49 protein-coding genes (1 of these 49 running past the window's edge) are annotated in these 57671 nt (G+C 68.0%); 33 read left to right on the top strand and 16 right to left on the bottom strand.

Translation table 11 applies throughout. The features are described from left to right. Positions 1-1096 carry the final stretch of an ATP-binding protein gene (locus tag GKO32_RS17850; protein WP_154758014.1) on the top strand. Its footprint begins 1127 nt before the window's first position, so the window shows 1096 of its 2223 coding nt (coding positions 1128-2223); its start codon lies off the left edge, out of view; it ends in the stop codon at positions 1094-1096. A 139-nt stretch (positions 1097-1235) separates the two neighbouring features. Then, positions 1236-1613 (top strand): hypothetical protein, encoded by a 378-nt coding sequence (locus GKO32_RS17845; protein ID WP_154758013.1) that lies wholly within the window; start codon positions 1236-1238, stop codon positions 1611-1613. A 229-nt stretch (positions 1614-1842) separates the two neighbouring features. Here the strand turns inward: GKO32_RS17845 and GKO32_RS17840 are convergent, their stop codons facing one another. Together GKO32_RS17840 and GKO32_RS17835 are read right to left on the bottom strand one after the other, a co-directional pair. Then, positions 1843-4239: a right-handed parallel beta-helix repeat-containing protein gene (locus GKO32_RS17840; protein ID WP_312868031.1), complete on the bottom strand. Its 2397-nt coding sequence runs from the start codon at positions 4237-4239 to the stop codon at positions 1843-1845. Between the two features lie 31 nt (positions 4240-4270). After that, entirely contained in the window at positions 4271-6703 is a 2433-nt protein-coding gene (locus tag GKO32_RS17835; protein ID WP_154758012.1) for a helix-turn-helix transcriptional regulator, read from the bottom strand. Between the two features lie 227 nt (positions 6704-6930). Between GKO32_RS17835 and GKO32_RS39860 the strand changes: the two genes are divergently transcribed. From GKO32_RS39860 to GKO32_RS17810, 5 genes are all read left to right on the top strand, one after another. After that, on the top strand, positions 6931-9750 hold the full coding sequence (locus tag GKO32_RS39860; protein WP_154758011.1) for a hypothetical protein: 2820 nt from the start codon (positions 6931-6933) through the stop codon (positions 9748-9750). Positions 9751-9761: 11 nt separating this feature from the next. Beyond that, positions 9762-10997 (top strand): type VII secretion-associated serine protease mycosin, encoded by a 1236-nt coding sequence (mycP, locus tag GKO32_RS17825; RefSeq protein WP_312868030.1) that lies wholly within the window; start codon positions 9762-9764, stop codon positions 10995-10997. Between the two features lie 105 nt (positions 10998-11102). After that, entirely contained in the window at positions 11103-12320 is a 1218-nt protein-coding gene (locus GKO32_RS17820) for a cytochrome P450 (RefSeq protein WP_154758010.1), read from the top strand. A gap of 124 nt (positions 12321-12444) precedes the next feature. Then, a complete protein-coding gene (locus GKO32_RS39175; protein ID WP_246243991.1) occupies positions 12445-13059 on the top strand; it encodes a hypothetical protein in 615 nt (204 codons plus the stop codon). Between the two features lie 183 nt (positions 13060-13242). Continuing rightward, positions 13243-13863, top strand: coding sequence for a response regulator transcription factor (locus GKO32_RS17810; protein WP_154758009.1), 621 nt, complete (start codon positions 13243-13245; stop codon positions 13861-13863). A gap of 311 nt (positions 13864-14174) precedes the next feature. On the opposite strand, the gene GKO32_RS17805 is transcribed toward GKO32_RS17810, so the two are convergent. Further along, positions 14175-14783: a TetR/AcrR family transcriptional regulator gene (locus GKO32_RS17805; protein ID WP_154758008.1), complete on the bottom strand. Its 609-nt coding sequence runs from the start codon at positions 14781-14783 to the stop codon at positions 14175-14177. A gap of 118 nt (positions 14784-14901) precedes the next feature. On the opposite strand from GKO32_RS17805, the gene GKO32_RS17800 reads away from it, so the two are divergent. From GKO32_RS17800 to GKO32_RS17750, 12 genes are all read left to right on the top strand, one after another. Beyond that, positions 14902-15651, top strand: a complete 750-nt coding sequence (locus tag GKO32_RS17800; protein WP_154758007.1) for a DUF2071 domain-containing protein — start codon at positions 14902-14904, stop codon at positions 15649-15651. Between the two features lie 198 nt (positions 15652-15849). Next, complete coding sequence (locus tag GKO32_RS17795) at positions 15850-16677, top strand: DUF4142 domain-containing protein (RefSeq protein WP_154758006.1); 828 nt, start codon at positions 15850-15852, stop codon at positions 16675-16677. Then, on the top strand, positions 16674-17522 hold the full coding sequence (locus GKO32_RS17790) for a ferredoxin (protein ID WP_246243988.1): 849 nt from the start codon (positions 16674-16676) through the stop codon (positions 17520-17522). The genes GKO32_RS17795 and GKO32_RS17790 overlap by 4 nt, the downstream gene beginning before the upstream one ends. After that, positions 17519-18772, top strand: a complete 1254-nt coding sequence (locus GKO32_RS17785) for an NAD(P)/FAD-dependent oxidoreductase (RefSeq protein ID WP_154758005.1) — start codon at positions 17519-17521, stop codon at positions 18770-18772. Before GKO32_RS17790 ends, GKO32_RS17785 begins: the two co-directional genes overlap by 4 nt. A gap of 31 nt (positions 18773-18803) precedes the next feature. Then, positions 18804-19292 carry a hypothetical protein gene (locus GKO32_RS17780; RefSeq protein ID WP_154758004.1) on the top strand — a complete coding sequence of 163 codons (489 nt, stop codon included), beginning with the start codon at positions 18804-18806 and terminating at the stop codon, positions 19290-19292. A 172-nt stretch (positions 19293-19464) separates the two neighbouring features. Next, a complete protein-coding gene (locus tag GKO32_RS17775; protein ID WP_166459633.1) occupies positions 19465-19968 on the top strand; it encodes a DUF742 domain-containing protein in 504 nt (167 codons plus the stop codon). A 42-nt stretch (positions 19969-20010) separates the two neighbouring features. Further along, positions 20011-22617: a sensor histidine kinase gene (locus GKO32_RS17770; RefSeq protein ID WP_166459632.1), complete on the top strand. Its 2607-nt coding sequence runs from the start codon at positions 20011-20013 to the stop codon at positions 22615-22617. A gap of 31 nt (positions 22618-22648) precedes the next feature. Then, positions 22649-23104 (top strand): roadblock/LC7 domain-containing protein, encoded by a 456-nt coding sequence (locus GKO32_RS17765; protein WP_154758001.1) that lies wholly within the window; start codon positions 22649-22651, stop codon positions 23102-23104. Positions 23105-23158: 54 nt separating this feature from the next. After that, positions 23159-23767 carry a GTP-binding protein gene (locus GKO32_RS17760; protein ID WP_154758000.1) on the top strand — a complete coding sequence of 203 codons (609 nt, stop codon included), beginning with the start codon at positions 23159-23161 and terminating at the stop codon, positions 23765-23767. Positions 23768-23969: 202 nt separating this feature from the next. Further along, the gene (locus tag GKO32_RS38430) at positions 23970-26855 is read left to right on the top strand and encodes an ACP S-malonyltransferase (protein WP_208024450.1); all 2886 of its coding nucleotides are present in this window, start codon (positions 23970-23972) and stop codon (positions 26853-26855) included. Continuing rightward, a complete protein-coding gene (locus tag GKO32_RS38425; protein WP_208024449.1) occupies positions 26839-28515 on the top strand; it encodes a hypothetical protein in 1677 nt (558 codons plus the stop codon). Before GKO32_RS38430 ends, GKO32_RS38425 begins: the two co-directional genes overlap by 17 nt. 24 nt (positions 28516-28539) lie before the next feature. After that, entirely contained in the window at positions 28540-30003 is a 1464-nt protein-coding gene (locus GKO32_RS17750) for a hypothetical protein (protein WP_154757999.1), read from the top strand. Positions 30004-30051: 48 nt separating this feature from the next. Here GKO32_RS17750 and GKO32_RS17745 read toward each other — a convergent pair whose 3' ends face one another. Both GKO32_RS17745 and GKO32_RS17740 read right to left on the bottom strand, forming a co-directional pair. Further along, a complete protein-coding gene (locus tag GKO32_RS17745) occupies positions 30052-30954 on the bottom strand; it encodes an NAD-dependent epimerase/dehydratase family protein (RefSeq protein WP_154757998.1) in 903 nt (300 codons plus the stop codon). After that, positions 30951-31835, bottom strand: a complete 885-nt coding sequence (locus tag GKO32_RS17740) for an alpha/beta fold hydrolase (protein WP_166459631.1) — start codon at positions 31833-31835, stop codon at positions 30951-30953. Before GKO32_RS17740 ends, GKO32_RS17745 begins: the two co-directional genes overlap by 4 nt. 75 nt (positions 31836-31910) lie before the next feature. Here GKO32_RS17740 and GKO32_RS17735 point away from each other — a divergent pair, with 75 nt between their 5' ends. Then, the gene (locus tag GKO32_RS17735) at positions 31911-32366 is read left to right on the top strand and encodes a MarR family winged helix-turn-helix transcriptional regulator (RefSeq protein ID WP_154757996.1); all 456 of its coding nucleotides are present in this window, start codon (positions 31911-31913) and stop codon (positions 32364-32366) included. A gap of 252 nt (positions 32367-32618) precedes the next feature. Here GKO32_RS17735 and GKO32_RS17730 read toward each other — a convergent pair whose 3' ends face one another. Genes GKO32_RS17730 through GKO32_RS17720 form a run of 3 tightly spaced genes read right to left on the bottom strand, consistent with a single transcriptional unit; the run spans position 32619 to position 33945 of the window. Next, positions 32619-33461, bottom strand: a complete 843-nt coding sequence (locus GKO32_RS17730; protein ID WP_154757995.1) for a class I SAM-dependent methyltransferase — start codon at positions 33459-33461, stop codon at positions 32619-32621. Beyond that, positions 33458-33778, bottom strand: coding sequence for a VOC family protein (locus tag GKO32_RS17725; RefSeq protein WP_154757994.1), 321 nt, complete (start codon positions 33776-33778; stop codon positions 33458-33460). Before GKO32_RS17725 ends, GKO32_RS17730 begins: the two co-directional genes overlap by 4 nt. Next, positions 33775-33945: a ribbon-helix-helix domain-containing protein gene (locus GKO32_RS17720; protein ID WP_312868029.1), complete on the bottom strand. Its 171-nt coding sequence runs from the start codon at positions 33943-33945 to the stop codon at positions 33775-33777. Before GKO32_RS17720 ends, GKO32_RS17725 begins: the two co-directional genes overlap by 4 nt. Before the next feature lie 399 nt (positions 33946-34344). Here GKO32_RS17720 and GKO32_RS17715 point away from each other — a divergent pair, with 399 nt between their 5' ends. After that, positions 34345-34899: a Uma2 family endonuclease gene (locus GKO32_RS17715; RefSeq protein WP_154757993.1), complete on the top strand. Its 555-nt coding sequence runs from the start codon at positions 34345-34347 to the stop codon at positions 34897-34899. Positions 34900-34903: 4 nt separating this feature from the next. Here GKO32_RS17715 and GKO32_RS17710 read toward each other — a convergent pair whose 3' ends face one another. Then, positions 34904-35605 carry an SDR family NAD(P)-dependent oxidoreductase gene (locus GKO32_RS17710; protein ID WP_154757992.1) on the bottom strand — a complete coding sequence of 234 codons (702 nt, stop codon included), beginning with the start codon at positions 35603-35605 and terminating at the stop codon, positions 34904-34906. A 109-nt stretch (positions 35606-35714) separates the two neighbouring features. Between GKO32_RS17710 and GKO32_RS17705 the strand changes: the two genes are divergently transcribed. Further along, entirely contained in the window at positions 35715-36275 is a 561-nt protein-coding gene (locus GKO32_RS17705) for a TetR/AcrR family transcriptional regulator (protein ID WP_312868028.1), read from the top strand. Positions 36276-36299: 24 nt separating this feature from the next. Here the strand turns inward: GKO32_RS17705 and GKO32_RS17700 are convergent, their stop codons facing one another. Further along, the gene (locus tag GKO32_RS17700) at positions 36300-36758 is read right to left on the bottom strand and encodes an SRPBCC family protein (protein ID WP_154757991.1); all 459 of its coding nucleotides are present in this window, start codon (positions 36756-36758) and stop codon (positions 36300-36302) included. Between the two features lie 104 nt (positions 36759-36862). Here GKO32_RS17700 and fgd point away from each other — a divergent pair, with 104 nt between their 5' ends. Then, positions 36863-37864 carry a glucose-6-phosphate dehydrogenase (coenzyme-F420) gene (gene fgd / locus GKO32_RS17695; RefSeq protein WP_154757990.1) on the top strand — a complete coding sequence of 334 codons (1002 nt, stop codon included), beginning with the start codon at positions 36863-36865 and terminating at the stop codon, positions 37862-37864. Positions 37865-37979: 115 nt separating this feature from the next. Continuing rightward, a complete protein-coding gene (locus tag GKO32_RS17690) occupies positions 37980-40298 on the top strand; it encodes a hypothetical protein (RefSeq protein WP_154757989.1) in 2319 nt (772 codons plus the stop codon). Here the strand turns inward: GKO32_RS17690 and GKO32_RS17685 are convergent. The 3 genes from GKO32_RS17685 to GKO32_RS17675 form a co-directional block, all read right to left on the bottom strand. Next, positions 40280-43978 carry a hydantoinase B/oxoprolinase family protein gene (locus tag GKO32_RS17685; protein ID WP_154757988.1) on the bottom strand — a complete coding sequence of 1233 codons (3699 nt, stop codon included), beginning with the start codon at positions 43976-43978 and terminating at the stop codon, positions 40280-40282. The two genes, GKO32_RS17690 and GKO32_RS17685, sit on opposite strands and share 19 nt — an antisense overlap. Positions 43979-44028: 50 nt before the next feature. Beyond that, positions 44029-45207: a cytochrome P450 gene (locus GKO32_RS17680; protein WP_154757987.1), complete on the bottom strand. Its 1179-nt coding sequence runs from the start codon at positions 45205-45207 to the stop codon at positions 44029-44031. A 108-nt stretch (positions 45208-45315) separates the two neighbouring features. Continuing rightward, on the bottom strand, positions 45316-45927 hold the full coding sequence (locus GKO32_RS17675; RefSeq protein WP_154757986.1) for a PASTA domain-containing protein: 612 nt from the start codon (positions 45925-45927) through the stop codon (positions 45316-45318). Between the two features lie 528 nt (positions 45928-46455). On the opposite strand from GKO32_RS17675, the gene GKO32_RS17670 reads away from it, so the two are divergent. The 4 genes from GKO32_RS17670 to GKO32_RS17655 are packed head-to-tail and all read left to right on the top strand — an operon-like array spanning position 46456 to position 50157. Next, complete coding sequence (locus tag GKO32_RS17670) at positions 46456-48756, top strand: sensor histidine kinase (protein ID WP_246243986.1); 2301 nt, start codon at positions 46456-46458, stop codon at positions 48754-48756. Positions 48757-48780: 24 nt separating this feature from the next. Beyond that, entirely contained in the window at positions 48781-49206 is a 426-nt protein-coding gene (locus tag GKO32_RS17665; RefSeq protein ID WP_154757985.1) for a roadblock/LC7 domain-containing protein, read from the top strand. Continuing rightward, positions 49206-49568, top strand: a complete 363-nt coding sequence (locus GKO32_RS17660; RefSeq protein WP_154757984.1) for a DUF742 domain-containing protein — start codon at positions 49206-49208, stop codon at positions 49566-49568. The genes GKO32_RS17665 and GKO32_RS17660 overlap by 1 nt, the downstream gene beginning before the upstream one ends. Continuing rightward, positions 49549-50157, top strand: a complete 609-nt coding sequence (locus tag GKO32_RS17655) for a GTP-binding protein (RefSeq protein WP_154757983.1) — start codon at positions 49549-49551, stop codon at positions 50155-50157. The genes GKO32_RS17660 and GKO32_RS17655 overlap by 20 nt, the downstream gene beginning before the upstream one ends. Before the next feature lie 125 nt (positions 50158-50282). Here GKO32_RS17655 and GKO32_RS17650 read toward each other — a convergent pair whose 3' ends face one another. Both GKO32_RS17650 and GKO32_RS17645 read right to left on the bottom strand, forming a co-directional pair. Then, positions 50283-51659, bottom strand: coding sequence for a tryptophanase (locus tag GKO32_RS17650; protein ID WP_154757982.1), 1377 nt, complete (start codon positions 51657-51659; stop codon positions 50283-50285). An 18-nt stretch (positions 51660-51677) separates the two neighbouring features. Continuing rightward, entirely contained in the window at positions 51678-52805 is a 1128-nt protein-coding gene (locus tag GKO32_RS17645; RefSeq protein WP_312868026.1) for a tryptophan dimethylallyltransferase family protein, read from the bottom strand. Positions 52806-53306: 501 nt separating this feature from the next. Between GKO32_RS17645 and GKO32_RS17640 the strand changes: the two genes are divergently transcribed. Both GKO32_RS17640 and GKO32_RS17635 read left to right on the top strand, forming a co-directional pair. Further along, positions 53307-53534: a hypothetical protein gene (locus GKO32_RS17640; RefSeq protein WP_154757981.1), complete on the top strand. Its 228-nt coding sequence runs from the start codon at positions 53307-53309 to the stop codon at positions 53532-53534. Positions 53535-53589: 55 nt separating this feature from the next. Further along, positions 53590-54432 carry a sigma-70 family RNA polymerase sigma factor gene (locus GKO32_RS17635; RefSeq protein WP_154757980.1) on the top strand — a complete coding sequence of 281 codons (843 nt, stop codon included), beginning with the start codon at positions 53590-53592 and terminating at the stop codon, positions 54430-54432. Positions 54433-54436: 4 nt separating this feature from the next. On the opposite strand, the gene GKO32_RS17630 is transcribed toward GKO32_RS17635, so the two are convergent. Further along, complete coding sequence (locus GKO32_RS17630) at positions 54437-54859, bottom strand: MmcQ/YjbR family DNA-binding protein (RefSeq protein WP_154757979.1); 423 nt, start codon at positions 54857-54859, stop codon at positions 54437-54439. A gap of 126 nt (positions 54860-54985) precedes the next feature. On the opposite strand from GKO32_RS17630, the gene GKO32_RS17625 reads away from it, so the two are divergent. Genes GKO32_RS17625 through GKO32_RS17615 form a run of 3 tightly spaced genes read left to right on the top strand, consistent with a single transcriptional unit; the run spans position 54986 to position 57460 of the window. Continuing rightward, positions 54986-55783 carry an ABC transporter permease gene (locus GKO32_RS17625; RefSeq protein ID WP_312868025.1) on the top strand — a complete coding sequence of 266 codons (798 nt, stop codon included), beginning with the start codon at positions 54986-54988 and terminating at the stop codon, positions 55781-55783. Further along, a complete protein-coding gene (locus tag GKO32_RS17620; protein WP_154757978.1) occupies positions 55774-56478 on the top strand; it encodes an ABC transporter ATP-binding protein in 705 nt (234 codons plus the stop codon). Before GKO32_RS17625 ends, GKO32_RS17620 begins: the two co-directional genes overlap by 10 nt. After that, entirely contained in the window at positions 56465-57460 is a 996-nt protein-coding gene (locus GKO32_RS17615; protein WP_154757977.1) for an ABC transporter substrate-binding protein, read from the top strand. Before GKO32_RS17620 ends, GKO32_RS17615 begins: the two co-directional genes overlap by 14 nt. Positions 57461-57671: the final 211 nt, after the last annotated feature.

Genomic DNA, 57671 nt, shown 5'->3' with positions numbered 1-57671 from the left:
TGTCGACGCGGGCCTGCTGCAGGTGACGTTGCCGCCGGGGCGCTACCAGTTCCACGACCTGATCAAGCTGTATGCCGTCGAGTGCTGGAAGGCGGAGGAAGAGGCCGGCGAGCGGGCCCGGCGATACCACGGCGTGCTCGATCATCTGCTCGCCACCGCGACCGCCGCCGGGCTCGCGTTCTTTCCGGAGGAAACCGCCACCGGACCGTTCCCCTCCCGTGAGGAGGCGGCGGAATGGTTGAGCCGCGAGGAATCGCACTGGGTGGCGGCACAACGCGCGGCGGCGGCACTGGGTCACCATCGCGCGGTGGCCGAGCTCGCGAAGGGGATGCACTGGTACTCCGACACCCAGTGGATGCAGGGCCCGTGGGACCGGATCTTCGCATTGGGCGTGGACGCGGCCCGCGCACTGGACAGCAAGCCCGATCTGGCTCTGCTGCTGAACTTCCTCGGCTGGGCGCAGCACATGTGCCTCGGGGACAACGAAACCGGGCTGGTCACACACCGGCAGGCGCTGGCCGTCGCGACGGAGATCGGGGACCGGCGGGAACAGGCGTGGGCGCACGGTTATCTCGGTTCGGTGCTGATGCGGCTCGGCCGTCTTTCCGAAGCGCTGGAGCACACGGCGAAGGCGGTCGAGCTGTCGCGGGAGTTCCGGTTCTGGGAGATGCAGCTCGCGGTGCGGACCCGGCTCGGGAGGGTGTTGCGGGCGCTGGGCCGGTACACCGAAGCGCTTGCCGTGCACCGGCAGCTGCGTGAGGAAGGGGAGAAGCACAGCGATGAGGCACCGGCGGAGACGCGGCGCTGGATGATGGCGTCGGTCACCCTGGACATCGGCCGGACGCTGCGGGAGCAGGGTGAGCACCAGCAGGCGGCTTTGATGTTCCACGATGCCCGGCTGGTGTTCGCCGAGGGTGGTTTGCGTGGGCTGGTGGCGGAGGCCCTGCTGTCGGAAGGGCGGGCGCTGCGGGAGGCCGGTGAGTACGCCCAGGCACGCGAAACGTTGCGGTATGCGATCACCGAATTCCGCGATGTGGTTTTCCAGGAGTGGCGGGACGAGGTCCGTGCCGAACTGGCCCGGTTACCGCCGGATTAACTGAGGTGGATTTGAGGAAAAATTGATATTCTGGCAATTGGGGCACCTCTCCATGGAAAAGAAGGGACGGATCGCCGCCGCACGTCGCAATCTGGCCGTCACCGCGATTTCATGTTGGTAGTCGAACGCGGTTCAACGGGTGAAAGGCAGGCAGATGCAGGACTGGCCGGGGGAAGACCCGCTGGGGGAGATCGAGGAAATCGTGGCGGAAGCGATCGCGATGTCCTTGTTCGACAACGGGCGTGCCCTCGACACCGCCAAATGGCTGGACCGCTGTGTCGACCGTCTCGCGCCGGGTGTCGCGTTCCAGCCGTCGCCGGACGCGCGCGAAATGTATGTGGACCTGATGATGGGCCTGGCGCTGACGGCGGAATCACTGCGGGCCCGCACCCAGAGCGACCAGATCACCGCGGACCAGAACGAGCTGACGGCATCCCGATGTCTGGACCGGGTCCGCATCGAGGAACTCGTCTTCGCCGCCGACTTCCGCTTCCCGGAGGGCGGCATCTGGGGCTGAGCCCCGAGCGCGCGAGTTGAACGTTGCGTGTGCGCGAGTTGAGCGTTGGGCGCACCGGGAACGCGCAACTCGCGCACCGGGAACGCGCAACTCGCGCACCGGGAACGCGCAACTCGGGCAGCGGGAACGCGCAACTCGCGCACCGGGAACGCGCAACTCGGGCAGCGGGAACGCGCAACTCGGGCAGCGGGAACGCGCGACTCGCGCGGCGGGAACGTGCAACTCGCGCCTACATCGCTAGGTCTTCGGCGGTGAGCAGGGTGAGGTCGGCCATATCCTCGGATCCGCTCATCGCCAGCCTGGACGCCTGCCGGTCGGCCATCGACTCGAACACCTTGCGTGCGGTGCGGCCGTTGCCGAATGTGCCGTCCTTCGGGATGTCCGTGAAGTACTTGAGCAGCGCCTCTTCCGCACTCTGGTCGAGCTGGTAGTCGTGGCGTGAGCAGTGTGACTTGACGATCGTCACCAGCTCATCCGGGGTGTAGTTGGTGAATTCGATGGTGCGGCTGAACCGGGATTCCATACCGGGGTTGGCTTCCAGGAAGCTGCGCATCTCCTTGGAGTAGCCCGCCGCAATGACCACCACGTCCTCGCGGTGGTCCTCCATCAGCTTCACGAGGGTGTCGATGGCTTCCCGGCCGAAGTCGGGTCCGCTGCCGCCGCCGCTACTGGAAAGCGTGTACGCCTCGTCGATGAAGAAGATGCCGCCGAGAGCGGAGTTGAACGCCTCGGTCGTCTTGATCGCCGTGCCACCGATGATGTTCGCGACGAGATCCGCGCGCGCCACCTCGACGAGGTGCCCGGACCGGAGCACGCCGAGTCCTTTGAGGATGGCCCCGTAGAGTCGGGCGACGGTCGTCTTGCCGGTACCCGGCGCACCGGCGAAGACCAGGTGCCGGGACATCGGTGGCGCGGAAAGTCCTTTGTTGCGACGGAATTGCGCCATCTTGTTGAGGTTGACCAGCGACGTGACTTCACGCTTCACGCCGTCGAGTCCGACGAGGCTGGTCAGCTCGGTCATCGGGTCCATCGGCCCGCGGGCGGCCGAGGGTGCGGGCGCGGCGGGCTCGCCGGGCGCGTCCTGCTGGGTGACCGCGGCGGTGCCGTAGGCGTCGGGGACCCGGTTGTCGACGCTGACCAGCCCGGTGACCTCCGCGACGTCGCTCGCCTGCAGCTGCCGCAGCCCGGAGCCGGTGTTTTCCCTTGTCGCGCAACCGGAAACGACGATCGGCTCGGTGGTGCGCAACTGGATCCCGTCGGCGGAGTTGCCGACGAACTCGGAGTCCACGATCCGCCCGGACGCGCCCTTGCCGACGACGACCCCGTTGCCACCACAGCGATGCACGCGGCAGCGCACGAGTTCCAGTTCGGCGCCGTCGTCGGCGAACACGCCGTCGCCGCCGATCCCGCTCAGGTCGCAGTCGGACAGCCGGACGGACGCGCCGTTGATCGTCGCCCCGGCCTCGGTGGTACCGCGGATGCTCAACCCGGTCAGCGAGCTGCGCGCACCGCCTTCGGCCACCACCCCGGCCGCGCCGATCTCGCTCAGCTCAACGTTTTCGAACCGTCCACGTGCATCGTCGAACAACCGGATCGCGGCACCGTCGGAGCCGCTCACCCGCAGCTGGCGGAAGAACGGGTCCGCGCCGCCCGCCACCTGCACGCCGGCGAGCTTGCTGCCGCTGATGCTCATCACGTCGAACTCGGTGGTGCTGCGCTCGGCCACGTTCACCCCGGCGCCGGTGCTGCCCGCGGACTCGCACCCGGACAGGCTGCCCGCCGCGCGCCCGGCGAAGTGGAATCCGTGGCCACCGGCGTCACTCACCCGGCAGCCACGCAGAGTGGGCGCGCAACCCTCGGCGACGAACACCCCTTCGGCGCCGCTGCCGATGACCGAGCAGTCGTCGAAGGTCACCCGTTCCCGGGTGGCGAGGTAGAAACCGATTCCGGCGGTGTCGCGGATGGTGATCCGGCTGCCGGTCGTCACCGCCTGGTGCTCGACGGCCATCGCGGGCTTGGTCACCCCGGTGATCGTGGTGTCCTCGATGAGGGCCTGGCCGCGGCCGTTGAGGCAGATTCCGTTGCCACCGGCGCGATCGACGGTGCAGGAGCGGACGGTGAGCGAGCCGTCGTCGGCCACGACGACGCCGGACGTGCCGAGCCCGGTGAGGCGGCAGCCATCGAGGACGTTCTCTCGTGAGGTCACCACGACGCCCGCGCCGTTGGGATTGCTCACCTGGCATTCGCGCATCAGCACCGACCCGCGCTCCAGCGCGTACACCGCGGTCCAGCCCGCGGCGCGCACCGTGCACTCGGTCAGGCTCAGCTGGCCCGCCGTGCAGAAGATCGCCGGCGTCTCCGGATCGCTGGACTCCACGAGGATTCCCGACAGCGCCGCCGATTCCGCCGCCAGCGCCACGGCGGCACCGGCGGTCGGGGCGATGTGGACGCTGCCCGGCCCGTCCTCCGCGGCGATGGTGACGGATTTCGTCAACGTCAGGTTCTCGGCGTACCGGCCCGCGCCGACGACGATCAGCGAACCCTCCGACGCCGCGGCGAGCCCGGCCGCGATGCTCCGGTAACCGCCGGACGCGCCTTGGCTCACCAAGATCACATCGTGGGCCACGTCTTCTCCCGCCTCACTAGGTTGTGTTTCCTCACGCGCTGACCGCTGTCAGCTGGCCGCGTGCGCTCGCCGCGGCGAGGTCGATCCGCGACCGGCACCCGGTCTTGACGAACAGCCGGGACAGGTAGTACTCGACGGTCTTTTCGGTGACCTGCAACGCCACCGCGACCTGACGGTTGGTGCGGCCGTCCCGGATGAGGTCGACGATCCGCAGTTCCCGGTCGGAGAACCCGGTCCGGTCGCCCTCGGCGCGCGGCGTGGCGACACCACGGCGCCGCATCAGCGTCATCGCCTGCGCCCGGCTCGGCGCCGCACCGGCGCGGCCCGCGAGTTCATGCGCCTCGTGCAACCACGGCCGCGGTTGGTCCGCGAGCCGCCCGAGTTCGAGGCAAGCCACCAGAAGTTCCGGCAACCGGTCCTGCTCGCGCGCCAGTTCCGCGGCCTCGGAGAGGCTTGTTTCGTCAGCGTCCACCACGCCGCGGACGAACAGGAGCGCGGCACGGGTGGCGAGACTGTGCGCGCGTTCGTCAAGATCCGCCATTTCCGCGAGTATGGCACGACCGCGTTCCTCCTGGCCGCCGGCCATCGCGACCACGGCCAACCGCGCGAGCAGACGTTCCCCGCCGACCCGCGTCTCGTCCGCGGGGATCCGGCGGTAGGCCCACCAGCCGGCGGCGAGTGCCTCGGCGCTGTCCCCGGAGGCCGCCAGCAGCCCCGTTTCGACCCAGGCCCGCATCGCGATCAGCCGGTCGTCCTCGCCGGCGTCGGGAAGCCAGGCGGCGGCTTCCTTCAACTCACCGAGCCCGGTGCTGATCTCCGCGGCGAGCAGCGCACCCAGCCGGTGCGTGACACTGTCCGGGGAGCCGGTCAGCATGAGTTCACGTGCGGCCGACAGTGCGCCCTGCCACTCGCCGCGGGCGTACCGGGTGACGAGGCGCTGGTAGTGGGAGAGGGGGCCGTCGGCGGGCACCCCGTGCCCGGCCGGCAGCAGGCGGGTCAGATCGAGCGCGTCCCCGGCGAGCTGCTTTTCATGCCACGCCAACGGGTTCGCGATCAGCTCGCGGCCGGCCCGCGGCACGGCACCGGTGGTTTCCGGGTACTCGGCGATCAGCGCGGCAAGCTTGCCGTACTGGCCGAGCTGTTGCAGCAGACTGACCAAAGTGGACACTACGCGCGGGCGCTCGGAATCGCTGCCGAGGTGCCACAGCGCGGCGTGGTACCAGACGGCGGCCCGGGCCGGTTCGGCCGTGACCGCCCGGTCCGCGGCGGTCACGAGGGGGAATGCCAGCTCCGCCGACGGCGCGATGTCGCGGCCGGCCGCGGCGAGATGCCCGGCGATGACGGCGTCCCCGACGCCCGCGGTGAGCTGATATTCGGCGAGTTCTCCGTGCAGCCGCGCGACTTCCGCCCGCGTCCCGGCCAGTACGGCATCGGCCAGCGCCCGGCAGCCGCAGCTGAGCTGACCCGACTCGGTGCAGAACAAGGCACCGACCGCGACCAGCGTGTCGACCGCCTGCCCGTAGGCGGCCAGCGGGTTGCCGGTGACCGCGGCGAGCGCGGGAAGATCGTCGATGCCGAACACGGGCCCGGTCGCGGCGAGCGCCACCAGATCGTGTCCGGCGGCGTCGAGCGCGCGCACCTGGCGCACCAGATCGTGTCCGGCCGCCAGCACGACCGGCTCGTCCCCGGCGAGGCAGGCCTTGCCGTGCACGGTGACGATGCGCCCCGCCGCGCGCAGTTCGTCCACAGTGGACAGCAGCGTGCCGGGATCGCACATCAGCGGGCCGAGCGCGCGCCGCAGTGCGATCTGCAGCGAGTCGTCCGGTGCCGCGCCGATCCGCTGGCCGAGCAGGGTGAAGGCGTGCTCGTCGGACAACGGGCCCAGATCGACGAGGTGGTCGGCCAGCGGTGCCAGCTGGACCGGCGCCGCGGCGAACCGGCCGTCGTCGCGGCAGGCGGCCAGCACGAGGCAGCCGGGCAGGCAGGCCGGGGTGATCGCGAGGGTGGGATTGGTCACGGCGTCCACGTCATCGGCGATGACCACCAGCGGACCCTCGCGCCGCAGCCTGCCGAAGATCTTGGCCAGCCCGACCAGCAACCTCGACCGCAGCTTCGGCGACGCGTAGGTTTCCGGCGTGCACAACCGGCTGACCGCGTTGATCGCGTCCGCCAGCGCGACGTCGACCGAACGCTCGAGATGCTTGCGCAGCGCGGCAATCGTCGCCTGCACACCGAACGCGTCCCACGGCGCGACCCCCGCGGCGCCGAAGGAGATCTCGACGACGGTCGCGCCGTCCCGGCGCCACCGCTGCCCGACGACCGTCAGCAGCGCCGACTTGCCGATGCCCGGCGTCCCGCGGACGACCGCCAGCGTGTGCCGGTGCGCGGTGACGCCGGCCAGCGCAGCGCCGAGTTCGGCCAGCTCGTCATCCCTTCCGGACAGCGCGGTACGTTCGCGTGCCATGTTGACCCCCTGGTGGTCGACCCCCGCTATGGGTGGTGCTTCATATCGTCGCGAGTTGGACGTGCCAAGGGGCCATTCCGGTGCCTTGAGTGACACCCTGGAAGCGAATGCTGCCCGAATGTCCCACCGCGGGCCCCACTAAGGGCGAGTGAGGGATATCCCGCAAGCGCGGTAGCGTCCGCGCGCGGACGCTGTGGTGCATACCTATGAATGGGGGATAGTCGCCGATGCAGGATCATGTCGTGCCCCCTGGGCGGGGAGAGCGCGACCACAACGGCAGGAACCGGGAGAGCACCGACGTGACGGCAGCCGCGACCAAGCCCCGCGCAGACGACCTCGCAGTCGACTGGTGTGGTGCGCACGCGCTGGTCCGCAGCCCGCGCGAGGCGGCGGGCAACCCGTCGCTGGCCGCGTTCCCCGGTCGCTCCGGTCAGCTGGTCGTGCTGGTTTCGCCGGAGGCACACCGGCATCCCGCGCTCGAAAGCACCGTGCTTTCCTTGCTGCGTTCGACTTTGCCCGCGAAGCCGGGCGTGCACACCGTGTGGGTCGGCATTCCCGGTCTCGGCGCGGACCGCGGTTCCCAGGCGCCGCTGGTGCGCCGGATCCTCGACGAGTTCAAAGTCGATGTGGTCGCGCCGGACGGGAAACTCGCCGGCGATCCCGGCGCCGGGATCTACGTCGGCGCGAGCATCGGATCGGCCGGGTGGCGCCGGTTCCACACCGGCAGCGCGAGCACCGTGATCAGCGCCAGGTTCCCTGTGCCGGTATGGGAACGGTCCCTGCCGGCGGTGCCGGTGAGCGAATCCGGTGTGGTCGTCGAGCCGGTGGGCGCCGGCCTGCTGATGCGTGGCGCCCCGGCACCTCCGCTCAACCCCGGGCATCCGGCGTTCCGCGTTCCGGTGGACCCGGCGCGGCCGAAGGTGATCATCGAAGGCAGCCGGATCCTGCCCGGGCAGGCGAGCACGCTGCTGGAGACGATCCCGGGCCCGGTGCGCTCGACACTGCTGATCGTGCCGCTGGACCCGTCGATCGTGAGCCTCGGCTGGGTTTCGCAGCTGGCGGAACGCGGGGCGGGTCCGGTGATGTTCAGCACCGGCGTGCAGCTCGTGGACGGCAAGGGGGAGCACGCGGTCGTTTCGGGCGCCGGCGGGGACTCCGCGTTCCGCCCGTTCCCGGTTGCGTTGCGGCAAAGCCCGGGTTCGCTCGGCCAGGAAGTGCTCGAGATCGCGCCGGCGCCGGCGGGCTGGCAGGGCTATGGCGAGCGCGCTTACCGGCTCGGCCCCGGCGGCCCGGTCGCGGACGTCGTCCCGGCGGGGCTGGTGCTGCGCGAGGAGCCGGCGCCGGAGTCGGTGAACGCCGCGAGGGTGCCGTTCGACCCGTACGGCTGGACGCTCACCGTCGGCGTGCGGGGCCATGCGGTGACCGCGAAGGTGATCGACGCGCTGGGGCCGTTGCTGTCCGCCGCCGGCGCGGACCGGTTGCGTCGCTGCCGGGTGCGTATCGACGGGGAGCTCGACGTCGCCGATCGGGAGCGGATCGCTCAGATCGCCCGCGAGGCCGGGGTGACGCTCGATCAACCGCCGGCGCCGGGAATTCCGCCGGTGGCGGGCAAACCGCCGATCCCGATGTCGATGGTGTCGGGCCCACGCACCACGTCCGGTCCGGACGTGGAACCTCAAGCGGAGGTCCCACCGAAGCCCGAAGCCGCACCGAGGCCGGACTCCGCGCCGCAGCCGGACCTGGCGTCGAAGCCGGCCGCCGCATCGAAGCCGGTGACGCCGTCGAGCCCAGGCCCCGGATCGAATCCAGGCGCCGGGCCGGACCCGGCCGCCCCACCGAAGTCAGGCGCAGCACCGAATCCAGCTGCCGCGCGGAACCCGGGCGCCGGGCCGGACCCGTCTGCCGCACCGAACCCAGCCGCCACACCGAATCCAGCCGCCGGACGGAGGGCGGAACCCGCGCCGAGGGCCGACGTTCCGCCACCGCCGCCGGCGGGCATGAAGCCGGTTCCGCCTCCGCCGCCCGGGGCGCCCCGGCCTCCGGGTGCGCCGAACCCGCCCCGGCTGCCGAACCCGATGCCACCGGGGCACCAGGTCCAGTCCGGCGTGGCCGCCAAGGCGGCCCCACCACCGCCGAACCCGGCGCCGCCGAACCCCGTGATGGTCACGTCGCCGGGAATGCCGGTGCCGATGATGTCCGGGCCGGCCGCGGAAACCGTTGCCGTGCCGGCGAACGCGGCGCCCGCGCGGGCCGAGCCGGAGCCGGACGACGACGTGGTCTCGGCGACGGCCGAGCCGTGGCCGGAGCGCGCGAGCACCTCCGGTGAGCAGAGCCGGTTCAGCGCCGCCGCGGGAAACGCTTTCACCGACGGGCTTTCCCTGGTGAACGCGGCACTGGCGACCTGGCCTGCCTTGCGCCGCACCGAAGCCGGCGCCAAATCCGACTACGTCGCGGTGTGTCTCTACCTGTCGCGCGGCGAGGTCGGTGGGGTGAGCGTGAACCGGACGTTGCGCGCGGGCAAGGAAGTGTCGACCGAGGCGTACATGTCGTGCCTCGTGTCGGGCCTGATCCGGCTGCCGATCCACCGGCGCGTGGTGCTGCGTCAGGCGAAGGCGAAGGCGTCGCGGAAATGGGAGGTCGGCGCGGTGCTGACCGATCCCGGTTTCGTCAGCGCCAGCGTCGGCTACGACGTCACCGTCGCCGGGGCGGCCGCGGATCTGCTGATCTGGCCCGCCACCGCGCGGCGCACCTCCGAGCTCGTGGTGAACCGCCCGATCGACGAAGCCGTTTTCCTGCCCGGCAGGCGATTCAAGATCCTCGGGACGCGCAAGGCCGAGGGCATCGAGGACGTCGACGGGCCGACGGTCCCGCCCACCACGGTGCTGCTGCGCGAGCTGACCACCGATGAGTCCGATGTGGACCGTCTCGACACGGCCGCGCTCGCCCGGCTGGAGCGAGCCTGGGCCACGCGCGCGCAGCGCAGCCTCGACGTCGTCGACGATCCCGATGTGGTGCTGCGGCTGACCATGCCGATGGTTCCGGCGTAAGGGAGCGAACAGTGCGGAAGTACCTCGCGGCCGGCGCCGTCGCGCTCAGTGTGCTGCTCACGGCTCCGGCGGCACCGGCGCTGGCCCAACCGGCGTTGCCGTCCGGCCAGCAGCAGGCCTGCCTCGGCAAGCCGCCTGCCAGTGACCCCGCGGTCCCGTGGGCGCAGCAACAGCTTGCGCCACAACGGGTCTGGACGCTCACCAACGGGGCAGGCATCGTCGTCGGGGTCGTCGACACCGGGGTCGACGCGAACACGCCGCAGCTCGCCGGGCACGTGCAGGCAGGCACCGACGTGCTCAATCCCGGTGGGGGAACGGGAAACAGCGACTGTTTCGGGCACGGCACGTTCGTCGCCGGCATCATCGCCGCGTCCCCGCTGGACGGAACCGGGTTCACCGGGGTCGCCCCCGGGGCGCAGATTCTGCCGGTCCGGGTTGCCAACAACGCCGACGACGTGTCCGCCGCCTCGATCGCCACCGGGATCCGTGCCGCTGTGGACGGCGGGGCGCGGGTGATCAACGTGTCCGCGAGCACGACCGTGCAACTGCCCGCGTTGCAGGATGCGGTGGCGTACGCCGAATCGCGCGATGTGGTGCTGATCGCGTCCGCGGCGAACAGCGCCAAGAACGGTGACCCGGTGACGTATCCGGCGTCCTATCCCACGGTGATCGCGGTCGGCGCGATCGATTCCGCGGGCCAGCGCGCGGATTTCTCCCAAACGGGCCCGTATCTCGGTCTGGTGGCACCGGGCGTGAACGTGGTCAGCGTCGGACCGGGCGGGCCGGGGCAGTGGCAGGGCAGCGGAACCAGTTACGCCGCACCGTTCGTGACGGCCACCGCGGCGCTCATCCGTGCTTACCGGCCGGGGCTCAGCGCGGCACAGGTGCGGCACCGGCTGCAGGTGACCGCCGATCACCCGGCCGCGAAACTGCCCGACCCGGAACTGGGCTGGGGCACGGTGAATCCGGTCGCCGCGGTTTCCGCCGTGCTGCCGGAGGAAAGCGGTGATGCCGGCAGGACCGTGAAGGCCGAACCGGCACACGCGCCCGTGGTGCAGCCGCTCGACAAAGTCGGCCCGCTGCTGGTGGTGCTCGGCCTTTTCGTGGCGCTGCTGCTGGCCTTCGTGCTGGTGCTGTGGCGGCGGATCGGTCCGGCCGGCCACCGCCGTCAGTGGCGCCGTGGCCGGGTCATCCGGCCCGTGGAACCCCCTTCGCCGGACCGGGAAAAGGCGCCGGACCACGCCTAGGGAGCCCGCTCAAATCTTGGTCAAACCTTCGCCATGTCGGTAAACGGGGCCGAAAAGCCCTGTTAGCGTCCGAAAGACGCATCCCCACATGAGCCGGAGCGTGTCTTGACTTTCGATTTCAGCTCGTTCAGTTTCAGCAATTCCCAGTTGTTCACCGATCCTTACCCGATTTACCACGAACTTCGCGAACGTGAGCCGGTGCACCGTTCGACGATGTATGGCGGCTCCTGGATCCTGTTCTCGTACGAGCATGCCGCGACCCTGCTGCGCGATTCGCGGCTGACGAACAACCGCGCGAACCTGCCGGTGCTGGCACTCCGGCCGGAACAGCGCGCCGAGTTCACTGATTTCGTCGCGTTTCTGCGGACCTGGTTCGCGTTCCACGAAGGTGATTCCTATGTGCTGCGGCGCGCGGCGATGGACGGGGTTTTCCGTATACTCACCCGGTCACTGATCACCGAGGTCGTCCAGGATTCCGTTGACACCCTGCTGTCCCGTTGGGACGGCCGGGCGAAAATGGATCTGGTCGCCGATTTCGCGCGGCCGTTGCCCGCCATGGTGTTCACCCGCCTGCTGGGCGCACCGGAGTCGGACTACGCGCAACTGGATCATTGGGCCGACGACATCGCCTACCTGTTCGCCGCCAGCGACATCACCGTCGAGGACGTCCGCCGTGGCTGGGCCAGTGCGCAGGCGCTGATGTCCTATTTGGAAACCCTGGCCGCCGAAATGGTGAAATTTCCCGAACGTTCACTGCTCGGTACGATGCTCGCACGGCAGGAACCCGGTTTTTCCTTCACCGTGGCGGATGCGTGTGCGCAGTGTGTGCTCATGATGTTCGCCGGGCTGGAACCTTCCCGGCACCTGATCGGCTCCGCAATCCTTGCCCTGCAACAGTTTCCTGACCAACGCGAGCTGCTGCGGGAGAACCCGCGGCTGTGGCCGGCGGCGGTGGAGGAATTCCTGCGGTTCGACCCGCCGGTGCAGTACATCGGCAGGCTCGCCGCCGAGTCCTTCACCTACCACGGGCACCGGATCGAAAAAGGACAGCCGGTGCTGCCGTTCGTCGGTTCGGCCAACCGGGATCCCGGGCAGTTCCCGGAACCGGATGTCCTCGATGTACGGCGGCGCCCCAAGCATCTCGCCATGGGCGAGGGATTGCACCGGTGCCTCGGCGCCGGACTGGTCCGGGTCCAGACCGGTATCGCGCTGCGCTCGTTGCTGGACCGGTTTCCGGAGCTGGAAGTGTGCGCCGATCCGGAGCCGGTATGGCACTCCTATGCGGGTTTCCGCGGTTTGAAGTCGCTCACCGTCGCCGTGTGATTCCACAATTTCCGTACGCACGGGCAGCGAACAGGGGCAAAAGGGTCTATCGCACCGGAAACCACTGGTACCGGGTGTATCCACGCAAGTGCGACCCCACCGAAACCCGTGATGAGGAGTACCGATGAACAACAAAGGCGTCAAGGCCGTCCGCAAGACGCGGGTGCCGCAGGCCGGCCGGCTCGCCGTGGCCGTGGTCGCCGTGGCGATGGCGCTGACCGCGTGCGGCACGAAGGTCACCGGTGCCGCCGCGGCGCCGACGTCGGCCGCGCCGGCGCAGGCGGAGACCACCAGTGCGAAGGCGACCCCACCGACGCCCCCGGGTAGCGGTAAGACGGCGTCCGCCGCCGTCGCATCCTGGGTCACCCTGGTACTCAAGGGGGACTACGACAAGGCGTGCCGGTCGACCGCCGTGGTGTCTGCCGAACCCGGGGACGATGTGGACAAGCTGTGCGCGAGCGGCGGAGACGGCTTCGACGCGGTGAAGCAGCTTCACGAAGCGTGGGCGACGAAGCAAGGCGTCAAGCTGCCGCCCGAGGTGAAGGTGACGGTGAACGACGTCAAGGGACAGGACGGCAAGGCGACGGTGCCCGACACCGATATCAAGGTCGGCGACAAGACGCTTCGCGACATCGAGCTCATCGAGTCCACGGGTGACACCAGCTCGTTCCAGCTGAGCCTGCAGGTGCAGAAGAAGGATGACCTCTGGTACGTGGCCGGGATGGACATCAAGGCGTGATCGCAGTCGCCTCACCGGGTACGGCCGGGCAGCCGAGCTGCCCGGCCGTACCCATGTTGCCCGGAATTCGCCTGGTATTTGCCTGAACGGGCAAGCCGGGTGCGGCGCCGTCAAGATGCGTTAGAGACGCCGTGAAGACATCTCGTCCAGACTCTGGTCAAGCTAGACAGAGCTGGAGGAACCATGAAGCGAGTCCGGGTGGCCGTCCGCACCGATGATCCGATCACGACCGCGGGCCTGGTCAACTACGTGCAGTCCCGGCCGGGCCTGACCGTGGCGGGCGACCTGGCGAGCGGGCAGGCCGATGTGGTGGTCGCGGCGTTCGACCGCTTGTCCACCAATGCCGTGGCCACGTTGCGCGAGCTTGCCGAGTACGAGCGCCCCATCGTGCTGGTGATCAACGAGATCAAGGAAGTCGAGTTGTTCACCGCGGTCGAGTGCCGGGTGGTGGCGATCGTGCCGCGCGCCGCGACGACCAACGAGCGACTGGCGACGAGCATCCAGGCCGCCGCGGCGGAGGGTGCGGACATCCCGCCGGACCTGCTGGGCCGGCTGCTCGAGCAGGCGGAGTGGCTGCACCGCGAGGTACTGGCGCCGAACGGGCTGACCGCATCGAGCCTTTCCGAGCGCGAGATCAGCGTGCTGCGGCTCATCGCCGACGGTCTGGACACCGGGCAGATCGCGCGCAACCTGTCCTACTCGGAGCGCACCGTGAAGAACGTCATCTCGGCGCTCACCAGCCGGCTGCATCTGCGCAACCGGTCGCACGCGGTGGCGTATGCCATGCGCGCGGGCGTCATCTGAGGCCGGTGGTCTCTGGAGGGATGGGCACCCCCGGACGGCGCGTGCGCCTTCAGGGGAGTGTCAGGGGGCCCATCGGCCGCGACACCGTTGTGGGCGGCGGCTCCGCCGACAATGCAGGAAGGTTCGCCGGCGCCTCGCCCTTCGAGTGTGCGTGATCACGCCCCGGATGCGCCCGGCCCGAGGTCGCTCGTCGGCAAGGAGTGCCCCGATGGACCGGTGATCCTCCGCATCACCGCGCGTGAGCTCTTTCACCACGCACGGCGCTTGCGCCGCCACCCGCACCGGCACGCAAGCCGCTTTCGCGACACCCCTCAGTCCTGGATTTCCCGCATCGCCGCGCGGGTGAGTGTGGTCGCGGTGTGCACGATGCTGGTGATGGCCTCCTCGATGGCCAGCCCGCATTGATCGGTCAGGCAGAACAGTGGCTCCGCGCCCATCGTGATCGCCAGGTCGCGCTTGAGCTGGGCCAGCCGGGGATGATCGCCGGGCAGTGTGGCGGCCCACGGTTCCAGCGCGAGGTCGATCAGCTCGAAGCGGAACCCGCGGCGGGTGGCGACGGCGCCGGCCGGGTCGGTGATCGTCGCCGCGATCGTGGTGCGCACCGGCTGCTGGAACCGTGCGACGTGCCGCATCAGGTAGCCGGTGACGGCGGCGACCCGCGCGACCGGGTCCGTGGAGTCACCGGCATCCGCGAGCGCCTCCGCCGGGTCGTTTTCCTGTTCCGCCATGGCTTTCTGCAGCAGTGTCGCGAGGTCCGGGAAGTACCGGTAGGCGGTGGCTTCGGACACCATCGCCGCCTTGGCGACCTCGGGCATCGTCACCGTGCGACCGGTCCGCACCAGTTCGGCCGCCGCCTGCAGGATCGTGTTGTAGGTCCGCCGCTTCTGGTTGATCCGCCCGCCTGTGTCCAGCGAAGTCATCCTGCCTCCCGCACTCTGTTCATGCGAGTGTACTCGCATGAAGATGTTCGTGCACGATTTCCCCAAACGGGGCCGGAAGACCCCGGGTTGGGAGTGATCATCTCCGTAGCGTGGATCCATGACGTTCACCGGCACGCCGCGGAAAGCGCCTCGCTGGTACCACGCCACCACCGAGCTCGACGACTTCGCCATCGTGAGCTACCGGGTCGATCCCGCCGGACTCGCCCGGCACCTGCCGGCCCACGTCGTACCGGAAACGTTCACCTTCGAAGACGGCACCACCGCCGCGCTCATCTCCGCCGTCGCGTTCAAGGACCGCGATTTCCGGTTCCGCGGGCTCCCGGCGGTCACCATGTCGTGCGGGCAGATCAACTACCGCGCCTACGTGCGCGCGTATGGCACGACCGGGGTCTGGTTCTTCGGCACCAGTCTCGACCACGCGCTCGTCGCGATCCCGCGGACGGTGTGGGGGATGCCGTGGACCCGCAGCCGGATCGGGATCTCCTCGGCGCCGGACCGGTGGCGGATGAGCGCGTCCGACGTCTCGGGCGAAAGTCACTGCGAGCTGGTCGCGACCGGGGAGCCGCTCGGGGCGCTCGACGGTTTTCCCGACGTGGACAGGATGTTGCGGCTGCTGACCCATCCCACCGACGGCTGGTACCGGCGACGTGCCGGTGGCGTCGGGCATTACTCGATCTGGCATGACGTCATGGCACCGAATCCTTACCAGGTGGTTTCGGCGCGGTTGACATTCTTCGAGCAACTCGGGTTGATCGAGCCCACCAGTCTTCCGCACTCCGCATTGGTCCAGCCGACCGTGCACTTCGACATCCACACGCCACCACGGCGAATGCCGGCGGAAAAATAGTTCGAAGTCGGCTGAACTCGGATCCGTCGCGCTCCGTTCTTCCCCGTATCGAGGGGTGCACGGGCACCGGCGATTGCCGCGGGGCTCCGTGCTGTCCGAAAGTTTGTCCAAGGTCGGTTGCCTCTTCTCCCCGTGATCTTCCGGGCGAGCCATGGCGGCAATACTGTGTGGCCCCAAGCTCCAGTTAAGGAGACGCTTGTGGCTGTTTCTTTTGTGCATTCGGTGGGGGCACGGCCGTCCGGCCTGGTCACCCGGTTGTCCGCGGTGCTCACGCTGGCGTTCGTGCTGTTCGCCGTCACCGCACCCGCGGCAGCCGCGCAGACTCCGCCGTCACCCCACGGGCATGGGTCTCCCGGTGACGCCCCGGCCATGGACCCGGGAACCACCGGGGACCAGGACACGTCCATTTGGGACACCCCATGGGGACCGTTGTCGCAATACGATCGGAACCTGCTGATCAACGTGCGCTGGGCGAACCTGTGGGAAGCGCCGTCCAGTGACGAAACCGCGCAGCGGACCACGAACTCGAAAGTCCGCACCGCGGCGGAGCAAATGATGACCGACCACCACATCCTCGACGAGGCTGTACTCGGCGTGGCAGCGAAACTGAATGTCGCCATGCCGACAACGCCGACGCCATTGCAGCAGTCATGGCAGCAGGAGATCCATGAGAAAACGGGGCGTGACGCCGATGACGCCTGGGCGAACCTTACCCGCGAGGCACACGGCACCATTTTCATGTTGCTCGCGACCGTCCGCGCACAGACCAAAAACGATATGGTCCGCGATTTCGCGCAGCAGGGGGTGGATATCGTGATGCGGCACATGACCCTGCTGGAAAGCACCGGCCTGGTCCGCTCGACGTCGTTGTACGTCGGCTCGATGGCCAGCGCGCCGTACCAGGTGATGCCGAGTAAAAACAAGTTGTTCGTCGGTATCGGCCTGGCCGTGCTGGTGTTGCTCGGCACGTTCGCTGTCGTCCGGATCGCTGCGCGGTACAACCCCCGGCCCCGGGTGGCGGAATGACCGTCCACATGCAACTGTTGTTGCACACCAACGATTTTGTACTGGCCGCGGCGATCGACGCTCATGACGTCGGTATCCGGCAGATGGCGGCGCTGTCGGCCAGGTTCACCTACCTGGCGATGTGTCTGACCCTGTGCTGGGGCGTGCTGACCGCCACGGGCTGGGTTCGCCGCGTCACCGGACATCAGGCGCTGCGGGGCGGGCACATGATGCTCGCCGCGTTCACGGTCATCGCCGGCCTGGTGCATGCGATGTCGTTCCTGTTCCTCGACGAGCGCGTCCTTTCCGGAATCCAGATCTTCGTTCCTTTTCTCGGTGGCGAATTCCGGCACGCGCTCGGCATCATCGCCTTCGATCTGATGGTGGCCATCACCGCGACCGCCGGGTTGCACCGGCTTTTCCGTTACCGCAACTGGTTGCGTTTCCACCAGCTTGCCTATCTCGCGATCGCGCTGGCCTTCGTGCATTCCTGGCTCGGCGCGTGGGCCAACACCGATGTCGACGTCATGTGGCTCGCCGGGATCACCGTGGCGATGCCGGCGCTGGCGCTGGTGGCGCTGCGGGTGCTGCCGCCGAAACTCCTTGTCCGGGCCGGACTTGTCGGCGCCGAGATGGCCGCGGTGAAGCCGTTGGACAAGACCGCGCCGATGCGGGTCAGTGTGGACAACCAGCGTTGCCACCGCTACGGGTTCTGCCAGTCCGAGGCGCCGGATATCTTCCAGCTGCTGGAAGACGGGCGGCTACAGTACCGCGCGATGCCTGACGTATCGCAGAACTCCGATGTCCGATCGGCCGCCCGTGCTTGCCCGATGCGGGCCATTCAACTGCAGGGAGCCCAGCGATGAACCGGATTGTCATCGTCGGCGGGGGACTGGCCGGGATGCGCGCCGCGGAACGCCTCCGGGAAATCGCGTTTTCCGGGGAAATAGTCATCGTCGGTGACGAGAACCAGCTGCCGTATCACCGGCCGGCGTTGACGAAAGGGTTCCTCGACGGGCACATGAATGCCGCCGATCTCACGATCGAACCGCTGCTGGAACTGGATGCGGTGTGGCGCAACGGCACCACAGCGTCCAAACTGGACCCGAAGCGCCGCGTGGTTTCCTTGCCCGGTGGGGAAGAACTGGCTTACGACGGTCTGATCATCGCGACCGGTGTCGAAGCCCGAAGGCTCCCGGGTGGGCCGCACGGCCATCCCCGGGTCGTCGTCATCCGCACGATCACCGATGCCCAGCGGGTGCAACGGAGGATCGCCGGTAGCCACAAACCGGTGGTCGTCATCGGCAGCGGGTTCATCGGCGGGGAAGTCGCCTCCACGCTCAAGGCGATGGATCGTGACGTGACGATCGTGGGCCGCTCCCAGGGTTTGATGGGTAATGTGCTGGGCCCCGAACTCGGGCAGCAGATGGCCGATCTGCACTGGCGCAACGATGTTCACCTTGAACTCGGCGTGCAGATCGAGGACTGGGATCTGCACGATCCCGACACTGTCGGGATCCGGCTGTCGACCGGCAAGATCCTCGAGGCCGGGTGTGTCATCGTGGCCGTCGGTTCGGTGCCGGTGGTGGGATGGCTGCGCGACGCCGGGGTCCAGGTGGACGACGGGCTGCTGTGCGAGCCGACCTGCCATGTCATCGGGCTCGACGACGTCGTCGCCGCCGGCGACGTGGCACAGTGGACGAACCGCCGGTTCGCCGAGCGGCCCCGGCGTGTCGAGCACTGGACGAACGCGATCGAGATGGGCCGTGCGGCGGCGGAAAACCTGCTGGCGGGCCGGGCTTCGGCGCGGCCGTTCGAGCCGCTGCCGCGATTTTGGTCCGAACAGCACGGGGTCCGCATCCAGGCGGCGGGCATTCCTCCGCTCGGTACGGAACGGGTCGTGCTGGAGCAGGATCCGACCGGAGCCCGTTCGGTGACCGCGTATCTGCGTGATCATCGGCCGGTCGGGATCGTCGGCCTCAATTCCTCCCCCGCGGTGCTCACGTATACGGAGGAACTGCTGGAGCGGCGCGGGTTGCCGGACCCGGGAGCGTGGAGCAGAAAACCGGCCCCGGCGCGGCGAGTTTCCTTCCTGGAGGCCGTCCGTAGCGCGTGAGGTGTTCGAAACGAGAGGGAAGGGAGGAAAAGTGAACAGAAAAACACTGGCGGTGTGCGTACTGGCCGGTGCGGGCCTGGCCGTGGTGCTGATCACGGAATCCGGCTCGGATGGCGATATGAGCAGCGCGGCTCCCTCCATCGTCCGGGCACCGGCGACGGGGTCGCCCCTGGCACCGATGCTGACTCCCGGCCCGCCGGAGGCGGGGGACGCGAGCGTCAAGTCCCAGGCGACCGGTGGCCCCGGTTACGTCGGTTTCACCATGGTGAACAAGAAAGTCTATCTGGTCGCGGCAAAGGACGGCCCGGCAGCCATGCAAGTGTCCACAATGGTCAGTTCGGGTGAGCAGCCGGCGTTCCGGTGCGAGAGCACCACCGCCGACCGGGTCGCCGCTGCCCCATTCGTCGGCGTCGCGCTGGACACCTCGAAGGGAAGTGCCGCGCTGCCGGTGATTTCCGCGGACGGCGTCGCGCCGGAAAAGAAGCTGGCCTGTGCACTGACGAATGCCGCGGGCGGGTGAGCGTGACATGGCCCCGCCGAGCTTGGGAGCCCGCGTGAGTTCATCGAAGCAATCTCCGGCTGACGACGAGCCTTCCCGGGCCGGTGTCCGATTCGGCGGCTGGTCCGGGTACCAGGAATGGGCCGCACACGATTTCCGCCCGCGGACGGCAGCGGACGAGAGTGGGAGTCCGGTGAGGACGACTGACGTGGTGATCGAGATGTCCCCGATGACCCTGCTCTGGATGGAGGAAGACGCCGCGGATCCGCGCCCGGTTTCCCCGTTGCCGTCGCAGACGACGGCCGTGCCGTGGGACGGTGTTGATCCGGGTGCCGAACCGGATGACGAGGGCACTCTCCATGTCCGGCCCTACGTTCGAGCCCGTGGCCGCGCGGCGGCCCGGTACGAACTCGAGTTCGAGACTTTACTGACCACCACCGGAAAACACCTGTCCTGGTCCGGCGAGCGGGAGCTGTCCGCCGACCAGTTGACGCTGTGCCGCCTGTGTGACGCGCCGCGGTCGGTAGCCGAGATCGCCGTGGAACTCGATGTCGCGATCGGGGTGGCCAAGGTTCTCATCAGCGACGTGATCGACCAGGGACTTCTTGAGCTGCAGGAGATGACGCCGATGATCAGCGGGCGGCCACCGATGGAACTGCTCAAGCGGGTCCATGCGGGCATCGCGAAGCTCGCCTAGCAGCACAACCGAGCCGGCACGAATACCGAGTGGATGAGGAAAATGCGGAACACAGGAGGACAGCCCGCGCCGGAGCGTGGCGGCGCGGCGAGCACGGTGCCCGGACCGGTCCGCACGCTGGCCGCCTGGCGGCGCTGGCCCACGTCCGTGAAGATCGTCGCGCTGGTCGCGCTGCCCGTCCTCATCGCGGGTGCGACCGGCGGCGTGCTGGTGGCGACCACCATGAGCACCGTGCGGGGCGCCTACGCCGATGAGCGGATCGTCCAGGCCGAGAACAGCGTGCTGAAGCTGCTCGGGTCGGTGCAGGCAGAGCGGGAGCTCGGTTCCGGAACGGCGAACACGCCTGCCGATCAGGGGCAGCTCGCCGACGCGCGGAGCGAAGTGGACACTGCCGCCGCGCAGTTCAGTGCCGCGATGGCCGCGGTGGGCGAGTCCGGCGAGCCACGCCGGGCGGCCGAAGCGCAACTGGCCCGGATCAACGATGTCCGTGCGGTGCCGGGCCCGGTCCAGCTGGTGACCGCGTATTCGGATCTCACCGGCGCGCTGCTCGATGTTTCCAGCACGCTCGTGCGCCGCGCCGATGACAGGGAACTGTCCGCGGATTTGCTCGGCACACTCGATCTCGCCAGGGCACACGAGTATCTCGCCCGTCAACAGTCCTTTGTGGAATTGGGCCTCGGTGGCGCGCCGGTGGCCGGGCCGGACCTGGCCGCGGCGCGGGAAGCCACGACGCTGGGCGCAAGCTGGCTCGATCAGTTCACCGCCATCGCCCCCGACTCCGCGCTGCGGGCTTACCGGGAGACCGTGCCCGCCGACGACAAGGCCGCCCGCGACGCGCTCGCGGCCCGTGTCCTGAATCCTGGCGCGGCGTTCGTCCCCGCCGTCCCCGCCGCACAGTGGCGTGACGCCGGGCGAGTTGTGGACCGGCTGGACGTGCTGACCGGCCAGTTCAGCGCGGCGGATATCGGACTGGCGAGCCGGAAAGCGGACGACGCGGCGGCACGCAACCGGACGTTGGTGATCGCGCTGGCCGCCGCCGGGGTGGTCGCCGCGATGCTCGTCCTGGTCATCGGCGGCTATCTCCATCGGACGGTCTCCTCGTTGCGCCGCAGCGCCGTCGAAATCGCCGAGACGGGCCTGCCCGCGAAACTGCGCAGGGCAAGGGAAGGCCACCCGGAGACCGCGCCTTCGCTGCCCCCCTCGCACGACGGGGAATTCGGCGCGCTCGCGAAGGCGTTCGATTCCGTGTGTGCCGAAGCGATTTCGGCCGCGGCCGAGCACGCGAAGATGCGGGCCGGCTATTCGGAGGTGTTCGAGAACGTCTTCATGCGCAGCCAGTCGCTGATGCTGCGGCAGCTGCGGTTGATCGAGAACCTGGAGAAGGACGAACCGGCCCCCGACCGGCTCGAGTTGCTCTACCGGCTCGACCACCTGGTCACCCGGATGCGGCGCAACAACGAGAACATCCTGGTGCTGTCGGGAAACGAGCCCGTGCGCAAGCCGGGCAAACCGGCGACGGTGGAAACCGTGTTCCACGCGGCCACTTCGGAAATCGAGCAATACCAACGGGTCGAGGCGCTCGACGCGCCGAAAGCGAAGATCATCGACACGGCGGCGCAGGATCTCACCCGGATGCTCGCCGAGCTGCTCGACAACGCGACCTCGTTCTCCGCGCCGGAAACGACGGTGACCGTGCAGGGCCAGATCCTGCGTGACGGCAGCCTTTCGATCGCCGTCGTGGACAGCGGGATCGGCATGTCGGACGAGGAGCTCGAACACGCGAACCAGCGGCTGACCCGGCTGGGTTCCGCGGATCTGGCCGACTCGCGCCGGGTCGGGCTGGTCGTCGTCGGCAGGCTCGCCGGCCGCCACGGGATCGGGGTGGAACTCCTCGGCGGGGACCAGGCGAGCGGGGTGACCGCGGTGCTGTCGGTCCCCGCGGACCTGGTGCTCGAAGCCGAGCGTCCCGGCTGGGCGGACCGCAGGCACGCGATGCAGGCGGCTTCGTCGCGCCGGGCAAGGCAAAACCCGCCGGCCGCGACCGGTGGAGCGGCGAACGGGCAGCTGGCGCCGGTGCGGCGGCTGGTCGAAGTCGGTGCCCGGCAGGAAAAAACCGCCGAACGTGCGGCGCCCGCGCCACTGGACGAGCAGACCCGGCAGCAGCTGGTCGAATCGTCGCATGCGGACGTGCCCGAAGAGCTTCCGGTCCGGACGCCCAACCGTGTCATCGGCCGCAGCGGTGCCGTGACGGCGAAGACGGCCGAGCAGCGGGCGGCGTCCGGATGGTTCAAGGCACGCAACACGGCCACCCAGCCACGGGCGGTCTCGCGTTCCACCGTGGCGGACGGTTCGCGGGAGAACTGGCCTTCTCAAGCCGACGAAGGATGGATCATCGTGGAAACCGTCGCACGCAGTGACAAGTACACCTACACCGATGACGGCCTGCCGATCCGCCGGCGTGGCGCCCAGTTGTTGCCGGGAAGCGCGGCGGGCAGGCCCGTGCAGTCCACCGAGCGCGACCCGGCGCGTGCCCGCAGCCGGCTGTCGAGTTTCCAGCAGGGAATCCGGAAGGCACGGGGCGACGACGGCAAGCGGCCCAGAAAGCCCGGCGGATGGGGAAAGCTGCGCAAAAGTGATTCGGATCAGTAACGGACGGCACAGTGACGAGGATTGGTGAAATATGACCGAGAAGAACGCGATTACCGAGTCCCCCGAAGACTACGGCTGGCTTATCAACGATTTCGCCGAGCGGGTGCCGGGAGTCGCACACGGGGTCGTCGTCTCCGCGGACGGGCTGCTGATCGCGGCGTCGGACAGCCTGCCGGAGGATCGGGCGGATCAGCTCGCGGCCGTGGCCTGCGGTCTGGTGAGCCTGACCGACGGTGCCGCGCAATGCTTCGACGCCGGCAATGTCAACGAGACGATCGTGGAAATGGACGCGGGCACGATGTTGCTGATGTCGATCAGCGACGGCTCGTGTTTCGCCGTGCTCGCCGATTCTTCGGATGACATCGGGCAGATCGCTTACGAGATGGCCCTGCTGGTCGACCGGGTCGGGCGCACGCTCAGCCTCCAGCCGCGTGATGACCACGCCATGCGGGCGCGGATCGCCGCCGCTGCCGACATCGGTGCGTGAGCCGGGCGTGCGGGGGCACAGACACCGACCAATCTCCACAGGAAATGAGTTGTCATGACGACAGATTCCGCTCGCCCCTCGACCGTGGCGAGGCGTAAGTCGGTTACCTCGGTGAAGATAGTGGTTGCCGGCGCATTCGGGGTCGGCAAGACCACCTTCGTCGGTGCGGTTTCCGATATCCACCCGGTCCGCACCGAAGCCATCATGACGGCGGCAAGCAACAGCTACGATTCGCTGGATCGCGTGCCCTTGAAGAGCACGACGACGGTCGCCATGGACTTCGGCCGGGTCGAGCTCGAGGACGACCTGTTGCTGTACCTGTTCGGCACCCCGGGGCAGGAGCGGTTCTGGTTCATGTGGGACAACCTGGTCCGCGGTGCCCTCGGGGCCGTCATACTCGCCGACACCCGCAGGCTGTCCGACACCTTCACGTCGATCGACTTCTTCGAAAACAGGGGAATTCCGTACGTCGTCGCGATCAACCTTTTCGACGGTATCCTGCACCACCGCGTGGAAAGCGTGCGAAAGGCGCTGTCGATCGACGAGTCCGTGCCGGTGCTCACCTGTGACGCGCGCGAGCGTGGCCCGGTGAAACAGACGTTGCTGCGCCTGCTCGAGCATGTCATGGCTCAGGTCCAAGCGGAGGACGCCAAGACTTCCTGACGTCGTATCGGGAAACCCCACGGCCCGATCGGGTGGCTGTGGGGATCAGTCGTGTGCGCGGACTTGTGTTGCCTTGTGACACAGCGATTTCGCGTGTCCTTTCCCCGGTCGGACAATCTCAAGTCCTCCTCAACGAGCCTGGCGCGGCGCCGTAGGGGAGTGGCAGATTCCTCGGGCAGGAACCTGGGAAGGCAATTCTGTCATGACCGGCGAAACATGCGGCGATTCCGTTACCTATTCACTGCGGCGTACCTATCCGCGAGGATATCCGGCGCTGGAACAAGCGATCACCGGCGGGCTCGGCACGAATGAACTGTCGAAGGTCACGGATATCGAGGTACATGCCGACCGGCTGCGGCCGGGTGACGCGTCCGGCCGCGCAGTCTCGGAAATTCCCTTCGATGTCAACGAGATCATGCCGCGCGGCGGGTCTTTCGACTTCATGGCCGAGCACGGCGGGCAGGTCGTCTTCCTGCTCGACGAGGAGACAGGCACGCCGGAAAGGCAGCGCCTGCTTGATTTCCTGCGGCCGCACTACTGGCTGACCGAAGGGGCAACGGAAGCCGGCGCGAATTTTGTTTTCCCGGATTCGGTGCGGCTACGGGGCTTTCTCACCGGAATCCTGAATCGTGCTGACGTGGCGGTGGTTCATCCCCGGATCCGGGCCGCGGTGCAGGCGCTGGACCATGGCGAGTGCGCGGACATCTCGGAATTCGTGCGGAATGTCCGGCTCGCGTCGGGAGAACTGCGTCGCGACGGCCTCGACCCCGGCCTGCGGCACGCACTGGACAGTGCCGCTCAGGTCGCCGGCCGATTCAGGCGCGGGATCCGGCCCGTCCTCGCCATTCGCCGGGTGCCTCGCCGGGTGATCCTCCGGGAAACCGGCGGCGACGACGCCGGATTGGGACTCGTCGCGGAGACGGCCGTGAGCGACGTCCTCGCGCTGGCCGAGGAACTGCGAGAAAGCGAGTTTTTCCGGATCTTTCTGCTGGACCGGGTTCCGCTCGCCCGCCCGGCCGCCGCGGTCGTCGTGCCGAGCACCCCGCGGGACTGCGCGAAACTGGGACACTCCCTGTCCGCGGCGAATTCCTTTCTGTTTTCCCGGGAACAGTCGCGCCGGATGAACCGGGTCGTCCACGACTACCTGCCCAATGCCGAGCGGGGCCGCACGATCGTGGGTTTCTTCCCCGGCCTCGGGAGCCGGGCCTTCTATCAGAACCTGGGCCGGGGTCTGCTCGACTCGGGTGTTTCCGAAGTCACCGACATTTATCAGGAAAGCGCGCGGGCGCTGGGTTTCCCCGGCCGGCCGGAGAAGCTCCTGCTGATCCCGGAAAACATCCCCACCGGCAAAATGGTCGCGCAGGGCTTCATCGGCGCGGCGTTCTTGGTGCACAGCCTCGCCATCGAGGCTCACCTGAGGGCGACGGCCCGGGACACCGGGCTGCCGGTGCGCTTCCTCGCCTACACTGGCGAGAGCTTCGGCATCATCACCGCGGCGGTGGCCGGCGGTGCCCTTTCCATCGCCGACGGCGTCAAGCTGGGCCAGGCGTTCACGCCGCTGATGCTGACGGTCGCGGAGAGGCTGGTGCCCGAGCCCCATCACGTGCTCGGGCTTCGCGGTGAGCCCGCGCAGCTCGAGAAGATCCTGACCGAAATCGCCAGAACCTACCCGAAGACGGACGTCGAGATCCACAAGTTCTATTCGCGGCGGCAGACCAATGTTTACGTCAGGGCGGGTGTCAAACCCGGCTTCGACCTGTTCGCCGCGAAATTCCCCGCCGTCGAGGTCACGGAGTTGAAGGAGGCGACCACCTTCCTCGCCCACGCCGAGCGGATGAACGAGGCCCGCCAGGCGTTCGAGGAGTTCATGACGGACAACGAGATCGTGTTCCGCACCCCGCACACGCCGGTGATCTCGAACAACGATTCCGGTCTGCTCACCACGGCCGCCGAGGTGCGGGCGGGGGTACTGGCTATCACCGACGAGATCATGGCGTCGCGGGACACGGTGGAGACATTGGCGGATCTTCGTCCTGACGTGGCGCTGGAACTGGGGCTGGGCAACAAATCCGTGCAGCTGCTCATCGACAACGACATCGATGTGCCGGTCACCTCGTACGCCGGCCCAGCGGGGGAGGGTGGTCGCTTCCTGCGTGCCGTGCGGTTGGTGGACACGCTGTTCGGCGAGCTCGAGGAACTGCACGCGCCCGGCAGCCGGCTGGTCTTCCGGCACTACCAGACGTCCCGGGAAATCGTCCGGCTGTCGGAGACAATCCCCTTCTGCGAACGCTATTTCGCGCACACCATCTGGCGCGCCATCCGCAACGCGATCCTGCACCGGGACCGGACCGCCTGCTCGGCGTTCCACCAGTTACTGGAGATCTACCAGCACACCGCCAACTACCGCAAGCACATCGACGTCCCCGCAGGCGAGCTGGTACTCCAGGCCAGGTTGAAGAAACGCCTTGCCGGGCAGCCGGACCGGATCGGCCAGGTGTACGCGGAGCTGAAGGTGCTCGACGCGGCCGGGTCCGTCAGCGATCGGAGCACGCTCCACAGTGGACAACATGAAGCGACCGTGTTCCACTTCGATCGCCGTACCGGCCTCGATCAGGCCGATCTGGTCCGCGACACGCGGTTGCTGCTGGACACACAACCGCTGGCGCGCCGGATCTACGAACAGGTTTCCGAGCTCGTCGGCGTCGAGGATGGCGAGTTCCTGCCCGGTGACGCGGCGGCAAGCGGTGAGCAGGTCGCCCTGAGCCAGCTCGTCTACCAGTACGTGCTTTTCCAGCTGCTGCGGGTACACCGGCCCGCCATGTTCCTGCACGGCTACTACCTCGCCGGCGGCGACGCGATGGGCTGGCTGGTCGCGCTGGCCGTTTCCGGTGCGGCGACGCTGCCGGACGTGCTCCGGCTCTATTCCGCGTCCCTGCGGTCCGGTGTGGACACCGCGGAAGCGAAGGCCGCCCTTGACCGGGTGACGGCCGCCCTGACCACGCCCGATGCGCCGATCATTTCGCCGGACGGGATTCCCGTGCGAGCAAGGATCGATTTGGAGGCCACCACCCGTGCCGTCTTCCACTAAGAGCTCGCGCCGGATCCGGCTCGACGGAAACTGCCAGATCATCGCATTCGGCTCGGCGCTCGATCCGGGGAAGTTCGACAACGCGCCGTTCGCCACGCAGATCATCTCGGTGTCGTCGCCGGCGGATGTCTGGCGCAGGCGCGCCAATCCCGAACTCGACGACTTCGAATTCCGGTCGGCGCTGTCATCGACCATCGAAAACACCGAAGTGCTGCGTCAGGCGCGAGCCCGGAACCTGCTCGCCAGCATGGTCAACGCCTACGTCAACGTGGGGGAGACGGTCGCCGGGTTCGGCACCGGCGGCAGCGAGTCCATGACGATCCTGCTCACCCGGGACGGCGACGACCGGATCATCGTTCGCAAGATTCTCAGCGAGGCTTTGACCACGGCGGAATGGGACCGTCGTGGCGAGGGCGTGATGCTGCCTCCTTTCGCCAAGGCGGAAAACCAGGCCGAGTACCTCGCCGCCCTGCCCGGCTCGGTGCGTCCTTACTTCCCGGAGGTTTTCGACACCGTCGCACGGGAAATCCTCATTCCCGACCACCACAGGACCGGCGCGAAGACCACGCACAAGGAATTCATCTACGAGATGAGTTACGTGCCCGGTCTGGAGGTCAGCCAGTTCGTCGAGAAATACTGTCCGCCACCGGCCGTGATCGCCCGCTTGTACACGCTGATCCTGTCGGTGCTGAACGAGGTCGTGCACACGGTCAACCGCGTCCCCGCACCCGGCGCAACGCTGGACATCTCCTATTTCCGCAAGATCGAGGACCGGCTGGCCCTGTGCCGGCGCACCGCGCCGCGCACCTTCAACCAGCATCTGCTCGACACCGAGCGGATCGTGATCAACGGCGTGTCCTATCTCAACGCGCCGGCGTTGCTCGCACGGTTCCGCGAAAACCCGCGCTTTCTCACCGCACTGGAGCCGCGGTTCCATTCGCTGGTCATGGGGGACACCAACACCGAGAACATCAAGATCGCGAACCTCGACCCGCTCGTGCGGGCGCAACGGCTGATCTCCTCCGGCGCTCCGCGCGGCGAAATCGACGCGGCACTGGCCGGTATCACCGCGGAATCGGTGGGCATCCGGTTCCTCGATCCCCGTGCCATCGGTTTCCGCGGGACCGGACGCGAGACCAGCGACGATCCGATGTACGACAACAAACCGTGGCACAATTCCCTCGGCCATTACGACGAAATTCACCATGAGCAGTTCAGTTTGCAGGCCCAGTGCGAGGAGGGGCGGATCCCCACCGTCCACATCGGATTCGCCGACGGGAACAATTACCAGCGCGCGTATCGCGTACGGGATGTCACCGCGCACGGCGGGCGCGTCGAGCGCGCCGTGCCGCAGGGCATGGAAGACTACTTCGCGCCCGTGATGACCGAGGTGTACGGCCTCGACGACCCCGATTCCACCTATCGCCGGGACGATCCCCACTGGCTGACCCGTTTCGTCTTCATCATGGGGACACATTTCGCCGCCATGCCGCCGTTCCATTTCCACACCGAACCAGGCGGCACGTTCGTCGACGACCTTCAGACGCAGCGGCGCCCGGTCGCCATCTACTGCGAAGGCATCAAATGGCTCAACTGGGCCCTGGAAATGCTGGAGGGGCGGCGCACGGAATTCCTCGGGTTGCCCGTCCCGCCGCTGTGAACGACAAACAGAAAGGGCAAGTCCATGACCAGTGTCGCTCGCGCTCTTCCGGTATCCGGACTGAGTGACTTGTCGAACGAATCCCGGATGATCTCGGCGCCGTGGAGCCGGATGATCCGGGGTATCGGCCTCGGCCAGTATCCGATCGAGTTCGCCCCGGCGGTCGCCGGGCACATCCGCCGGACATTCGACCAGCTGGCGGCGAAGGTGTCACCGTCCAATGCGTACACGCTGTTCTGCCGGGATCTGACGGATTTCGTGCTCACGGTGGCGGACCCGGCGCGTCAGGACGACGTCGCGCCGGCTGTCGGGCCGCTCTTGCAAGCCGCCCGTGCCGAGCGCAATCCTTACTACCGGGCGATGGCAGGCAGCCTGGTGATGGACTCCTTCGCCAAGCTCGGCCTCGACGTGTCATTGCTGGTCAACGACGAACGAGATTTCCCGGCGGAGGTGCTGGGCATGCTCGACGAGATCGCGCCGGATCAGATCGCCGACGAGAACCAGGGGCGCCACGGTGACTACGAGCGGCTGTCCGCGTCGTCGACCGTCTTCCTCGCCATCGGCCAGCTCGGGTTGAAGGACCGGTTGGTCACCCCGGACCGCAACCACGTCATCGAAGGCTTGAACCTGCTGGAGAACATCCCCGCGCCGTACTTCCGCGGCCGTGCCGGCGCGATGTTCCTGTCGGTGGTGACGCTGCTCGGTTTCGACGAGTACATTTTCGACGGTGAGCGGGACTACATGAAGGAAGTCCTGCACTACATGACCCGTGCCGACGAGTTGAAGATCTACCCGTCGTTTCCGCAGGAACTGCCCGTCGCCTGGGCGAAGGTCTATCCGCTGCTGACGATGCTCAACGCCATCGCCATGTCCGGCAGGACGGAGTACCTGAACGATCCGATCGACTGGCTGGCCGAGGCGAAGGTGCTGCTGGAGCAGGTGCCGTGGGACGACCGGGTCCACATGAGCCAGTACTACATCGTCGCGCTGCACAATCTCGGGCGGCTGCAAGAGGAATTGCCCGACCTGGACGGCTATCTTGCGCAGGTGGCGGCCGTGCTGGATCTGGTCGACCCCGGTGGCAATTTCTTCCCCAACGGCATCGCCTATCCCTACATCATCGAAGTCGCCATGATCACCGGCCGGATGCATTTGATCCCTGACGAAGCGCTGACCCGCATGGTCGACGCCTTCCCCGGCTACGACCGGACCGAAGCGGACCATGCCAACAGTGCTTTCCCGGTCAGCTATGTCCTCAACGTGCTCGGTGAGATCGATGCCGCCGACCTGATCTTCGAACCCCGCGCTCAATACGGGGGCAGTTCGGCGCTCGCCTGGGTCGTGGACCACATGTCCGAGGGCGCGAAAGAAGAAGGCACCCGGCTCTACATGATCAATCATGCGCTGGTCAGCTACGCCTTGCGGATGCGTGGTGCGGGCGCACCGGAAACGGAGCTGTTCCGCAATTTCCGGTTCGCCGCCGCGTAAACCGTGACAACGGAAGGGTGTTCAGGCGTCCTGAACACCCTTCCCCCGTCATGCGGGCCGGGCGGCCTTCCAGGCGCGGTAGTGGACCTCGGGGGCGTCGGTGAAGGACGCGTGGTTCGGGGTCCAGCCGAGAATGCGCCGCGCCTTCGCGCTGGAGACAAGCTCGTTCTGGTCGGCCGTCACCTGCAGCACACCGCCGGCCTCGGCTGATTCCATCGTGATCTCACCGGTGTATCCGGCCACCCCGATGGCGACCTTCATGACATCGAGGACTCGCAGCCGCTGGTCGTCGGCGATCACGAAGGTCTCCCCGTCGACCGCCGCGGGGTGCGCGAGGATGCGCACGTAGGCCTCGGCGAGATCGTCGATGTGCACCCAGCTCCACTGTTTTTCGGGGTCACCGTAGAAAACGGGCTTGCCTTCCTCCGCGGCGGCGAACCACTGGGCGCTCATCGAAGTCGTGCCCGCCCCGCCGTACATGAAGCCGGGGCGCACGATGGTGTGCGACAGGCCGCTGGCCGCGAGCTCTTTTTCCAGCTGGAAACGGAAACTGAGGAAGCTTTCCGGGTTGCCAGGGGTGTTCTCGTCCATCAGTGCCACGCCGGTGCGGCCGTAGCAGCTGATGCCGGTGGTGAAGACCACGTGGCGTTTGCGGCCGTCACGTTCCTGTGCGGCAACGACTTCGGCGAACAGCCGCCGGTCACCTTCGTACGGTTCGGCCGGGTCCATCATGGAGTGCACGACGGCATCGACGCCGTCGAGGTGTGCGCGCCAGGTGTCGGGATCGCTGAAGTTTCCTTGTACCGGCGTGACTTCGCCGATGGTGAGCTGCCGCGCCGCCGGGGAATCCGGGTTCCGGGTCAGCCCGAGCACGGTATGCCCGGCGCGGGCCAGCGCCGGGGCGAGGTGGGACCCGGCGTAGCCGGTGGCGCCGAAGACGAGAATTTTCATGAATTGTGCTCCTTGCTGGTTTCGGTGAAGAATCGGGTGAGCCGGCCGGAAAGCCATTGCGGGTTGTCCGCGCCGATGGTGTGTGCGGCGCCCGGGACGATGTCCGCGCGCACGTCGGTCGCGGCTTTGCGGGCTCCGGCGAGGAGAACGTCCTGGGGGAGCCCGTGTTCGCCGTTGAGGACGAGGACCGGCATCGTCACCTGCCCGGCGGCCCGTGCGGCGTGGCCGTCCTCGACGAGGGTGGCGTAATGCTCGAAGCCGCCCCGCATGGCGCCCGGCGCGCGGTAGCTGCGCAGCAGTTCGGCCCGGTCGGCGTCGGTCAGCCCACCGCGCGTCATGAATTGCCAGAACGGGCCGAGGTACTGTTCTTCCTTGCCTTCGGTCAGCATCGCGGCCAGATCCACCTGGGCGTGGAAACCGAAATGCCAGTACCCACCGGTGGCCGGATTCATGTGGTCCTCCAGGCCGAAACCGGGCAAGTGCGACTCGGACAGCACGAGGTGGCGGACCTCGTCCGGGTACGCCTGTGCCCAGGCGTGCGCCACCATCGTGCCGATATCGGTGCCGACCACCTCGGCCTCGGTCCGGCCCAGCCGCGTCAGTAGCTGGTGCAGATCCTCGGCTTCGTCCCGTTTGGTCCAGCGTCCGGCGGGTTTGCCGGAGTCGCCCGACCCCCGCAGATCGGGGGCGATGACGGTGAATCCGGCGTCGGCGAGCAGCGGCATCGTCGCGCGCCACTCCAGCCAGGTGAACGGCCAGCCGTGGATCAACACGACCGCTGGGCCGTCACCGCCGATCACGTAGTGCAGGCGCACGCCGTTGACGTCGGCGTATGCGTGGCTGAACCCGTCGAGATCGGGCCCGCGCAGGGGTGTGTTCACGGAGTTCGCCTTTCTAGGTGCTTGCTCACGCAACTATTACCGAGGTTTGCTTGCCTCGTCAACTAAGGTGTCACCATGACGGACCCGCTGACCCCGGATGAGGCGCTGCTGATGGAAACCCTGGGGCGGCTTGTGCATGCCCTGCCGCGGGTGCTGGAAGATGACATGATCCGGGCGAACGGGGTGTCGATGACGGAGTTCGCCGCGCTGGCCACTTTATGCCGGGCGCCGGGGCAGCAGCTGCGGATGTCGGAACTGGCCGCCGCGACGGGCCTGACCCCATCGCGCATCACGCGGGTCGTGGACACGCTGCGCGCACACGGGCTGGTCACGAAGGAACGGCACGACACGGACGCCCGCGGCACCATAGCCGTCCTGACGGCGGCGGGGCGCGAGCGTTTCAAGACCGCCGATCCGGCGTACCTGGCCATCGCCCGCAGGCGGATCCTGGACCACATCCCCGCCGACGCGCTACCCGTCGTCGCGGACGTCCTGCGCGACCTCACCGAAGCCACCATCGCCCCGGCGTGAGTGTCCTTTTCGGACCCGGGCGACCACTGAGATCCCGGCGACCACGAACCCACCCGGGCGCCTCGCCTACGCGGCCGGCTTCTTGACCGCAGCCCCGCACCGCCGTGTGGCCATCCCCAGCGTGCCCGGCGACCTTGCCCGCACCCGGGGGCACCGCTCAGATCCTGGCGACCACGAACCCACCCGGGCGCCGGGCCGGCACGGACCCGCCACCGCCCGCCGCGATGTCCACTCCGGACACTCGCGCCCCTCTCACACCCCGGCGATCAGGAACCCCTCCCCGGCCGACGGGCGCAACCCGTCCGTCCGGCCGGCGAAATACCGGTCCGCCAGTTCGGCTCCCGGCACGTAGCGGGCCTCGGCGAACCCGGATTCCCGCGCCAGCGCGAGCATTTCCTCCGGCCGGTAGAAGCTCACGAACGGAGTTCCGGACGCCTGCGCGCCCTGTTTGCTCGCGCGCAGCCCCGGCCGGTCGGTGTCGTCGAGCAGGTCGGCGGGCAGCAGGAACGTCATGGCCACCGTCGAGCCCGGCGCGAGCGTCGCCAACTGCCGCAAGGTGGCCGCCGTCGCCTCCTTCGTCAGGTACATGGTCACGCCCGTCGACGCCACGACCGCGGGCCGCGCGGTGTCGAAACCCGCGGCGAGCAACCGGGTCCACCACTGGCCGGGCACCTCGAAATCCGTGGGCACCAACCGAAGCCACTCCGGCACGCCGTAACCGAGTTCCTCGAGGCGCCGGCGTTTCCATGCCTGCGGCCCGGGCTGATCGATCTCGTACACCCGCAGCCGCGCGGCGAGCTCCGGCCTGCGCTGGGCGAAGGTGTCGAGGCCCGCACCGAGCAGAACGTATTGTGTGACACCGTTTCCCGCCTGCTCGGCGACGAGATCCTCGACGAACCGGGCCCTGGTCACGGTCGCCAGCCGAAAACCCCGGGTGCCCGCCGGGTCCATGTCCGGACGGTCACGCCAGCCTTTTTCCGGGTCGGCGAGCCGCAGCCCGATCTCGTCGGTGAGCACATGCGGCGGCGGGTCGGCCAGAACGTGCATCGCCCGCCACAACGCGACCCGCACCGCCGTGCTCTCCGCCTCGGTCATCGCTGCAGCACCCAGTGCCGGCCGTCCGGATCGCGGATGGTCATTTCCGTTGTGCCGTAATGGGTTTCCTCGAAGGGGGCCACGACGTCGAGCCCGTCGCCGTCCCCTTCCGGTGTTTTCAGCACGACCCGCAGCCGCGGCTCCTGTGTCTCCGGGACCTCGACGACGAACACGTACGGCCCGTCGCCGCTGGTGAATTGGCCGGAATTGTGATCGGTCTCGAACGCGAGCTTGAATCCCACGGTTTGCCAGAACTTCGCCGTCTTGCCCCAGTTGTGGGTTTCCACGACCACGGCCTCGATGCCTTCGGTATTCATCTCTGCGGCTCCTTCCTTGACCGGCTGGGTTCGGCGAGGTAGGCGCGCAACGCGTCGGCGACCAGTGCCGAGAGGGACAGGCCCTCTTCGATGGCGTGGTGTTTCACCTGCTTGATCAGCGTGATCGGCAGGTAGACGTTGAACTGCTTGACCTCATCCTCGCTCACCCAAGCATGCTAGCATCCTACCTGTCTAGTGTCACCATCCTTTGTGGATGTGGAAAAATCAATTTGCCGGTTGTCGCGTTTTGTTGGCATGGCTTACCATCGGACAATCGTTGGCAATATGACGACAAGAACCGCGTTACATTGCGGGCGGGAGTATTTTCGCCAACGATTTTCCTAACTCCGGATCAGCACACGTTCGGCGCAATGTCGTGGTTGTCTGCCGCGGAAAGTGACACCGGGCCAACCCTTGGTGACACTTGGTATCCGGCGTTGACTGGCCGTTACGTGACCAATAGTCTTTTCGGGTTTCGATGTGCGACGCGCCTGACGCGGTTGGTCATCATGGGGGAGTCTAAGCTGGCGCGTCGAGGGTTCGTGTCTACGCGATTTGGGGAGACCATGGCGACTGTACCGGTGTTCGGACACCGCGAGCCATTGACGCGTAGGGACCTGGAGTCGATCGCCGATGACAGTCACCGCTACGAGCTCGTGGACGGGGTGCTCCTCATGAGCCCCTCACCCCGTCCCCTCCATCAACGTGTCGTGGCCAGGATGCTCGCGGCGGTGACCCGGCATTGCCCGAAGGACTGCGAAGCGTTGCCGGCGCCGGTGGATGTGGTGCTCGCCGACGACACCGTGCTCATTCCCGACGTCGTCGTCGGCCGCCGCGCCGACTACACCGAGCGGGCGCTGGTCGGTGTGCCGGTGTTGTCGGTCGAAGTCATCTCACCGTCGAGCCGGTTGATCGACACCGAGCTGAAACGCGCCCGCCTGGCCGCGGCCGGCTGCCCGAACTACTGGCTCGTCGATCCTTATGTGCCCGATGTGCTGTGCCTCGGTTTGCACGACGGCGTTTACGAAACGGTCGCGAAAGCCGAACACGACCAGACCATCACCATTTCCGTGCCATTTCCGGTGACCATCAATCCGGCCGAGCTCGTTTCGGATTACTGAGGCGTCACCACGGTACGGTCTGCCCGCGATAATCGAGATATTCGAGGCCGGGGCGCCGGCGTTTCTCCAGCAGCACATTCACCAGGCTCGGCACGCTTTCCTCGATGGTCAGCCGCGCGCCGGGTCCGCCGAGGTCCGTCTGGACCCAGCCGGGTGCCATCAGCACGAACGACCGCCCCGTGTCCGCCTGCCGGACGGCGAAGCTGCGCATATACATGTTGAGCGCCGCCTTGGTGCCGCGGTAGACCTCACGCATCCCGGTCGTGTTGTTGGTGATGCTGCCCTGCCCTGACGACATGGCGCCGATCATGCCCGTGGGCGACACGAGGTCCTGGAGCGTTTCGACGACGCGCATCGGGCTGAGCGCGTTCGTGATCATGAGGTCCACGAAATCGTCCGTCGGCACTTCGCTGATCGGTTTCTGTTCGTTGTTCGTGGTGCCGGCGTTGACGAACAGAATGTCGAACACGCGGGCGGACAGGCGCTCATGCAACGCCGTCAGTTGTGCGGTGTCGTTGATGTCCAGCAGTTCGATGCCGACCCGGCCCGGAAATTCAGCGGCCAGCTCGTGCAGCTTGGTGTTCTCGCCGCGAACCGTGCCGACGACGTGCCAGCCCTTTTTCAGGAATTCGGCGGCCGTGGCGTGGCCGAGCCCTCGTGAGGCTCCGATGATCAGGATCGTGGGATTTTCTTTGGTAGCAGGCAAAATGCTCCTTACTGCATGGGTCGCGACGGAGGAAAGACTGTCGGCCCGCGTTGACTCATGTTCTGTTGAGCGAGTCTACCAGCTCGCTCAACACATGTAGAGTGAGCGCGTGGAGGAACCCAGGACGCGCGCGGCGAAGCGCGCCGCCAGCGCGCAGCGGATCCTCGAGGCCGCCCAGCTGGAATTTGGCGAACACGGGCTCGAGGGCGCGACGATCCGCGCGATCGCGCAGCGGGCCGGGGTCGATCCTTCGCTCGTCATCCAGCACTACGGCTCGAAGCGCGACCTGTTCGCGATCGCGGCCGAGCTTCACCGCGAAAGCACGGATGGCGACGTCGCCGGACACCTTTTCGACGTCGTCGGTGTCCGGCTTGGCGGCCTCCCGCCCGAAACCCGCGCGCTCGTGCGGTCGATGCTCACCGCGCCCGAAGCGAAGGAGGCGATGCGCGAGTTTCTCAACGAGCGGGTCACGAACCTCGCGCGGGCCAGTGGTGGCGAGGACGCCGACCTGCGGGCGGCGCTGACTGTCAGCAGCATTCTCGGGCTGACGATCGCGCGGCATTTCCTCGAGCTCGACGCGCTCAAGGAGATTTCCCCGGCACAGCTGGAAAAGACGGTCCATCCCTGGGTCACCGCGGCGCTCGGCGAGGACGTCGACGCCGAGGACTGAGATCGGGTCGGGGACCGAGCCGGGTCAGCGCCCCTCGACGAGCTTCGCCAGGTTCTCCAGTGCCATCCGGGTGCCCGTTTCGTTGTCGGCGGCGGGAATCGCGTCGGGGATGCCGTCGTGGCTGAGGTGGACCTCGGTGCCGCCGGGGGTTTCGACGAGCGTGGTCGTCATCGTCATGGCGCCCTGCAGCGCGGGATCCGTGGTCTCGAACGCGAGTACCTCGACGACCTGCTCGCCGGGCACGAGTTTCGCGAAATGGCCGTGGTAGGTATCGGTGCGCGCGTTCGATTTCCCGGTGCGATCCGGCGCCTCGTAGGTGAGCGAGACCCGGAACCGGCCGCCTTCTCGTGGCTCGAATTCGTGGACGTGCGCGGTCATCCCGGCGGGCGCACGCCACTTCGCCACGGCGGCCGGGTCGAGCAGCGCCCGGTACACCGCCGCGCGTGGCGCGCTCACGTGGCCGGAGAGCTCCATCGAGTACATGAAGGCAACGCTACGTCATCCAGCCGGCTACGGCCCGTTGCCGCACGCGTGACACTCGCCGCCACACCCGGCGTCACGCGGGCCGTGTGAGAGAGGATGGCGGCATGACTGTGAAGATTGGCTACAAGGCGTCGGCGGAGCAGTTCGGGCCCCGGGACCTCGTGGAGTACGCGGTCCGGGCCGAAGAGCTGGGCCTGGACAGTGTCTGGGTCTCGGACCACTTCCTGCCGTGGCGGCACAAGGGCGGGCACGCGCCGTCCGCGCTGACCTGGATGGCCGCGGTCGGCGAGCGTACCCGCCGGGTCCAGATCGGCACCAGCGTCACCACCCCGACCTTCCGCTACAACCCGGCCGTGATGGCCCAGACGTTCGCCACCATGGCGCTGCTCTACGACAACCGGATCATCCTCGGCGCCGGCACTGGCGAGGCACTCAACGAGATCGCGGTGTCCGGTATGGAATGGCCGGAGTTCAAGGAACGTTTCGCGCGGCTGCGTGAATCCGTGCGGCTGATGCGTGCACTGTGGACAGAGGACAGCGTCGATTTCGACGGCGAGTACTACACGCTCAAGGGCGCCCAGATCTACGACCGGCCGGACGTGCCGGTTCCGGTGTACATCGCGGCGGGCGGCCCGGTGGTCGCGCGCTACGCCGGCCGCGCGGGTGACGGCGTGATCTGCACTTCCGGCAAGGGCATGGATCTCTACACCGAGAAGCTCATGCCCGCCGTCGACGAGGGCGCCCAGCAGGCCGAACGGGACGCGGCCGGGCTCGACCGGATGATCGAGATCAAGATGTCCTACGACCGCGATCACACCGCGGCGCTGGAGAACACCCGGTTCTGGGCGCCGCTTTCGCTGAGTGCGGAGCAGAAGCACTCGGTGAACTCGGCCGAGGAGATGGAGCGTCTCGCGGACGAGCTGCCGGTCGAGCAGATCGCGAAGCGCTGGATCGTGGCTTCGGACCCGGACGACGCGGTCGCGCAGATCAAGCCCTACCTCGACGCGGGCCTGAACCACCTGGTCTTCCACGGCCCCGGCCACGACCAGGAACGGTTCCTCACCCAGCTCGCCGAGGACGTGGTGCCCCGGCTCCGCGCGAGCTGAGGACCGGCCGCGGATCGCCGTGACTGCCGGTCGGATTGGTAACAATCGGCACAGCGCATGGCGGGCCGGCGCGGCCTTGCGGTGAGATGACGGCCGGACGAATCGAGGTGATCGTGTGGCCGTTCCCCAGTACGGCATCCCCGAAGGGCCGCGCCCGGCCGGTGCGGTGCCGCCGGCGCCGGTCCTGGACGCCGGTGTCACCGAGCTGCGGGTGCATGGTGTCGGTGGGAGCACGCCGGCCGCGCTGCTGCGTGATCTCGCGCCGCAGCAGGTCGGCGGCGACCGGGTGGCGGGCTTCTACCGCACCGCGGACCTCAAGCCGGACGGCGACGGCGCCCCACGCCAGGTCGAGGGCTACGCGTGGGGCGGGATGACGTCGCGGTCCGGCACCCGGGTGCTGTGGTTGTTGCTGCTGCCGTTCCTGCTGGCGAACCTGGCCGGCTGGATGTACCGGGGCGAGCCGTCGGGCGCCCGCTACGCCTGCCACCGGGTCGTGACGAACCTCGCCTGCCTGGCGCTGACGGTGAACACCGTGCTGGTCGCGATCATGCTCGGGCCCAACTTGATCACCTACCAGGCGCCGCGGGCGGGCCTCGCGCACGGCCAGTTCTGGTTGTGGCCGCTGTCGTGGACGTGGGTCGCCGGACACGGCGAGCGGCCGCTCGTGATCGGGTACGCGACGGTCGTGCTCGCGATTCTCGTGCTGATCGGTCTCGCCGTGCTGACCCAGCGGCGTTACGAGTCGGTGGAACCACCGTGGCGAGTGGACGCCGGTTCGACGAAATCACGCAGGTCGGCCGCGGACACCCGGTTGACCGATCGCGAGTTCTGGAATTCCGCGCTCGCGGTGCGCCGGATGACGTGGGCGCATCTCAGTGCGGCGGGCGGGTTTCTCGCCGTCGTGTTCGCCGTGACGGCACGGGCCGCGTCCGCGCAGGCGCCACGCGGGCTCGGCTGGTGGTGGGTGGCGGTGCTCGGGGGTGGCCTCGCGCTCGCGGTGTCGGTCGTGGTCGTCGCGGCCGACCGGTGGCTCGGCGCTGTGGACCCCGGTTCGGTGGTGCTGCGGGTGTTCAACCGCTTGCTCGCCCCGGTCGCGGTGGTCTGTGCCACCGTTTTCGCTTTACACCAACCGGAAGTGAGTCGTGCCGCGGGTTCGTTGCCCGGCCTGGACACGATCGTCGCCGCCACGTATGCCGCGCTCGGGGCTTGTGTCCTGCTGATGATCCTCACCGGGTTGCCGGCGAAGAACCGTGGCGGGCCGGGCCCCGTGGTGGTCATGCTGCTCGCGATCGGGCTGCTGAATGCCTTGCTGCTGGGGCTGTTGTTCACGTTCGGCCACGCACTCGGCGGGCTGCACGCGGACGCGGCGCCCGCGCCGACTGTCCTCAATGTACCGATCCCGATCGGCTGGGCCGGTCCGTTGCTGACGCTCACACTGTTCGCCGGGTTGCTGGTGTGGGTGCTCACGCAGGCGATCCGCGCGACGTTCTTCATGCGCGATCCTCGTGACGCCGAAACGGATTTCGCCGGCTATCGCGCACAGCAACCCGTCGATCGTGATGGTCCGGACAAGGAATGGTATGTCACCGCGGAACGTGAGCAGCCCTGGCGGCGCAGGCTCACCTGGCTCTACCGCTTCGGTGAGCTCCGCTCGGCGGTCCCGGCGTTGCTGTGGCTGATCGTGGGGTTCCAGCTCGCCGCTGTTGTCTGGACCATCATCGCCCAGCCGCCGGTGCCCGACGCGTGGTTCAGCCCGAACGGGGCACTGGGCAAGGTCACGGTGTTCGCCGGGGACGCGGTGCTGCTGGGCGTGATGTGGTTGCTGCGCAACGGATGGCGCGATCCCGCGAGGCGCAGACTGATCGGGGTGCTGTGGGACGTCGGCACGTTCTGGCCGCGTTCGTTCCACCCGTTCGCGCCGCCGTGTTACGCCGAGCGCGCCGTGCCCGATCTACAGCGCCGGATCTGGCGGCTGAACGACCACGGCACCCGGGTGGTGCTCGTCGGGCACAGCCAGGGCGCCATCCTGTCCACGGTCGCCCTGCTGCCGCGCGGCTGCCGCGCGCTGCACGGGAAGATCGCACTGGTCACCTTCGGCAACCCGGACACCTGGCTGTATTCCTGGGCATTCCCCGGCTGGTTCAACCCGGCGGCCTTGGCGCACGTCTTTTCCAGCGGTGCCAACCAGTCCTGTGTGACCGAGTGGCGGAACTTCTGGTACCCCACCGATCCGATCGGTGCCGCCGTCAGCGTCGCCGGGGATACGGTGCACGACACGCGACTGCGTGATCCGCGCACCGCCTGGTACATCTACGGCGACCCGGCGCCGGCCGCGGGCGGGCATTCCGGTTACTGGACCGACGGCCGGGTCTGGGACGAGGTCGATCAGGTCGCCAAGCGCCTGTGCGCTGATGGTCAGACCGGCGTGCCGTAACCCCCGCCGCCCGGCGTCTCGATCTCCAGCACGTCGCCTGGCCGCAGCTCAACGGAATCGCAGCCGCCGAGTTCGGCGACCGTGCCGTCCGCCCGGCGCACCCTGTTGTGCCCCAAGGCTCCCGGCTGCCCGCCGGCCAGCCCGTACGGCGGGATGCGCCGGTGCCCGGACAACGTGCTCGCGGTCATCGGTTCGCGGAACTCCAGACGCCGGACTCCGCCGTCACCGCCGGGCCAGCGGCCGCGCCCGCCGCTCCCCGCACGAACCGAGAACTCCTTGAGCAGCACGGGAAAGCGCCATTCGAGGACCTCCGGATCGGTCAGCCGTGAGTTGGTCATATGGGTCTGGACCACTGAAGCGCCGGCGAACCCGTCGCCGGCGCCGGAACCGGAGCCCAGCGTTTCGTAGTACTGGTACCGCTCGTTGCCGAACGTCACGTTGTTCATCGTGCCCGAGCCTTCGGCCTGCACACCGAGCGCAGCGAACAACGCGCCCGTGATGGCCTGGGAAGTCTCGACGTTCCCCGCGACGACCGCGGCCGGATACTCCGGCGACAGCATCGAACGCGGCGGGATGACGATGTCCAACGGCCGCAGGCAGCCGTCGTTGAGCGGGATCTCGTCGGCCACCAGCGTGCGGAACACGTACAGCACCGCCGCCGTCGCCACCGAGGACGGTGCGTTGAAGTTCGTCGCCAGCTGCGGTGACGTGCCGGTGAAGTCCACTGTGGCCCTACGACGCTCATGGTCCACGGTGACCTGCACCTTGATCACCGCGCCGGAGTCCATTTCGTACCGGTACTCGCCGTCCTGCAGTGTGTCGATGACCCGCCGGACCGCCGCTTCCGCGTTGTCCTGCACGTGCCGCATGTAGGCCTGCACGACGTCCAGTCCGAACAGGCCGATCATCTTGCCGACCTCTTCGACGCCCTTGGCGTTCGCCGACACCTGGGCCCGCAGATCCGCCAGGTTCGTGTCCGGGTCGCGCGAGGGATGCGGCGCTCCCAGCAACAACTCCCGTGTCTCGGCTTCGAGGAACCGGCCGTTCTCGGCGAGCAGCCAGTTGTCGAACAGCACGCCCTCCTCGTCGAGATTCCCGCTGGCGGCGGGCATCGAACCCGGGGTGATCCCGCCGATTTCCGCGTGGTGCCCACGGGAGGCGACGTAGAACAGGACCTTTTCGCTGTTACTAATCCGACCGAAAGGAGGCGGATACGGTCCGCAGCCGGGCTGCTCGTCGACACCCATTTCCGCCGTGGCTGCCGTCGGATTGGTAACGAATGGCACAGTTTCGCTGTTACGGGAAAAAACCGGGGTGATCACCGTGACGTCGGGCAGGTGCGTGCCGCCGTGGTACGGGTCGTTGACGGCGTAGACGTCGCCGCGTTTCAGCGCACCGGCACGGCGGCGCACGACCTCCTTGACCCCGGCGCCCATCGACCCGAGGTGCACCGGGATATGCGGCGCGTTGGCGACGAGGTTGCCGTCCGGATCGAACAGCGCACACGAGAAGTCGAGCCGCTCACGGATGTTCACCGACTGCGAGGTCGCCTCCAGCCGGGTGCCCATCTGCTCGGCGATCGACATGTACAGGTTGTTGAAGATCTCCAGCAGCACCGGGTCTGTTTCGGTGCCGGCACCGGCTTCGGCCGGCGCCGCGACCCGGTCGAGGATCAAGTGCCCGTCGTCGTCGAGTTTCGCCTGCCAGCCCTCGTCGACGAGCGTGGTGGAGTTGGCCTCGGCGATGATCGCCGGACCGGTCACCGTCTCCGCCTGCCGCAGGCGTTCCCGTTGGTACAGCGGGGCTTCGTGCCATTCGCCGCCGCTGTGCAGGCGCACGGTGTCCACCGGACCGGGCTCGCCTTCGTGCTCGCCGAGGGGGGACAGGTCGGGCGGCTCGGTCAGCCCGGTCGCCTCGACGGCGATGGCCTCGACGATGAGCGGCCGGTCCATCAGGAACGAGTACGTCTTCCGGTACGCCGCCTCGAACTCCGCCACCATGTCGTCCACACTGGACAGTGTCACCGGGACCACGGTGTCGGTGCCGTCGTAGCGCAGCTGCGCCCGGCGGGTGATGCGGATTTGTTGCGCATCAACACCTTCGTCGAGCAGCTCGCCGCGCGTCTGCTCGGTCAGCCGGTCCGAGATCTCGTCCAGCGTGCCGAGCGTACCGGGTTCGAGGCGGGTGATCACCGACTGCTGGCGCATCGACGTGGCGTCGGCGAGGCCGATCCCCAGCGCGGACAGCACACCGGCCATCGGCGGCACCAGAACCGTCGGGATGCCCAGGGAGTCCGCCACCGCGCACGCGTGCTGACCACCGGCACCACCGAACGTGGTGAGCACGTACCGGGTCACGTCATGTCCTTTTTGGACAGAAATCTTCTTGACCGCGTTCGCCATGTTCGCCACCGCTATTCGCAGGAAGCCCTCGGCGACCTGTTCCGGCGTGCGATCGTCACCGGTCTGCTCGTGGATTTCCCTTGCCAGCTCGGTGAATTCACGCCGCACAACGTCCGCGTCGAGTGGCTGGTCACCCGCGGGCCCGAACACCGCGGGGAAGTGGGCGGGCTGGATCCGGCCGAGCATCACGTTCGCGTCGGTCACCGTCAGCGGGCCCCCGCCCCGGTAACACGCCGGGCCCGGACTCGCCCCGGCGGAATCCGGGCCGACCCGGTAACGGCTGCCGTCGAAGTGCAGGATCGAGCCGCCACCCGCGGCCACCGTGTGGATGTCCAGCATCGGCGCGCGCAACCGGACGCCGGCCACCTGCGCCATGAACACGCGCTCGTACTCACCGGCGTAGTGCGACACGTCGGTGGAGGTGCCGCCCATGTCGAACCCGATCACGCGGTCGTATCCGGCGAGCTCGGACATCCGCACCATGCCGACGATCCCGCCCGCCGGGCCGGACAGGATCGCGTCCTTGCCACGGAAATGCCCTGCCTCCGCGAGACCTCCGTTGGACTGCATGAACTCCAGCCGCACCCCGGACAGTTCGCCCGCGACCTGATCGACATAGCGGCGCAGCACCGGCGAAAGGTAGGCGTCGAGCACCGTCGTGTCACCACGGGGCACGAGTTTCATCAGCGGGCTGACTTCGCTCGACACCGAGATCTGCGGGAAGCCGATTTCGCGGGCGAGTTCGCCGAGCCGTTGCTCGTGCGCGGGGTGGAGATGGCTGTGCATGAGCACGATCGCGATCGCGCGGATGCCGTCCTCGTACGCGCGGCGCATGCCGGCTTCGGCTTGCGCAAGATCCAGTGACCGCAGCGTTTTCCCGTCGGCGGCCAGCCGTTCGTCCACCTCGATGACCCGGTCGTAGAGCAGGTCCGGCAGCACGATGTGCCGGTCGAAGATCCGCGGCCGGTTCTGGTACGCGATGCGCAGCGCGTCGCGGAATCCCTTGGTGATCAACAGAAGCGTGCGCTCGCCCTTGCGTTCGAGCAGCGCGTTCGTGGCCACCGTCGTGCCCATCCGCACCGCTTCGATCCGCTCCGCCGGCATCGCGTCGCGCTCGTCCACCTCGAGCAGTTCGCGGATACCGGCCACCGCCGCGTCCCGGTAGCGCGCCGGGTTTTCCGACAGCAGCTTGTGGGACATGAGCCCGCCGTCCGGGCGGCGCGCCACGATATCGGTGAACGTGCCACCCCGGTCGACCCAGAACTGCCAGCCGGCCATGTGAAGTCCTCCTCGGTCCGCGCCCTCTCCTGGCACGCTACCCCGAGGTGTCAGCCGGCTCGGACCTCCAGGCGATCGAAACCCCGGACGGTGTGGTTGAGCAGCCGCCGTGACTTGCCGAGCTCGATCCGGTCCATGCGCTCCAGCAGCGCCCGCAGTACGGCCTCGATTTCCAGGTGTGCCAACGAAGCTCCGGTGCAGCGGTGCATGCCGTACCCGAGGCCCAGATGGTCTCGGGCGGTGCGCCGCACGTCAAAGATGTCCGGATCGGAGTAGTGCCGCTCGTCGCGGTTCGCCGAGCCCAGCACGATCGCCACCCGCGACCCGCCGGGCACGGTCATGTCGCCGAACTCGGTGTCCTTGCGGCAGAACCGGCCCCAGATCTGGATGGGCGGCTGGTACCGGAGAATTTCGTCGACCGCGCGCGGAATGAGTGCCGGTTCCGCACGCAGGATGGTGAGCTGGCCGGGATTTCGCGCCAGTGCCCAGATGAGGTTGCCGATCGCGTGGGTCGTGGTGTCGAAGGCCGGGCCCACGTAGTCGAACAGCAGGTTTCCGACGTATTCATCCGGAATTTCGCCACGCTCGGCCGCGCGATAAAGCGACTCGCCCATGCTGCCCGGCGCGAGGTCCGCGCGGGTGATCCCGGCGATCGTCGACATCACGTCCTGGATGACGGCGAGTGCGTTGTCCGTGCGTTCGTTCATCGGGCCCATGGCGAGGAACGCCGCCGTGCTACCGGCTACGAACTTGTCCGTGAGCTCGTGCGGAAAACCGATCAGCTCGGTGAGTATGGTCGCCAGAAACGGCTGCGCCAGTTCGTTCACCGCGTCGAAGGTGCCTCGTTCGACGAGTGGAGTGACCATTTCGGCGGCTTTTTGCTCGAACCAGTTCGCGTAACCGTGCACCGACGAGGGCTTCAGCCGTTCCAGCAGTGCGCCTCGCAGCGCCCCGTGCTCGGGCGGTTCCGCGGTGAGGACCAGGCCGCGCACTTGCTGGTTCATCACCGGGTTGAATGCCGTCCCCTTGGCCGAGGTGAACGTTTCCCAGTCGCGCAGCGCCGCCCGGACATCGGCATACCGGGTAAGGGCATAGACGTCATGTTTTTCGAGATACACCACCGGTCCGGAATTCCGGAGCTCGCGGTAATACGGGTACGGATCCGCTGCCACCTCCGCGGCGAAAGGGTCCACCGTCGACCGTGCCGTGCGAGGGGCCGTGCTAGTCATGGCGTGATACTAAACACATCGAATCGATGGTGAGGGAATTTCACTCAACCAGACGCAGCGGCAGTAACCGCTGGTAGGCGGAGTCACCCGGATGGCCCTATTCAACGTTCAGTTCACGGTTTCATCCGTCAATTCATCTCGCATCTTGCGGCCCGTCTTGGGATCCGGTTTCGGCCGCCGTGGTTCACGCACGCCGGAACCGCCGCCACCATTCGAAAGCCACACGGTGACCGGGGTGCCGGCCGGCACTTTCGCGCCCGCCTCGGGACTCTGGTCGACGATCACTCGCTCCGGCCCGCCTTCGGAATACGCGGGCTGGTTCGGCACCACCAGCACCAGGTCGTGCTCGGCCAGCACGCTGGTGGCGACCTCCTTTGTCATCCCGATGACGTTCGGTACCAGCTGTTTCCCGCGCCGCCGCCGTCCCGCGGGATCCTTCGTCGCCACGGCGAGCGCCTGCTCCTGCGGCTCGTCGACGTCGCGCCAGCGTTCCCACGCGGACTGCCGGGCCACCCCCAGCCGGACCGCGATCTCCGACCACGATTTGCCATGGGTACGGGCCGTGCGTACCGCCTCGAACTCGGCCTGGTCGACCAGTCGGCGCACCAGTCCCAGATCCGACAGCGCCGACAGGGCGCCCTCGCCGTCGGCTGCCGTCCCGCGGATGCCCGCGAGGCGGCGCCATGCCTGTTGTGCCTCCAGCCACGGGTCCTCACTCATGCTGTCAGGCTACCCTGACAGGAGCCGGTCGTCCAGATTCGCCGTGACGCGACTTCGTCGGTCAGGCGTTTGAATTGTGTTCACCCGCATCGGAATGGCTTTCCCGGAAAGCGCTTTCCTCCTCCGCCAAGCGATCGGCCGATCTCCTCCGCTGCCGGGCATGCTCCGGCGGCCAATGGTCCGCCCGCTGACGTGGCAACACGCTGGAGTGGGCTTATGTAACCGAATTGGGGGGTGGAGATCGATCGCCCGCCACCGTGCGCAATGATCTCCGCCAACAAGATGACAGTCGGATGGTCCGGATGGTCGGTGGTTCCCCGTGTGGCACAGAGCGCGCTCCCGGCAACGGGAATATCCCGCGCCAGCCGCTGAATCACCCTTTTCCTTGTCGGCAACCGGCTTGACAAGGGTGGTTCACTACCTTCCCGTAGTGGGTTCGCCGGAAGCGGTTCCTACCTCCCGTGGAGCGTCGTGAAGAGCACAAAAGAGCAGTCGGGCAATGAACGCAACAAGTCGATCAGAAAGCGCTTGACGGGAACTGTTCTGATTCCCAGTATCACGCTGCTGGTGATGTGGATCGGCGGTTCGGCGTACTTCGTCGCGCAGGCCATCTATGTGCGCACCGTTGCCTCGACCGTGCAGGAGGTGTCGATCCCCGCGGTCACCGCACTCGGCGCGCTGCAACAGGAACGGCAACTGAGCCTGGTCTACCTCGAAGGCAATTCGGCCACGTTGCAGGATCTGCAGAACCAGCAGCAATCGATCGATCCGAATCTGGCGAACCTGCGCTCGGCGCTGGATTCGGCCGCAAGTCTCGCGCCCGACGAGCTCGTGGACCGGATGCACAATCTCGAAGCGACACTGGACCAGCTGCAGGTGATCCGCGCACAGGTCGATTTGCGCACCGCGACCAAACAGCAGGTCAACGATTTCTACAACCACCTGCTCGACACCTCCTCCGATCTTTTCGCCGCGCAGGCGCGCATCGTGCCCGACGTGACCGCCACCCAGGGCGGTATCGACGCCACCGAGGTCTTCCGGGCCTCGGACCAGATGTCGCGCGCCGCGTCCCTGATTTCCAGCGCGTTCGCCACCGGCACCCTCGCGCCCGCCGACCACCTCGCGTTCTCGCAACTCGTCGGGTCCTATCGCGAAACGCTCGCGAAGGTCGCGCCGTTCCTGCGCCCTGGCACCGCCCAGCGCTACCAGCAGTTGATCACCAGCGACCCGTGGGCGCGGCTGCAGGCCGACGAGGACGCGATCATCAACCACGGCCCCGGCACGTTCCGGCAGAACGTCGGCGGTCTCGCCGTGCGCGACAGCGACTGGCGCCAGCTGACCGGCCAGGTCTCCGACTCGCTCATCCGGGTCACCGCCGACCAGGCCGACAAGGCGTCCTCGCAAGCGCTTTCCGACGGGAACGCGAGCCTGCGCAACGCGATCATCGGCAGTATCGCCGCGCTGCTCGCGGCCATCGCGTCGATCTACGTCGCGGTCCGGGTTTCGCGCACCCTGGTCGACCGGACCCTGGTGACCCGCCTCGCCCGGCTGCGCGACGATTCACTGGCACTGGCCCAGGTTCGCCTGCCCAGCATCGTGGAACGGCTCAAGGTCGGCGAGACCGTCGACATGAGCGCCGAGCTGCCCCGGCTGGACCACGGCCGGGACGAGATCGGGCAGGTGGCCGAGGCGTTCAACATGGCGCAGCTGACCGCGGTCAACGCCGCGGCCAGCGAGGCGAAGGCCCGCAGTGGTGTGAACAACGTGTTCCTCGGCATCGCACACCGCAACCAGGGACTGGTGCACCGGCAGCTGCAGATCCTCGACCAGATGGAATCGCAGGAGGACAACCCCAGTCAGCTCAAGGGTCTGTTCCAGCTCGACCACCTCGCCACCCGTGCCCGCCGCACCACCGAGAACCTGATCATCCTCGGCGGCAAGCAGCCGGGCCGCCGCTGGCGCAAACCGGTGTGGCTGATGGACATGCTGCGCGCCGCGGTGTCGGAGACCGAGCACTTCGCCCGCGTCGAGGTGGAGAACGTGCCGCAGGTGGCGATCACCGGTTCCGCGGTCGCCGACGCGATCCACCTCGTCGCCGAGCTCGTGGACAACGCGACGTCGTTCTCCCCGCCCGCTTCGCAGGTGCACCTGACCAGTACCCGGGTCGCGCGCGGTGTCGTCGTGGACATCGCCGACCAGGGACTCGGAATGACCGACGAGGTCCGCGAATGGGCCAATCGGATGATGGCCGAACCACCCGAATTCGACGCGATGGCACTGAAAGCGGACGCCAGCCTCGGGTTGTTCGTGGTCGCGCGCCTCGCTTCGCGCCTGGGCATCAAAGTCATGTTCGACACGTCCCGTTATGGCGGCACACGCGCTACTGTGCTCATCCCGACCGAATTGCTGGCGACGGGAGACGAGGTGGCCGACAGTGCCGAGCCCGAGTTCCGTAGCGCGGCGCAGCCCGCCGTCTACGAGGACACGGTCGACGAACCCACGGAACTGGTGCGACGCGAACCGCCGTCACCCGAGCCACGACGTTCCGCGCCCGCGCCGGAGGCGCCGCAACGCGAACCGGCTCGTACCATGACGATGATGCCGGAACAGGAACCCGAAGTGCCGGTACGCCGGGAGCGACCGCCGCTGCCACAACGCGAACCGCAGGAGAACCTCGTCGCCCAGCTGCGCGACGACCCCGACTACGAGGCACCCGACTTCGACGAATACGCCCCGCGCACCCTCGGCACGATCTCGGCGTTCCACCGCGGGACCCGCCGGGGACGGGACGCGGACGAACCGGGCAGGCACCGCCCTGGAAACCACTGAGTGAGAGGGAATTCGGACTCAGCAATGAACGAGAAAGATGGTTCCAAGGTCGAGCTGAACTGGTTGCTCGACGACATGGTCGACCGTGTCGTCGGTGCCCAGCACGCCGTCGTGCTTTCCGCGGACGGTCTGCTGATGGGCAAGTCGGCCAGCCTCTCCAAGGACGATTCCGATCAGCTGTCGGCGATAGCGTCGAGCCTGCAGAGCCTCGCGAAGGGCGCGAGCAGGCACTTCTCCCGTGGTCCGGTGCTGCAGACCCTCATCGAAATGGCCGAGGGGTACCTGTTCGTGTCCGCCGCCGGGGCCGGTGCCTGCCTCGCGATCCTCGCCGAGGGCAGCGTCGACGTCGAGATGATCGCGTACGAGATGAACCGGCTCGTCAAGCGCGTCGGCGACTACATGACCGCGGCGCCACGGGAAGCCGTGAGGTCTGGTCCGGAGCGCGGCTGATGGCGGACCAGGAGTGGTATGACGAAGCGGCCGGCCCACTGGTCCGGCCGTATGCGATCACCCGTGGCCGCATTCCGACGGAAGCCGCGATGGACGTCGCCACTCAGGTGATGGCCATCCGCGGCAGGCAGGACCCGGTCGGGCTCACCCCGGAACACCAGGCGATTCTCGAGCTGTGCCAGCGTCCGCTGTCCGTCGCCGAGGTCGCCGCGTACGTCAAGGTGCCGCTCGCGGTGGTGCGCGTGCTGTGCACCGACCTCGTCGAGCGAGGCGACGTCATCGTGCGTTCGCCGTCGCAGTCGGCGAAGGCTCCGGATCGGCAACTACTTCAGGCGGTGCTGCATGGACTCAACAACCTCTAGTGACGGCGTGATCCCCACGCCGGTCAAGATCGTCGTCGCGGGCGGATTCGGCGCGGGCAAGACCACCATGGTCGCGTCCGTGAGCGAGATCGTGCCGCTGTCCACCGAAGAGGTGATGACGCAGGCGAGCGACGGGATCGACGACATCACCGGCGTCGAGCGCAAGACCACGACCACCGTCGCGCTGGACTTCGGGCGCATCACGATTTCCCCGCAGACGGTGCTGTACCTGTTCGGCACGCCGGGGCAGGACCGGTTCTGGTTCATGTGGGACGAGCTCGCCCGCGGCGCGATCGGCACCGTGGTCCTTGTCGACACGCGGCGGCTCAACTCGAGCTTCGCGGCGATCGACTTCTTCGAGCGGCGCAAGATCCCGTTCATCGTGGCGGTCAACATCTTCGATGACGCGGACCGCTACGAGGAACAGGAAATCCGCAGGGCGCTCGCCCTTTCGCCGAGCGTGCCGGTGATGTTCTTCGACGCCCGTCAGCGTGAGTCGAGCAAGCTCGCCCTCATCCGCCTGGTCCGCTACGCCATGGACCGCCTCCCCCCAGAACCCGCCGAACTGGTAACCACAGCCGGCGCCTAACCCGCGAGTTGAACGTTGCCGACCCGCGAGTTGAACGTTGCGGGCGCGCGAGTTGAACGTTGCAGGCGCGCGAGTTGAGCGTTGCCGACCCGCGAGTTGAACGTTGCCGACCCGCGAGTTGAACGTCAGGCCGGGATCTGTGCCAGCTTCAGGTTGAAGTGGCGCAGCAGCGGGGGTGCGTGGACCACGCGGTACGACGGCACGCGCTCCGGGTTCTTCGCGATGTCTGCGAGCACGTCCGCCACGTACTCCAGGTGCGCCAGGGTGTACGTGCGGCGCGGGATCGCGAGCCGGACGAGCTCGAACGGCGCCGGCTGCAGCAGGTTGTGCTCGGCATCGAACGTGCCCAGGTACAACGATCCCAGTTCCGCACAGCGGATTCCGCCTTCGAGATACAGCTGGCAGGCCAGTGCATGTCCGGGGAAACCGCTCGGCGGGATGTGGGGCAGCAGCCGCCCCGCGTTGAGGTAGAGCGCGTGGATCCCGGCCGGCTGCACGATGTCGACGCCGGCCGCGTTGACCAGTTGCGCCAGGTGTGCGGTTTCCGCGGCGCGGGACCGAAGGTAGTCCGGTTCGAGCACCTCGCGCAGGCCCTGGGCGACCCGCTCCAGGTCGTGACTGGCCATCCCGCCGTAGGTCCTGAAACCCTCGGTGGCGATCAGGTTGACCTCGCTGCGTTTCGCGAGATCCGGATCCCGCAGCCCGATGAACGCGCCCATCGGCGAGATGCCGTCCTTCTTGAGGCTCGCCACGCAGCCATCGGCCAGCGCGAAGGCCTGCTGCGCGACCTCGCGCGGGCTCAGGTGGCGGTACCCCGGCTCGCGTTCGGTAACCAGCCAGGCGTTTTCGGCGAAGCGTGCGGCGTCGAGGAAGAACGGAACCTGGTACCGCTGGCACAGTTCGCGCACGGCGTGGAGGTTCGCCATTGACACCGGCTGCCCGCCGCCGCCGTTGTTGGTGATGGTGATCAGGACCTGGCCGACCCGCTGCCCGTCAGGGCCGCTCAGGGTGGCCTCCAGCGTGTCGAGATCGATGTTGCCCTTGAACGGTTCCGCGCTGTCGAGGTCCCGCGCTTCGGCACACGGCAGGTCCCGCGCCTCGCAGCCCAGCAGTTCGACGTTGGCGCGGGTGGTGTCGAAATGCGTGTTGGACAACGAAATCTGGCCTGCCCGCAGCACGGTCGAGAACAGCACCCGCTCTGCGGCGCGCCCCTGATGCACCGGGAACACATGCGGGTAGGACGTCAGCTCGTCGACGACCTGGCGGAACCGGTAGTACGAATCGGATCCGGCGTACGAACGGTCCGCAGCCGCCGCGGCGGCCTCCTGCGCGGCGGACACCGCGCCGGTGCCCGAGTCGGTCAGCAGGTCGATGGTCACCTTGGCCGCCGGCACGTCGAACATGTTGTAGGCAGCGGCGGAAAGCGCTTCCGCACGCTCGGCGCGTGTGGTGATCGGGATTTCCTTGACGACCTGGATCCGGTACGGCGGAAAGGATTTCATGCTGCCCCTCTTTCGTGCTCACGGCGTGATCGCAGAGTCGGCCACGCCAGTGCAGACCGTATCGGCCGGCCGCCGCGGCGCGGCGACGTGATAGGCCTCGGATGACAGATAGACCGTGGTACCGGACCCGAACGGACCGAGTCGCAGGGAAACGTGGGCGAGCAGGCCGACACCCGCATGCAGTGGCCGGCTGGTGACCGCGTCGATCGCCCGGTCGAGGGTGCGCGCCGGAAGGCCTTGCCTGGCGAAGAATCCGGCCACCCGCTCGCGTGCCACCTCGTCGTCGGGCACGTAGTCACGGACAGGCAGATAGAGACTGTAGGTACCGGGCCCGGACGGGTCGGCGCTCACGAACGAGTAGCTTGACACCAGTGGCCTGCCACGGAACGTGGTGGTTTCGCCGCCGATGGCCTGGCAGAACTCGCGTATCCGCAACGGATCCGCGCCATTGACCGCCGCGGCGGCGCGTTCGGCGTCCGCGCAGACCGCGTCGTGGTGGGAAACGTACAGCTTCACCCGGGACAGCGGGCTGTCGTCGAGGTCGACGGCGAAGAACGACAACCGGTCGAGGGCACCGCGCAGCAGTGCGTGCCGGGCGATGGTGTCGTACGCGTGATCCAGGCCAAGCCGGCGGAACCCTTCCAGTACGAGGTCTTGTGCCTGGTCATCGCCGCGTACCTGCGGGTTGAAGTACGCCTTGAGCTTCGGCGGCGCGCCCGGCCGGAAGATCAGCGAGAACCACACCGCGAACGTTCCTTCCGCCCGCGGGGGAAGGAACAGGTCCGACACCGCGTCGAACCGCTCGATCGGGATGTGAAAGCGCTTACTCAGCGCGTTCAGGAAGCGCTTTCCCGCGGCGATATCGTCGCTGTGGCCGGGTTTTTCCCCGCCGGCCTCGCCCAGCACCCGGATGGCACGGCGGCCGTCGTCGTCGAAGGCGATCGAGAACTCCACCGGCGTCTGGTCATCCGCGACGTCGCAGCGCCAGCCCGGCCCGTCCGACAGTGTACGTGCGCCGGCCGGGCCGAGGAGTTCCCGCAGCAACACCGATGGGGTTTCGTCTCCTGGTGCGAAGCCGGCTACCTCGCAGAGGCCCCGCAGTTGGTTTCGGGCATGGTTGAACAACGTTTCGTCGGCGAGGGTCACGGTGGCTCCGGCGGACAGGCGAATGCGAAATCCCTGCAACTTCGGGAAGTTGTTTACAGACCGTCCAATAACGTAACGCAGAACCGGGAAAACGGCATTACGCTGAGCGGGTGATCCACTGTGCACAGGTGGTAACGCTGTGAGTCCGGTCGAGATCCCGCTCACATTTCCCTTACACGGCAACGTTGGCGTGTGCGCGATACGATGCCCCCTGGCGCTCGTATGGGCGCTATGTCGCGTCCGGACGCGACCGTCCACTGATCATGTCTACTATGTACTGTCTATTGTGGACATCGCAGGCTCATCCGTCCATAGTGGACAACGGGCCACTTCGCGGGGGTGCAGCGCTCGGTGAACCGTGCCGGCTGCGCATGTGGACTCTCCACCGGTGGTAGCGCCAGGTAGCCACCGTTTCTCGAATTCACCCGGCTACGGGATGGGGATTTCTCCCGATGCTGATTACCGTCGAGTACTTGCAGTCGTAGCAGTCGAGGGGGCCAGGTGGACCACCAGAACACAGGGCTGAGTGCCGGCGCGCGAGTCACCTATCGGGTTCGGGGTCGGTCCGGCGACGGCCCGCGGCCGTGCTGCCACGGCACGGTCGCCGGCGAACCCATCTTCGACCGGTACACGATGGAGGTCTGGGTGCCCGTCCAGCCCGACGGTGCATCCGACGACGTCGAGCCCCGGCTCATCCGCAAGGAGAGCATCATCGAGGTCACCGCATAGGGACTCTGTCACATCGGCCGTCGCCGCGGTGTCCACGTGGTGAAGGAGGGGACCGATGGATGAGCGAGAGTTCCTGGCGGCACGTTTCGAGGAGCACCGCCCACACCTGCGCGCGGTGGCCTACCGCATGCTCGGCTCGGTCAGCGAGGCCGACGACGCGGTGCAGGAGGCATGGCTGCGGGTCGACCGCGACGGCGGCGCCGGGGTGCACAACCTGGGCGGCTGGCTGACCACGATCGTCAGCCGCATCTGCCTGAACATCCTGCGCGCCCGCAAGGCGCATCGTGAGGAGCCGCTGGGCGAGCTGTCCGAGCCGCCCGACCCGCGGCAGGCGCCCGAGGAGGAGGCGCTGCTGGCCGACTCGGTCGGCTTGGCGCTGCTCGTCGTGCTGGAGACGCTCGATCCCGCGGAACGGCTCGCGTTCGTGTTGCACGATCTGTTCGCGGTGCCCTTCGACGAAATCGCCGGGATCCTCGGCCGGTCTTCCGCCGCCGCGCGTCAGCTGGCCAGCCGCGCGCGCCGCCGCGTGCGGGGTGCACCCGTCCCGGAACGCGAACCGCGGCGGACGGTCGTCGAGGCGTTCCTCGCCGCGGCACGGGGCGGTGATCTCGACGCGCTCGTGGCGGTGCTCGATCCCGATGTCGTCATCCACACCGGGAAGACGATCGTGCGCGGTGCCGACGCGGTGGCCGGCGGCGCTCGCGCGTTCGCGCGCATCGCCGCACTCGCCCAGCCGGTGCTCGCGGGGGACACCCCGGCCGCGATCGCCTACGACGACGGAGGAGAGGCCATTTCGGTGGCGCTGTTCACGATTGCCGACGGGCGGGTCTTGGCGCTGGACATCATCGACGACCCGGACCGCATCGCCGCGCTCGAACTCGCGCCATTGGACGAGTGACCGGTCACCCGGCGGGGTGCGCGGCCAGCCAGTCGGCGGCCCGGCGGGGCGAGGCGCGGCACAGCCACGCGTCCTGCACCACCTCGGCCAGCTCGCGGCGGGACAGTTCGCCGACCCGGCTGGCCCGCAACAGCACCGACAGGTGCCCGTCGAAATGTGGAGTGGTGAAGAACGGGGAATGCTCGTCCTGCACCAGCGCGAGTTTGTCGGCCTCGGAGGGAACCCAGAAGACGATCACGTCCCGGTAGCGCTCGCCGGTCTCGGGATCGACCGCGTCCGGGCGCGGATTGCGGAAGAACACGAACGATTTGCGGCCGACCTGGTACACGGGATTGTCGCCGTGCAACCGTTCGATGGTGACATGGGGCATCGCGAGCGCGAGCTCGTGCACGTCCTCTTCCCGAGCCGGCCGGTCGTCGTCCACCATCCGTTCAGGATAAGGGATGGACAACCTCGTCAAGTCCTAACCGGACTCTTCCACGATCCGGGACACATTGACCGCGAGAGGCCGGGCACGGTTGCATCAGCCGCGAAGCCGTTCGAAGGAGAGATCGTGTCCCTCAGCGCAACCGGCGTTGTCGCGCGTGCCGATGCGCCGCCGCGCCGCCGGCGTGTGCCGGACCTGCGCCGGTGGTTCAGTCCATTGATATTGCTGGTGTTGTGGCAGGTGGCCGGCTCGACGGGGCTGCTGCCGCCTGACAAACTCAGCTCACCGTGGACGGTGGTGCAGGCCGGCGTGGAGACCGCGCGGTCCGGTGAACTGGGCTCGGCGTTCGTGGTGTCGATCGGCCGCGTCGCGGCCGGGTTCGCGATCGGCGCGGCCGCCGCACTCGTACTCGGGATCATCGCGGGATTGTCCGGCTGGGGCGGCGCGCTGATCGACCCGCCGGTGCAGATGCTGCGCACGCTGCCGTTCCTCGGCCTGATCCCGTTGTTCATCCTGTGGTTCGGCATCGGCGAGGCGCCCAAGATCTTGCTCGTGGCTCTCGGTGTGCTGTTTCCCTTGTATCTCAACATCTTTTCCGGTATCCGCGCGATCGACCCGGACCTGCTGGAGGCCTCGGTCGCGCTCGGGTACACGCGCCGCGAACGGCTCGCACACGTCGTATTGCCCGGCGCCGTCCCGCAGGCGCTCGTCGGGTTGCGGCAGTCGCTCGGCGTGGCGTGGCTCGCGTTGATCGTCGGCGAGACGGTGAACGCCGACGCCGGGCTCGGTTACCTCATCAACAATGCGCGCGATTTCCTGCGCACCGATGTCATTGTCGTCGGCCTGGTCGTCTACGCCGTGCTGGGCCTGGTGACCGACGCGATCGTGCGCCTGCTGGAGCGAAGGGCACTGCGATGGCGCTGAGCGTGAAGGTACGCGGGCTGGCCAAGCGATTCGGCGAGCGCGCCGTACTGTCCGAAGTAGACATAGAGCTCGCCGCGGGGGAGTTCGTCGCACTGCTCGGCCGCAGCGGCTCGGGCAAGTCGACGTTGTTGCGGATACTGGCCGGGCTCGAACCCGCGGAGGCCGGTGAGGTGGATGTGCCCGGCGCGGTTTCGATCGCGTTCCAGCAACCGAGGCTGCTGCCGTGGCGCCCGGTGTGGCGCAATGTCGTGCTCGGTCTGCCCGGCCGGGGGCGTGACCGCGCGCTGGCCGAACGCGCCCTCGCCGAGGTCCGGCTGGGCGAGCACGCCGATGCCTGGCCGCGCACGCTCTCCGGTGGTGAAGCACAACGGGTTTCGCTGGCTCGCGCACTTGTTCGTGAGCCGGATTTGTTGTTGCTGGACGAGCCGTTCGGGGCATTGGACGCACTGACGCGGCTGGCGATGCACGCGCTCGTCGAAAACCTGTGGCGACGGCACCGGCCCGGGGTGTTGCTGGTGACGCATGACGTCGACGAGGCGCTGCTGCTCGCCGACCGGATTCTGGTGCTGGCCGACGGCCGGATCCGCGCCGAGCATGTGCTCGACCGCCCCCGGCCGCGCCGGCCGGTGGATCATCTCGACGTGCGGGCCAAGGTGCTCGCCGATTTGGGAGTGACCGAACATGCGACTGCGTAAGGCGATCGCGGCCGTGGCCCTGCTCGGGCTTGCCTCGTGCGGCACCTCGACCGGCACGCCTGCCGTGCCGCCGCCGGTCAGCGCGGCCGACCTGGCGAAGGTGACCTTGAAAGTCGGTGACCAGAAAGGGAATTCGCAGGCGCTGCTCAAGGCCGCTGGGCTGCTTTCGGATGTGCCGTACAAGATCGAGTGGTCCACTTTCACGTCGGGCCCGCCGTTGCTGGAGGCGGCATCGGCCGGTGCGATCGACATCGGCGGGGTGGGCAACACGCCGCCGATCTTCTCGGCCGCGGCGAACGCGAACGTGTCGATTATCAGTGCTGCCAAGGGAAACGTGGTGAGCGACGTGGTACTCGTGCCGGACGGCTCGCCGTTGAAAACTGTGAAAGACCTGCAGGGCAAGACAATCGGGGTTGCGAAGGGCAGTTCGGCGCACGGGCAGATCCTGCTGACCCTGCGCAAAGCTGGTCTGTCCACAAAGGACGTAAAGCTGTCGTTCCTGCAACCGGCGGACGCGTACGGTGCGTTCGCCCAGCACCGGATCGACGCCTGGGCGGTGTGGGACCCTTACACGTCACAGGCGGAACTCGAAGCCGGAGCGAAGGTACTCGCGGACGGCACCGGGACCGCCAACGGTTACTCGTTCCAGGTAGCCGGGCACGACGCACTGTCCGACGCGGGCAAGAACGCGGCGATCCGTGACTACGTGGTGCGTATCGCCAAGGCCGAACGCTGGTCGGACACGCATCGGGACCAGTGGGCACAGGCGTGGTCGGCAGACACCGGCCTGCCCCCGGCGGTGACCCGTGCCGCGGCGGGGAAAGGTCCAGACCTACCGGTCGCACTGGACGACACGGTGAGCCGATCCGAACAGGAACTGGCCGATGCGTTCACCGACGACAAGGTACTGCCGGGCAAAGTGAACTTCGCAAAGTTCGTCGACCCCCGGTACGCCCAGGACCTGGCCTCAGTCCGCGGCTAGGTCACGCTCTCCGCCTCGGCGCCCCGCCCACCGGCTCACGCGCACGCCGGTGCGTGCCCGCGGCCTTTCCCGGCCCGGCGAACCCACGCGCCCCGCTCAACTCTCTCGGCTCGGGCGAACACACGCCCGCGCGTGCCCGCCCAACTTTCTCGGCTCGGCGAACCACCGCGCCCGGCTGCGCACCCAGCCTCCCGGCCCCGTGAACCACCCC

This window comes from Amycolatopsis pithecellobii, from assembly GCF_009707865.1.
GTDB lineage: Bacteria > Actinomycetota > Actinomycetes > Mycobacteriales > Pseudonocardiaceae > Amycolatopsis_E > Amycolatopsis_E pithecellobii.
Note: the sequence above shows the minus strand (reverse complement) of the source record. Positions and strands in the feature narration are given on the sequence as shown.

Bases quoted from the DNA above. Each gene is read 5' to 3' on its own strand.
- GKO32_RS17835 (WP_154758012.1), bottom strand. From the start codon at position 6,703: ATGGCACGCGAACGTACCGCGCTGTCCGGAAGGGATGACGAGCTGGCC.
- GKO32_RS39860 (WP_154758011.1), top strand. From the start codon at position 6,931: ATGCAGGATCATGTCGTGCCCCCTGGGCGGGGAGAGCGCGACCACAAC.
- GKO32_RS39175 (WP_246243991.1), top strand. From the start codon at position 12,445: ATGAACAACAAAGGCGTCAAGGCCGTCCGCAAGACGCGGGTGCCGCAG.
- GKO32_RS17810 (WP_154758009.1), top strand. From the start codon at position 13,243: ATGAAGCGAGTCCGGGTGGCCGTCCGCACCGATGATCCGATCACGACC.
- GKO32_RS17805 (WP_154758008.1), bottom strand. From the start codon at position 14,783: ATGACTTCGCTGGACACAGGCGGGCGGATCAACCAGAAGCGGCGGACC.
- GKO32_RS17800 (WP_154758007.1), top strand. From the start codon at position 14,902: ATGACGTTCACCGGCACGCCGCGGAAAGCGCCTCGCTGGTACCACGCC.
- GKO32_RS17790 (WP_246243988.1), top strand. From the start codon at position 16,674: ATGACCGTCCACATGCAACTGTTGTTGCACACCAACGATTTTGTACTG.
- GKO32_RS17785 (WP_154758005.1), top strand. From the start codon at position 17,519: ATGAACCGGATTGTCATCGTCGGCGGGGGACTGGCCGGGATGCGCGCC.
- GKO32_RS17770 (WP_166459632.1), top strand. From the start codon at position 20,011: ATGCGGAACACAGGAGGACAGCCCGCGCCGGAGCGTGGCGGCGCGGCG.
- GKO32_RS17765 (WP_154758001.1), top strand. From the start codon at position 22,649: ATGACCGAGAAGAACGCGATTACCGAGTCCCCCGAAGACTACGGCTGG.
- GKO32_RS17760 (WP_154758000.1), top strand. From the start codon at position 23,159: ATGACGACAGATTCCGCTCGCCCCTCGACCGTGGCGAGGCGTAAGTCG.
- GKO32_RS38430 (WP_208024450.1), top strand. From the start codon at position 23,970: ATGACCGGCGAAACATGCGGCGATTCCGTTACCTATTCACTGCGGCGT.
- GKO32_RS17750 (WP_154757999.1), top strand. From the start codon at position 28,540: ATGACCAGTGTCGCTCGCGCTCTTCCGGTATCCGGACTGAGTGACTTG.
- GKO32_RS17745 (WP_154757998.1), bottom strand. From the start codon at position 30,954: ATGAAAATTCTCGTCTTCGGCGCCACCGGCTACGCCGGGTCCCACCTC.
- GKO32_RS17735 (WP_154757996.1), top strand. From the start codon at position 31,911: ATGACGGACCCGCTGACCCCGGATGAGGCGCTGCTGATGGAAACCCTG.
- GKO32_RS17730 (WP_154757995.1), bottom strand. From the start codon at position 33,461: ATGACCGAGGCGGAGAGCACGGCGGTGCGGGTCGCGTTGTGGCGGGCG.
- GKO32_RS17725 (WP_154757994.1), bottom strand. From the start codon at position 33,778: ATGAATACCGAAGGCATCGAGGCCGTGGTCGTGGAAACCCACAACTGG.
- GKO32_RS17715 (WP_154757993.1), top strand. From the start codon at position 34,345: ATGGCGACTGTACCGGTGTTCGGACACCGCGAGCCATTGACGCGTAGG.
- GKO32_RS17700 (WP_154757991.1), bottom strand. From the start codon at position 36,758: ATGTACTCGATGGAGCTCTCCGGCCACGTGAGCGCGCCACGCGCGGCG.
- fgd (WP_154757990.1), top strand. From the start codon at position 36,863: ATGACTGTGAAGATTGGCTACAAGGCGTCGGCGGAGCAGTTCGGGCCC.
- GKO32_RS17685 (WP_154757988.1), bottom strand. From the start codon at position 43,978: ATGGCCGGCTGGCAGTTCTGGGTCGACCGGGGTGGCACGTTCACCGAT.
- GKO32_RS17680 (WP_154757987.1), bottom strand. From the start codon at position 45,207: ATGACTAGCACGGCCCCTCGCACGGCACGGTCGACGGTGGACCCTTTC.
- GKO32_RS17675 (WP_154757986.1), bottom strand. From the start codon at position 45,927: ATGAGTGAGGACCCGTGGCTGGAGGCACAACAGGCATGGCGCCGCCTC.
- GKO32_RS17665 (WP_154757985.1), top strand. From the start codon at position 48,781: ATGAACGAGAAAGATGGTTCCAAGGTCGAGCTGAACTGGTTGCTCGAC.
- GKO32_RS17660 (WP_154757984.1), top strand. From the start codon at position 49,206: ATGGCGGACCAGGAGTGGTATGACGAAGCGGCCGGCCCACTGGTCCGG.
- GKO32_RS17655 (WP_154757983.1), top strand. From the start codon at position 49,549: ATGGACTCAACAACCTCTAGTGACGGCGTGATCCCCACGCCGGTCAAG.
- GKO32_RS17650 (WP_154757982.1), bottom strand. From the start codon at position 51,659: ATGAAATCCTTTCCGCCGTACCGGATCCAGGTCGTCAAGGAAATCCCG.
- GKO32_RS17635 (WP_154757980.1), top strand. From the start codon at position 53,590: ATGGATGAGCGAGAGTTCCTGGCGGCACGTTTCGAGGAGCACCGCCCA.
- GKO32_RS17630 (WP_154757979.1), bottom strand. From the start codon at position 54,859: ATGGTGGACGACGACCGGCCGGCTCGGGAAGAGGACGTGCACGAGCTC.
- GKO32_RS17620 (WP_154757978.1), top strand. From the start codon at position 55,774: ATGGCGCTGAGCGTGAAGGTACGCGGGCTGGCCAAGCGATTCGGCGAG.
- GKO32_RS17615 (WP_154757977.1), top strand. From the start codon at position 56,465: ATGCGACTGCGTAAGGCGATCGCGGCCGTGGCCCTGCTCGGGCTTGCC.